This window comes from Psychrobacter piechaudii, assembly GCF_900162825.1.
GTDB lineage: Bacteria > Pseudomonadota > Gammaproteobacteria > Pseudomonadales > Moraxellaceae > Psychrobacter > Psychrobacter piechaudii.
Genome location: NZ_FUGE01000214.1, coordinates 1 through 44389 on the forward strand (window position 1 = coordinate 1; position 44389 = coordinate 44389).

Here is a 44389-nt window from a genome sequence, read left to right on the forward strand (position 1 = left end):
TAAATTCACCACCAAGCTTGTTAAAGATAACAGCTTAATTGTGGTTGGTGATGTTAAATCTCGCTCATTTACAACTAGAAAAACCAATCTAGCTAAATCGACATACGATGCCGGATGGTTTGAACTTAAACGACAACTGGAATATAAATGCAAGCATGCAGGTTGTCAGCTTGAGATGGTAAATGAGAGTTACACTACCCAGACCTGCTCGTACTGCCTTAAAATAAGTGACAGTAGCTTGAGGGTAGAGCAGGCTTGCGAATAAGAGGATGGACTTGTGCTGAGTGTGGCACATGGCATGATAGAGATACCAATGCTGCTAAGAACGCCCTTGCGGGCGGGCTTGACCGTCTAGCTGTAGGAATCCCCTCGGTTTAGCGAGGGGAGGAAGTCAATTTGTTAGAATTCAAATCATTGTCTTTAGTTGGTAAATTGCTATCTTTAATAGCTAGTTGTTCTTTAATTAATAGTTATTCCCCTTTTTAGCTTTACTGAGATTCCTAATAATGACCCCTGTTCAAAAGCGAGCCCAAGTTAGTAGACAGTTTGTTAGTCTAATAAAAAGTCATATCTTAGTCATTTTAATACTGGTGTTGTGGCAGCTGTGTGTGTCATTAGAGCTTATTCCTGATTACTTATTACCCTCACCACTGCAAATAGTTGAAGCTTTTATTGAAGATTTTCCCTTATTAATGGAGCATGCCAAATACACTTTGGCGACTGCTTTTATCGGAACAGCAATTGGTCTTGTAATCAGTTTTGTGCTATCAATAATTATGGATTTATCGAAGACCATGAAAGAGCTGATTTATCCTGTCATTTTATTGAACCAAACCATTCCCACCATTGCCATTGCTCCTTTATTGATTATCTGGTTGGGATATGGAATTACTCCCAAAGTAGTTTTAGTGGTTTTGGCAGTGTTCTTTCCGATAACCATTGCTTTGGTAGATGGCTATCAGTCGGTAAGTCGTGAACATTTAAACCTTTTTAAGTCTATGAAAGCTTCGAAATATCAGCTGTATCGACACTTAAAGATTCCTTCAGCTATGGGGTCTTTTTTTACCGGTCTGAAAGTGGCTTTATCCTACGCTCTAATTTCAGCCGTTATTGCTGAATGGCTAGGGGGGTATCATGGGCTTGGGGTTTATATGACACGGGTACGTAAGTCTTATGACTTAGACAGTATGTTTGCGGTGATTTTTTTGATTAGTTTCCTAACTATTTTGCTTATTGGACTGGTGAAATGGTTGGAGAGACGGGTACTACGTCATAATTATTTATAAAACAACCTTTTCTAAAATAACTTTACAGAGGATTTATAGTGGAGATTTTAAGCTCAAGTCGTATTAAGACCAGCGCTGTTTATTCCATGGTGGTGCTGTCGTTATTGGCAATTATGGCGATAAGCTTAGCAGCTTGCCAACCAAAGGCAGACAGTGCTAAGCAAGGAGGCGAGGGTCTGACCGAAGTGGTTATCTCATTAGATTGGGTGCCCAATACCAACCATACTGGTCTATATGTGGCACAAGAAAAGGGATACTTTAAAGACCAAGGCTTGGCGGTAAAAATTGTTCAACCTAGTGAAGACAGTGCCTCAACCCTAGTGGCGAATAATAGAGCAGATTTTGGGGTCTATTTTCAGTCAAATATGACTTCAAGATTGGCAAAAGAAGTGCCCATTACTGCTGTAGCCGCCATCTTACAACACAATCCGGCGGGTTTATTGAGCTTAAAGTCACTGGGAGCAGAGTCGCCAAAAGACTTAAATGGTAAGCGTTATTCCACTTGGGAAGATCCTATTGATGATGCGACTGTGGCTCATATTGTGGGCGGTGACTTAGTAAAAATACCAGGTGAAGCTACAGATGCTACGGTTGCGCTAAGAATGAATCAGTTTGATTATATTCTTGCTTACTATGGTTGGGATGGCATTCATGCCCAGCTACAAAATGTGGAAACTAACTTCTTTTTCCTAAAAGACTATGAGCCAGTCTTTGATTATTATGCCCCAGTAATTATTACCAATAATAAACTCCTAGAAACCAAGCCTGAGCTTGTGAAAAAGACTTTAGCTGCGATGAAGCAGGGCTACATTTATGCTGCAAAAAATCCTGAAGAAAGTGCAGAAATCTTGGTGAAGCATGCCCCTGAAACCAATAAAGAGCTAGCGCTGGCGAGCCAAAAATACATCTCTACTCAATATCTAGATGAAGAGGGCGATTGGGGTAAATTTGATTATGATCGTTGGGATAGATTTTATGACTGGGTTTATAAAAAGGGTCTGTTAGAAAAACCACTTCCTCCTCAAGCTGGTGTTACTAACGACTATCTATAATAGTGTTTGATTTATTTAAAACCTATTATATGAACCAATGCCCAACAAAGTGAGTGGTATCAATAATGGATAAGGTACTTGTTTTAAAAGAGATCAACCATGCCTTTAACCAAAAGCCTATATTTGAAAATTTAAATATGGCTGTGGCAAAAAATGATGTGGTGAGCATTGTTGGTGCCAGCGGTGTTGGTAAGACCACCCTGTTTAATATCGCAGCCGGTTTACTAACACCGACTTCAGGGGAGGTTTGGATAAATGGGGTTGAGACCACAGGTCAGGCAGGTACGGTAGGCTATATGCTCCAAAAAGACCTACTATTACCCTTTAAAAGTGTGTTCGATAACATTGCTCTGCCGTTAACTTTAAAGGGTTATAGTAAGGCAAAAATTGAGGAAATTGTTAGACCACAATTGACTCACTTTGGGCTTCAAGGCTTGGAGCAACAGTACCCTCAGACTTTATCTGGTGGTCAAAGACAGCGAGCGGCTTTATTGCGTACTTATTTAGGTGATAATCCTATTATGTTGCTCGATGAGCCGTTCTCTGCTTTAGATTTCGTAACCAAAGATGAAATGTACCACTGGTTTAGTCAACTGCAAAAACGCTTAGAATTAACCTGCCTGATCATTACGCATGACATCGATGAAGCTATTTATCTCTCCGATCATCTATATGTGTTAAAAGGGGAGCCGGCTCAGCTAACCGAGCACTTTGTTATTCCTAAGCATGAGGGGTTTTTGGATAGCCAAGAGTATTTGGTGTTAAAAAAACAAATCTTAACCGCAATTCAAAGCCCTTAGTTCTTAAGGTATTGGGTCAATCATCTCACGTAACCTCACTCTATAAATTATAAGCAGACTACCCGCCAGCTAAAAGGATTAAATAATGTTTGGTATCGACAATTATTGGGGCTTTTTGGCTGCAGGCGTGTTGCTGAATTTAACTCCAGGTGCAGATAGCTTATATATTATTATGCGTAGCATCTCACAAGGACCCCAAGCTGGCGTGTTCTCAGCTTTGGGTATTGTCACTGGCATCTTAGTGCATACCTTGTTGGCAGCATTGGGGTTGTCTGTATTGTTAGCGAGTTACCCACTGGCTTTTACTATAGTTAAGTATCTAGGCGCACTCTATCTGTGTTATTTGGGGATAAGGCTTTTATGGTCTAAACAGAGTACTGAAGTTTCTGAGCAACTGCCTAAGGACGTTATGTCTGAGGTAAAGTTGGGCATGAAACGCGGGATAAATCAATGGCAAATTTATAAGCAGGGCATATTGACCAATGTGCTTAATCCCAAAGTGGCCTTATTTTTCTTAGCTTTTTTCCCGCAGTTTATTGATGCTAATTACGGTAATGCCATGCTGTCCTTTTCTTTGCTTGGATTAAGTTTTGCGGTCACAAGTTTAGTGTGGTGTGTCAGTTTGGCACTATTGGCAGCACGATTTAGTGAGCAATTAAGACAGAATCCAAGTATTGAAGCTTGGCTTAATAAAATTAGTGGTGTGGTATTTATTGCTTTGGGACTAAGATTGATGAGCGCTAAGCTTTAAAAGCTTAAATAAACTTTAAATGAAAAAGCCCAAATCTAAGACTTGGGCTTTTTTATTTAGAATTAATCGGTTCTGGTCATAGCTATTAACTATCTAACCAAAGTTTTAGTGGTAGCTGCGGTAGATAAGGCGTTGCTGCTTTCTGCTCATTGATAGCATCAAGATTTAATACACCCCGAGCAATAAGTAGGATGGTCCATGGCAGTACTTGATGTTCAAGCTTTTGGACGCGGGCTTGTAGTGCTTCAGCAGACTCGCTGTGATCAACTGCAAGCATAGCCTGAGTCAATACTTGGCCGGCATCTAGCTCAGCAGTCACAATGTGTACACTACAGCCATGATGGATGTCGCTAGACTCTAAAACACGCTGATGAGTATCTAGTCCTTTATATTTTGGTAGTAGTGAAGGGTGTAGATTGATCATTGGCGCAGGCGAACCACTAATAAACTCATCACTTAGGACTCGCATAAAGCCTGCCAATACCACCAAATCAGGTTGCCACTCATTCAACTGAGCGCTGGCATGACGCTCAAAGGTTTTAATCCCCATGCGCTTACCAGCATTTTCACCTTCAGTAATATGAGAAAATACTGCTGTGATTATGCCAGCTTGCTGTGCTCGAGTCACCGCATAAGCTTCTTTGACATTACTAATGACGCCGATAATCTCAATAGGTAAGCTACCGGCGTTCATAGCGTCAATAAGTACTTGAAGGTTGCTGCCACTGCCTGAAACTAAAACAGCAACCTTTAATGGTTTTTGCGAATCAGTCATGTTACGAGTACACCACTGCATCATCAGTACGAGCGATAATTTCACCGAAGATGAAAGCTTTCTCACTGGCATCATTTAAGATACTAACCGCTTGCTCAGCTACTTCAGCTGGAACCACAACCACGAAACCTACGCCACAGTTGAAGGTACGGTACATTTCAGACTGCTCAATGTTGCCGTGTTTTTGAAGCCAGTTAAATAACTCAGGCATCTCCCAGCTTTGGGTATCAATTTTAGCTGCTAAATTCTCTGGTAATACGCGAGGTAAGTTTTCGGTAAAGCCGCCGCCAGTGATATGTGACATAGCATGTAGCTTGCTGTTACCTAGTGCTTTTTGTAACGTTTGGATAGATTTCACATAGATTTTAGTAGGGGCCATTAGTGCATCGGCAATTGGTTGACCGTCTAAGGTTTCGTCAGAGTTGGCAATATCTACGCCACTAACCTCAATGACTTTGCGGATTAGAGAATAACCATTTGAGTGAGCACCACTAGAAGCGATACCGATAAGGACATCACCTTCTGCAACATTCTCACCAGTAATAACTTCAGACTCTTCAACCACGCCCACACAGAAGCCAGCTAGGTCATAATCTTCATCTTGGTACATGCCTGGCATTTCAGCAGTTTCGCCACCGATTAGAGCACAGTTAGACTGCTTACAGCCTTCACCGATACCGCCCACAACTGAGGCTGCAGTATCCACATCTAATTTACCAGTAGCATAGTAATCTAAGAAGAATAAAGGCTCAGCACCACAAACCAATAGATCGTTGACACACATAGCCACCAAGTCGATACCGATAGTGTCATGACGGTCTAGTTGAAGTGCAAGCTTAAGCTTAGTGCCGACACCATCTGTTCCTGAAACTAATACAGGCGACTTATAGCCTGTTGGAATACGGCATAATGCGCCAAATCCACCAAGACCGCCAACAACTTCAGGACGAGTGGTTGATTTAGCAATAGATTTAATGCGTTGAACTAGGGCATCACCTGCATCAATATCTACACCAGCATCTTTATAGCTTAGTGAAGTTGGCTTGTCTTGAGTTGACGAGTTAGCAGATGCATTAGAATTTGGATGGCTCATGGTAGCAGCAGACCTTAATAAGCGAATGTGAGAATAAAATAATAGAAGGTTCAGATAAAAACTGTGTGCTCAAATTAGCAAAGTGAATTAGGCTAGATTGTTAGTAAATAGCAAACAGCAGTTCTCTGGTGGCATTATACGCAAAAACGCAGGGCTCGCAAAATTTAACGCATATTAATTGAGGATAAAAACAAAAAATGACTAAAATTTAGTTAATGATTACGCTGTTGTGGATTATTATAGAATTAATTTTGACTTATTATTTTGTTTTTACAGTTAAATTATTTTTTTCTGTTAAAAACAATACCCTTCTTTCCTACCTGAAGCTTTTTGAATTATAGAGAATATTATCTATGCAAGTTGTAAGAATTGACCCATTTTTTAAGCGTTTATTCGCCGTTGTAGCCATAGGGATAGGTTTATGGCTTATATATTTGCTAATTCCTGTTATTTTGCCTTTTTTAACTGCATTTATATTGGCTTACCTTCTGAATCCCATTGTGGCACGTTTGGCTCGTATTATGCCTAGGTGGCTATCGATTCTGATTGTTTATACCGCCATTATTTTGGGGTTTGGGGTTTTATTATGGTGGCTACTACCTACGTTATGGACGCAAATTGAGTCCGCGTGGAAGTACTTTCCAAGATTGGTTGAATGGTATAACAGTGATATTCGTGTTTGGGTTAATGACAACAGTCGTTTCAATTTACCTGTATTGGAGTCGCAAATTGTCTCTGATACTTTGGTTGAGTATCTCAACAAAAACTATAATGTAGCCGATGCTCAGTCATTTCTGATGTACATCATGAACTCAGGGCTAACCGTTATTAATAATACCGGTCTTGTGGTCTTAGTGCCTATCTTAACCTTTTATTTCTTATTTAACTGGAACGAGCGCCTGCAAACGTGGAAAGCAGCTTTACCTGCAACCAGCTCGAAGAAAATTATTGAGATTGCTCGTGATTGTGACAAAGCTTTAATGGCTTTCATTAAAGGTCAGTTGCTGGTCATGATATTATTAGGCGTCGTCTATGCAGTACAGTTGCAGCTTATTGGGTTGGAGCTTGGCTTAATTATCGGAATGGTAGCAGGTATTGCCAGTTTCGTGCCTTATCTAGGTTTTGGTATTGGTTTTATTGCGGCCATGATTGCAGGGTTATTCCAGTTTGGTATGGACTGGTTACAGCTTGGACTTATTGCCGGTGCATTTATGGTAGGGCAGGCGGTAGAAGGTTATATCCTACAGCCTCTACTACTGGGAGATAAAATTGGACTTTCTCCTTTATGGGTCATCTTTGCTGTGCTGGCAGGGGCAAGTTTGCTAGGTTTTGTTGGGATGTTAATTGCGCTACCGGTTTCAGCCATCATTAATGTTTTATTCCGTCATGCTTACGCGGCTTACCAGAACACAGATTGGTATAAGGGTAGAAAGCAGTATAAGTTATTTGAGTAAGTGTCAGTAAGCAGATAACAAAGTGTTTGTTAGGGTTTACTGGCTTATTGCAGGGTAATGTCATATTATTGTTCATAAAATTGTGATATAAATAAACGTTACAAAGTTATATCGAGCCGAGATACTAGCCTGATGACAAATCAATTAAGTTTAAATCTAGAAGTAAGGAGAGATGCTAGCCTGAGCGATTTTTCGGGACCGGGCTGGTCGACTTTAATCGATGCTGTTCGTCAACTGCATGTTGGCTTAATTGGACAGATGTACATTTATGGTAGTGCTGCTACTGGTAAAACTCACTTACTTTCCGCTATTTGCGAATCTTATATGGAGATGGATAAGACTGCGATCTGTCTGTCTTTAAAAGAACTGGTCAACACCGATGTAGGGGTTTTGGCTTCACTAGAAAGTTTTGACTTGGTGGCCATTGATGATTTGGAAGCCATTCGCAATAGTCGTGTCTGGCAAGAAGCCATCTTCCATTTGATTAATCGTAGCCGTGAAGGTCAGGGGCAATTAATCTTTGCGGCGAAAACACCGGCCACAGACTTACCATTTGAATTACCTGACTTATTGACTCGATTAATTCAGTCACCAGCTTTTAGAGTGCCAGAAGGGCATGATATTGCAGATAGGAAAGCTATGCTTGAGTCGATAATGCGTAGACGGGGTTGGCAGTTTGACCCTCGCATCACCGAGCATTTGCTGAATGAAGGGCCGCACCGTATTGGCGGTATGCTGGATATCTTAAATGTTATCCAGCCTTTATTCTCTAACCTAAATCGATCTCACGTGTCTAAGGCTGTGATCAATCAGGCCATTACGATGATTGATGAGCAAACACTTATGGCGGAGCTTGAGGATATTAACCAAGAAGCTCACGAAGATTTCTTAACTAAGTCAGAAGAGAGTAACCCTTATCGCGATAATATGACTCTGAATTTTTAAAAAATTATCAGAGCATCTTTAAATTGTAATTTTTTCCAGTTATGCTACGGCATATTTTTACTATTTTTATTAAAACTAATACTCACTTAATTCCAATATTCTTTAAGGCTATCTCATGACTGATACAACCCACAAGCCCCTGCTAAATAAACTGCTAACTGTCGCAGGTATTGGCTTATTCTCAGTATCGTTGGCACATGCTGATGTGACTTTAAAAGTAGACGACAATATCAAAGTAACGGTTTTAAATGGTAAGCAGTACAACACTAGCTTATTTCAGCCTTTACAACAGACCTTTGTGTTACAGCCAGGCAAACACGTAATTACTGCTAAATATGATCGCCTGTATGATGATTTACCTGGCGATAATCATGATTACTTGCGTTCTGGTAATGTGACGGTCACTGCTGACTTACAAGATAACCAAACTTATCGTTTGGCCATGCCAGGTCAGCCAGAGAGATATCAGGAAGCCCAAAAATATGCTAAGTCTCCAACTTTAGCGGTAATTAAAGGCTCAACTGTGATTGCACAGACCAGCGGCGCTGTTGAAGAGGGTGGCTTATTCTCAGGGCTATCTTCTTTATTCGGTAGTAATGATGCTCAAGTAGAAAACCAAAAAGCTATTGCTGCGGTTAATGGCTCATCAACTACTTCAATTAAGGCCATCTCTCCAGTAGAAACTTCTAGTAATAGTGCCAAGGCTGATACTTTGGATAACTTTATGCAGCTTTGGTTACAAGCGACTCCTGATGAGCGTGAAAAAATTCGTCAGTGGATTCAAAAGTAATCCCTATTTTGACCCTGCTTCATTGAGTACTGAATAGAAGATAGGGGCTGCTACCATTGTCTTTGAAACCCGTCAGGTTGTTGGCGGGTTTTTTATTAGCTCAATTAATAAGATAGAAGAGTGGACTAATAAAAGATAAAATTACAGGCAAACGCTAAAATGGCATAAAGCTTTTACAATCTGGCATAGTTTTAATATATTTATTTTGATAGTATATTATCAATTGCATAGGACTACTGTGCATGATAGTGGTTAAGTTAATTAAATAGTTAAATAAATCAATTATAAATAAGGATTTTATTATGGCACATTTACGTTTAGGTGATGATGCTCCAAACTTTGACGCCCCAACTACTGATGGTGATATTAACTTTTATGAGTGGGCAGGTGACAACTGGGTAGTATTCTTCTCACACCCAGCTGATTTCACTCCAGTATGTACTACAGAATTAGGTCGTGCTGCTGCTTTAAATGGTGAGTTCCAAAAGCGTGGTGTCAAGCCAATTTGTATCTCTGTAGATGACGTAGAAGATCACAAAGCGTGGGCAAGTGATATCGGTGAAACTCAAGGTACTGAGTTAAACTTCCCAATTATTGGTGATGAGAATAAGAAAGTAGCCGAATTATATGACATGATCCACCCTAATGCGGCGACTACTAACACAGTACGTAGTGTGTTTATTATCGATCCAAAAAAGAAAGTACGTTTGATTCTAACTTACCCAGCAAGCGTTGGCCGTAACTTTGATGAAATCCTACGTGCTATTGATGCGTTACAATTAACAGATGAGTATAACGTAGCTACGCCAGTAGATTGGAAAGATGGTGATGACGTTATTATTCCACCAAGCATCAAAACTGAAGATATTTCAGAAAAAGACTATCCAAAAGGCTTCACTGAGATTAAACCTTACTTACGTATCACTCCTCAGCCAAATAAATAAGGTGAGGTTTCGATTTTAAGGTTTAAACCAGAAACTTAGCCAGAAATTTAGTAAGTTGTAAAAGCTCCCTTAACTGTAGTTGTGGGAGCTTTTTTTATCGGCTTGTTTATTATTGGCTTATCGTGCTAAAAATGATTAATTAACAAATATTGATATGGTGTTATTGCTTCAGTTTGATATGATAAAAGACGAAGTAGGGATACCTAAAATTATATCCACCAAAGATAAAATTAAATCAAAGGGAGTTTGAAATGAAAAAATTATACTTAACTCGTATGGCGCCTAATCCACGTAAAGTGGTTCTCCTTTTAAAAGCTAAGGGTATAGATATTGATGACATTGATGATATCGATGTGATTGATATTGATATGGCAAAGGGCGAGCATTTAACCGAAGAGTTTCGCAAAATAAATCCTTTACAGCTATTGCCGGTATTGGTGCTTCAAGATGGTACCGTACTCAATGATTCTCAAGCTATCTGTGAGTACTTAGATAGGGTCTATGGGGAGCGTTCTGTGATGGGCAATGATGTTGTGCAACGGGCTCAGGTATGCTCGATAAGAAGGGTTGCCGAGTTTGAAGTGTTGTATAACTTTATGCTCGCCTTCCAGCACAATCATCCCTCAAAAGCGCATCGAGTTGATCAAGTTCCCGAGTTTGCCTCTAAGTCTATCGCCAGAGCCGAAAAAGCACTGCCATATTTCAATGATATTTTGAAAGACAAAGATTACCTAGTGGGCAATCAATTAAGTTATGCCGATATCGTGTTCTATATTGGCCTTGATTTTGGGCGAGTTCTTAAATTTGATCCCACTGCTCATGGTGAGGGTATAGCGCGCTTCTATAACTCAATGAATGAGCGATTTGGCTTTAAGAAGTAAGGAATAATATGCTGTCTGCAAAAGGTCTATTTACGGTTATGGTCACGGGTAGTCTACTGTTAGTGGGCTGTCAAAATACCGATCCTGTAACTTCCCAGTCCAGTGCTCCTCAGAGTAGCACTATGACAAATGCTGAAAACAAGTTGACGCTGAATGCTACTAGCTTGGCCAATTATCATTGGCAACTACTGGCTGCAAAGGATAAACACGGTCGACCTTTATCGGTATTAGAAACTATTAAAGATCAAGTCCATCTTAGCTTCTATGTGGACAAAAGGGCTAATCGTGCCAGCTTCACAGTAGGGTGTAATGGTATGGGTGCTGAATTCACGGTATCTAACCAGACCCTAAAAATGGGCAATATTATTAGTACTGAAATGTATTGCCAAGAAGTAGACCAAGCAGAGAGATTAATGGCTCAATTAATGCGTGGTAATAGTAAGCTCTCTATTGAAAGCCCTAAAGAATCGACTACGATTCAGCCTCTATTAACTCAACAGTTGGCCACTGGAGAGGTATTAGTTTGGAAGGGGACTGCAACCCCAGAAGCTAAGTATCAACAAAAAGGCGATATTGTATTTTGGGAGGTCAATCATCAGCTGCAAGACTGTCCAAATCCTAACCAAAAGGGTTGCTTGAAAGTGAGGCCTGTTTATTATGATGATCAAGATATTAAAACAGGCGTTGGTGATTGGCAGATCTTTGTCGATAAGATTGAGGGCTATAATCATGACAGCGGTATCGACACTGTGCTGCGTTTAAAGCGTTTTACGGTTGACCCAATAGACGTCAAGGGCAAGCAATTTGTCTATGTGTTAGATCAAATTATAGAAAGTTCTGTGGTTAACTAAAGCTAGGTTGATTATTAAAGCTAATAAGGTAATAAAGAGCCAATTAGCCAATTTGAGCTAGCCGAATAATATAAATAGAAAAATAAAGAATCGCCTATAGCAACTATAGGCGATTTTTTTGTAAAGCTGAGTCTACTTTAGCCCAGCCAAGTCTTCTTCGGTTAAACGCCAACGTCCTTTTTTCTTGGAAGAACCGCGGCCTCGTAGGGTGGTATTCATAAGTAGCTTGTTCATAGAATGACTTGAATGCGCGTGGCAGATGGCGCAAGCAAGACCATCGGCGGCATCTTGTTGTGGGGTGACATCCAGTTTTAAGATGCGACAAACCATTTCTTGTACTTGTACTTTATCGGCGGCTCCATAGCCACAGACCGCTTGTTTGATTTGTCTGGCAGTATATTCAGAAACTTCTAGGTCCAAGGCAACCAAAGCTGCGATGGCTGCACCGCGGGCTTGACCTAACTTAAGAGCAGAGTCGGGGTTTTCAGCCATAAACACCTGCTCAACGGCAGCATGAATAGGCTCGTCAGAATATTTTTGATGATATTGGGTAATACGAGTTATCCCATTAAATATACGTTTTAAACGTTCTGGCATCTCTTTGGTGTCGGTTCTGATAGTACCGGCATCCAAATAACGCAAGGTATCCCCTTTTTGATGAATAATACCGTAACCTGTCATTCTAGAGCCGGGGTCAATACCAATAATAATCGCCATAATAAATCAAATTATCCTAAGGGTTATAAAAATTTGTGCTGCTGAATCTTGTTTGATTGAGGTTAAATTTCAGTATTATTCCTCAACAAAATTCATTTAAGATTTGATAGTATAGCAAGCCATCCCCATATATCTAATACATATTAAATTTTAGTTATTTCCCAAATCAAAATAGGACGACACATTATGGGTCAATTAGTTGGCTTAGCCATCGTATGGTTTATTATTGAAATGCTACTGTGGTACTTAGTGGCACAATTTATCAGTGGCTGGTGGGTATTTTTCTGGTTTATCATAGCTGCTGTAATTGGGCTTAGCTTAATACGTCGTGGTATGACCACTTTAAACCCTATGGCACAACATATGAAAGCAGGCGGCATGATGAATCCTGCTATGCGCCCACCTGAGAATACCATTATTAAGACAGTAGCTATGGCAGTAGGGGGTCTATTACTACTAATTCCTGGTCTACTATCAGATATTTTAGCACTGTTGGTAGTCCTACCTCCTGTGCAGAAAAAACTAAAAGATATGGCCAATAATTACGTCATGAATAACCAACAAAAAATGATGGAAATGATGGCGAAACAGATGGGTGGACAAATGGGCGGTCAAAATCCATTTGGTGGTATGGGTGCTGGCGTTAATCCATTTGGGGGCCAAAATCCTTTCGGTGGCCAGAACCCATTCAATAATCAGCCAGGCTCTAAAAATGCAAATCCATTTGGTAGTGGGTTTAAGAAAAGCACTACGGTAGATGGTTCAGCGAAACCAGTTATTAAAGATGTGAAAAAATTAGAGAAACCTGCTAACGATGAATAGTAGGCTTCCAAAGCTTTTTGAATAACTGACTATTTTGTCCAAGCAATAAAAAAACCCTTCTACTTGAGTAAAAGGGTTTTTTATTGCTTATAACTTCTTATAGCTTATAGCTTATAGCTTATAGCTTATTGCTTTATTGAATAGTATTCAAAACACATAAAAATAAGGAAGTTATAAGGTGCCACAAAAATTAGAACCGAAGTGCCGCTGTTGGATGGGGACCCATGAACCGTGAAGTTCAGGGCGGATGTGTCACTGTCTCTTAAGGTTTCCTGAGTCACTGCAAGCAGTGCAGGCATACACAATGAAACAATAGATAGCACATCCATTTAGTGCATTATCGGCTCAGGGAATAACATCCACTGGCGAACACTTCAGAGTCTTTAAATACTAACCAATTTTTTATGAACTTGCAAACCTAAAGCTATATTAGTTTGTTAATAATATGAATAAGTTAGCAACTGAGCCTACCATATGTCTGTCTGACTTAAATTTTAATGTAGAGGAGATGGTTAATGTTGCTATGGAATTATTGAGGCTGAGCCCTTATATAATAAGCGTTCACAATCTTACATTATAGTTAAACTGGTGAGTGTGTTAGAATTAGAGGGTCAATTTTGATATTAATTTTAATAGTTTTGTATATTTGATTTAATTTTATAATCTTTAATATTCTAATTTTTCTTGAAATATTGCAATACAAATGGAGATAAAGTCAATGGTAGCAGCTGATAAAAACAAAAAAATCCCACACGTTCTGATGATTTTAGATGGCTTTGGATATCGTGAGGATGAGCAGGACAATGCGATCGCTGCTGCCACCACGCCTAATCTAGACAAAATCAACAGTACCTATCCACATGGCCTAATCTCAGGCTCAGGTGAGGATGTTGGGTTGCCTGAAGGTCAATTTGGTAACTCAGAAGTAGGTCACATGAACTTAGGGGCAGGGCGAGTGTTGTTTCAGGATTCTACTCGTATCTCTCGTGATATCAAAAACCGTGATTTCTATAAAAACCCTGAGTTGTTAGAAGCCATCGAAGCGGTAAAAGAGTCTGATAGCAATCTTCATATTATGGGTCTATTGTCAGATGGCGGGGTGCATGCTCATCAGGATCATATTGAAGCCATGTGTCATGCCACCGTTGTGCATGGTGCAAAAGGGGTTTATGTTCACTGCTTTTTAGATGGTCGTGATACGCCACCAAAATCTGCTGATAAATATATCAAACGCTTAAAAGAGTTCTTGGCAAATTTAAACGCCTATTATGAAAGCAACGTACAGATTGCCAGTATCATCGGTCGTTACTATGCGATGGACCGTGATAATCGCTGGGATAGAGTAGAGAAGGCTTATAATCTATTAACCTTGGGTGAGTCAGAAAGAATGGCAACACGAGCAGATGGGGCAGTCCAAGCCGCTTATAAGTCTCGTGAAACAGATGAGTTTGTGAGTCCAACTACGGTTATTGAACACGGCGAGACACCAACGACCATCAATGATAATGACGCTGTGATTTTTATGAACTTCCGTGCGGATAGAGCGCGTGAGCTGGCTCAAGCTTTCATCCTACCCGATCATGAGTTTTCAGGATTTGCTCGTAAGAAGCAACCTAATCTTTCAGCCTTTGTCATGATGACTCACTACTCTGATGAGTTGGCTGCTAATCCAAAAACTTCAGTAGCTTATAAGCCAACAAAATTACATAACACCTTGGGTGAGTACTTACAGAATAATGGAAAAACTCAACTAAGAATTGCGGAAACTGAGAAATTTGCTCATGTTACGTTTTTCTTCAGTGGTGGCAAAGAAGATGAGTTTACAGGTGAGTCTCGTATTCTAATTCCCTCTCCTGATGTTGAAACTTATGACTTAAAACCAGAGATGAGTGCTCCGGAAGTAACCAAAAACTTAGTAGAAGCCATTGAGTCTGGCAAGTATGATGTTTTGGTAGTGAACTATGCCAACGGTGATATGGTGGGTCATACCGGTAGTTTTGAAGCTGCAGTAAAAGCGGTAGAAGCATTGGATGTGGCGATTGGTGAGGTTTCAGAAGCGGTTATTAAAGCCGGTGGTCATATGTTAATTACCGCAGACCATGGTAATTGTGAGCAGATGCAAGATTATGAAAGTGGTCAGGTGCATACTCAGCATACTACCGAACATGTGCCTTTGATTTACGTTGGTGATAAAAAAGTGACAGTTCGTGAGGGCGGTAAATTAAGTGATGTGGCCCCAACCATCTTAGATCTAATGGGTCTTGAAGTGCCGAAAGAGATGACTGGTATCAACTTGTTAGAAGCTAAATAGCCAGTCAAGATTAGCCTAGTTAAGGTCCGCCTAGTCAAGACCAACCTAGGAGTTAAAATCTCTTAACTACCACTGATAGTAGAGCATACGATGCAATTTGATTCTTCTCAAAACTTATCAAAAAATAAGGAGTCTATAACTCCTAGCAAGTTTTGGCTAGCCATGTTTAAGGGGCATAAACTTAGTCAGGTGGCTGGGTTTACGCTGTTATCCTTAACGCTTTCTATCAGTGGTTGCTCTTCCATGGGACAGCTACAGACTTCTACCGTTGATAACGGAGCTACTAAATCTGTCATTTTGGAGACGGGGTCAAATGCTCAGCCCAGCTCAGAAGCGGCAAAAAAGCTGAATGATTTGGCAGTTAGTGCTAAAAAATCTGAAGACGCCTGTGTAGATGACTGCGGCGATGTGGATGCTATTGCTCATCTTGATGAAGAGATAGAAAGTTATGAAGACATAGATGCGCAGCCAGCCCTTATCGATATAGAAGAAGATGATATTGATGATGAAATTGAAGGTGAAAGGTTAGGGGTAGAGCATGTTCCTTTAAATGCCATATCACCTCAGACGCTACAAGCTTTTGTGGAGGTCATCGATGTCATACGTCATGACTATGTGAAACCTGTCAATGATGAAATGCTTTTTCAGCAAGCCATAACCGGTATGTTAGAAAAGCTAGATAAGCACGCTGAATATTTAACCCCAGAGAGTTACGATAATCTACGTAGTTTCACTGATGGGGAAATAGCCCAAGTGGGATTGGTGGTAAAATATAATTCTAATCAGCAGGTGTGGGAGGTCAGCTCTGTCTTAAGCCAGTCTTCTGCTCAGCAAGCTGGAATAAAGATCGGTGATAGGTTATTACGCATTAAAAATGCGGAACTCACCTCAGATATGACAGAGCAGGATGTACAGCAACTACTTTCTGGTATTGCCGGCTCTCAAGTTGAAGTAACCGTAGTGAATGCCCAAGGAGGGACGCGGCGCAATATAACTTTGCAACGTAATCTCGCCGCTAATAATGAATTGTCTGTGACCGTAAAAAACAGTATTGCCATAATCCGCTTACCTGTTTTTCAAAACGGTTCTAAAGATCAATTGATTAGCGCCTTAAAGCAAACTGGGTCAGCGGTAACTGGTGTGGTTATTGATGTGCGTAATAATCCAGGCGGGGTGTTATCCTCTGCAATTGACATTGCTAGTTTGTTTATTAAAGAAGGGGACCTGATTCAGGTAAGAAGCCGTACCAATCATGGTCAGCTGATTAAGCCCAAAGGAAAACCTTATCTTTCTGATTTACCAGTAATTATCTTACAAAACCGTTACTCTGCTTCTGCCGCGGAAGTGCTGGCAAGCAGTTTTAAAAGCAACAAGCGGGCAAAAATTGTGGGTGAGCAAAGCTTTGGTAAAGGCACCGTACAAGAGGTGGTGCCCCTTGAGTCTGGTGGAGGTATCAAGCTTACGGTTGCAGAATACCGCAGTGCGAAAGGTGAGCTTATAGATGGGGTTGGGGTGAAGCCTGATATGGTTCTAGCCCATGATGGTTCGGATTGGCAACAAACTGCCGTGAATCTTTTGTTATCTCAAGACAGACCCTTTGGAATTAAATTTGATACAAAGTTTGATGATGATGGCAGCATGCTTAATGATTACTAGTTACAGAGTAAATTACTGATTGTTAAATAAATATTTTGATAGAAAAAGAGAGCTTCTGGTAAGCTCTCTTTTTTATTGATGAAGGTGATCAAGGTTGCGCATTATTGTTGACTTTTAACATTCAGGCCTACGGGGTGATTAAGCCATGGCGCATGGCTAAGTGAGTGAGCTTCACGTCACTGTCGACCCCAACCTTTTCAAAGATACGATAGCGATAAGTGTTGACTGTTTTTACACTAACAAAAAGCTGGTCAGCGATTTGTTGCGGGCTTTGACAGTTTACCACCATCATAGCAACCTGTTTTTCTCTTTCACTTAGTCTATCAAAAGGCGACTCTTCATTGTCTGTCAGTAGCATATCAGCCAGCTGTACTGCCACGTCACTACTAAAGTACTTACTGCCTTGATAAACTTTTTTAATGGCTTTAATCATTTCGGCTAAAGGGGTGCCTTTGGTGATATAGCCATTGACCCCTGCCTTTAATAGCATCGAAGGATAAGGCTGTGAGGAAACACTACTAACCGCTAAAATTTTTACTTTTTCATCAAATTGGCGTAAGCGTTTTGTGGCTTCAACTCCGCCAATATTTGGCATATTTACATCCAGTAAGACCACATCTGGGCTGAGTGCTTTAACCATTCTAATAGCAGCTTCACCACTGTCAGCTTCACCGATAACCTCAATTTCAGGGTCATCTGCCAACATTCTACTTATGCCCATTCTAACCAAGTCGTGGTCATCAACCACCAAAACTTTAATCATATTATTTTCCCAAGAGAACGCACAAAATTATAGTATGAGTAATTTTATGTTGCTGTAGCGTAAAAGAAATGTTTTGAATTGACACCATACCTTAATCCCATCACGTTAAGTGGAATTAACACTTAACGACTAAGATTAATGATGTTAAGATAATTAACATATTGGCTGTATTTGGTATTAGTATGGTGTTTAAGTTTATAAATTAGTACTAATGTTTGTAAATGTAATTACTTCTATTATCAAAAAGGCACTTCATAAATCCTAATATAACAAAGCTTTTAATCGCAGTGGGTAATTGGTAATTTTTTTATATCTGTTTCAATGCATTCCATTGTCAATGGATTTAGCTTCTAGGTCAATAACATCATACCTTTAAATTAACCGCATGGTTAATTATTCTTTTTTATACTATTTTACGACTCAAGTGGGATGAAATATGAGCATAAATAAATCTTTCAACAAATCTTTTATCTTTGTTTGCATCGCATTGGGTCTGGGTACCGCAAGCTCTGTCTCAAATGCTGCTTTAACTATTGTGGAACCAAGCAAAACAGGCAACTCACAAGTTCAGTGGGGTAATGCTGGTGGTTTATCAGAAGCCCGCAGTATTATGTACTCTAATCCAGGGGTGACTACTAACACCACTCGTTCTTTTTCTACTTCTACCAATAATTTCTCAAGCTCTCCAGGTTTCGTTGACAGACTACCTATTTCAGCCGCTTCAAGAGGGGTCGTCGTTTTAGACGTAGCAACTGGACAGCCTTTGTATGAAAAGAACGCTGATGTGGCTCGTCCAATAGCTTCTATTACTAAGATTATGACGGCTATGGTGGTTTTAGATGCCGGTCTTGATATGCGAGAAGAGATTAAGCTTGATCCAGAAGATTTCGTAGGTCCTAAGCGTGCTAGTTCTCGTTTGAAAGCTGGTGACCGTATGAACCGTGCAGAACTGCTATTAATGACCCTAATGAAGTCTGAGAACCCAGCTGCTAAATCTCTAGCCAGAAACTATCCAGGTGGCTATGATGCTTTCATGCGTGCAATGAACGCTAAAGCCCGTTCGTTAGGTATGAATACTGCTTTCTTTGGTGATCCTACTGGTCTAGATAAGCGTAATGTGGCCTCTCCCATGGACTTAACTAAGATGGTTAAAGCTGCTGGTGAATATGAAGTGATCCGCCGCTTCTCAACCACTAAAAACTATGACTTCTTTGTAGCAAACTATAGCGATGGTAACCGTACCTATCCTGCTAATAACACTAGTAAGCTAGTTCGTAGTGGCACTTATCCAATTGGTATCTCAAAAACTGGCTTTATTAATGAAGCGGGTCAATGTGTGGTAATGGAAACCCAAGTTAACAACCGTCCAGCGATTATTGTTATTTTAGGTGCTGATAGCTCTAATACGCGCTGGAACGATGCAGAGAACATTCTACATAATTTAGCTTTACGTCGTACTATTTAATAGCCAACTTATTTTTATATCCCGTTGTTTCTATTAAAATAATATAGTACTCACAAAAAAAGATTGCTCTTAGAGCAATCTTTTTTTGTTTATTAGAGGCTATAATTTAAGAGGCGTGTTGCATGCATAAAGTTGCATAAGGCACAGCTTCTAATCTCTTTTCTTCGATATCTTCACCACAAACTGTACATTCGCCATAGGTGCCATTGTCAATACGACTTAACGCATTTTTAACATAGGTAAGCCCTTGTTTGGCCTCAACCAATAGCGTTTTGCGCATCTCATTATCCCGCATAGAAATGGCTTGGTCATCCCAATGTTCATTTAAATCATCTTGAGGGTTATAAATATGATCTTCAATTTTATCGATACGGTTTTGATATTCTTGTTGTAGCTCTAGTAGGCGCTCTTTAGCAGCAGAAAAATCTCTACTCATTGTAATCTCCTTAAGTAAATATAATTGTATAGGGGTTATTAACCCCTTTATTATTGCTTTGTTTATATCTTCTATATTAGCACTTATCCAATAATAAATCTTTGTATTGCCCTAAATAATAGAACGACAGATTTAATAAATCCCCAATAATAATAGGCAGAAACAGAGGCGAAAATAGGCTGGAAAATATGGTAGAATTCTCCCACCATTTTTTCTTCAAACCTAAAATAGAAGTGTAAGCCAATTTTGACTTCTAATTATAATTAAGTAAGGGTAAATACATGAATTTCGCTAGAATGGAAAACCAAGATTTAACTGGAAAAACTGTGTTGATTCGTGAAGATTTAAACGTGCCAATTCAAAATGGAGAAATCTCTAACGATGCGCGTTTACAGTCAAGTTTACCCACCATTAAGCTAGCCCTCGAAAAAGGCGCAGCCGTTCTGGTTTGCTCACACTTAGGTCGCCCAACAGAAGGGGAGTTTGAAGAGAAGTACTCTATGCAGCCTGTAGCGGATTATTTAAGTGAGCATCTAGGCCTGACTGTACGCTTAAACAAAGATTATGCTGAACAGGATGTATCTATTCAGCCAGGGGAAGTGGTGTTATTAGAAAACGTTCGCTTTAACGTTGGTGAAAAGAAAAACACAGAAGCTCTATCACAGCGTTATGCTGATCTATGTGATGTGTTCGTTATGGATGCATTCGGTACAGCTCACAGAGCTCAAGCTTCTACTGAAGGGATAATCCAAGCTGCTGCCAAAGCTGGAAAAGTGGTGTGTGCGGGTCCTTTACTAGCTGCAGAATTAGATGCGTTAGACAAAGCCTTACACGCACCAAAAAAACCACTAGTGGCCATTGTTGGCGGTTCTAAAGTATCTACTAAACTAGACGTATTGATCAGTTTAGCAAAAATTTGTGACCAAATTATCGTCGGTGGCGGTATTGCTAATACCTTTATCGCAGCAAAAGGTCATTCAGTAGGGGCTTCATTATATGAAGCAGATATGATTGAAACGGCCAAACAAATCATGACTCAAACTGAGATTTTATTGCCACAGAACGTGGTAGTGGCTGATAAGAATCAAATCAACTTTGACGACTTTATTAACTCATTACAAACGGCAACTCCAGTTGTAAAAAGCATAGACTCAGTTTCTGAAAATGAAATGATTTTAGATGTGGCAGCTGAAGGGGCAGAGCATATCTTTAACGCTGTTAAGGATGCAGCGACTATCTTGTGGAATGGCCCCGTTGGTGTGTTTGAAGTAGATGCCTTTGCAGAAGGGACTCGACTACTGTCTGAAGCAGTAAAAGACAGTAACGGTTTCTCGATTGCAGGGGGAGGCGATACCTTGGCTGCTATTCATAAGTTCCAAGTAGAAGACGGTGTAAGCTATATGTCTACAGGTGGTGGTGCCTTCTTAGAGTTTGTGGAAGGTAAAGTACTGCCTGCCGTTGCCGCTTTAGAAAAATACAGTGCTAAGTAATAATTATTTATTAACTAAGCTTATTACTGGGAATGATTGCTTATATCGTTGAGATAAATATAGCCTACGCCAGTACTATATTAGGTTTAGATAAACTAAAACTTATGTTACTTAAAGCTACTTGTGTTTTCAATTACTAGCTATTAGAATGCTGAAAATCTAATATTGTAATAACACATATTGTGAGGAGTTCACATGTTATACCGTAATCTTTTAATCTCAGGTCTTGTTGCTAGTGCTGTTGCTATCACTGGTTGTAGCAAGGAGACTGAAGAAGCTGCAGATGCAGGTAATGTAGAAGCTGCTGCTGAGAGTGCAGGTCAAGATACTATTGATAATGCTCAAACGGCGGGTGCTGTAGCTACCGGTGCTGTTGTTAATGCTGGCGAAGCCATTGCTGAGGGTGCAAATTCAGCCGTTGAAGGGACAGCAACAGCAGTATCAGAAGGCGCAACTGCTGTAGCTGAGGGTTCAAAAGATGTAGCAAACAATACTACAGATAATGTAGACCTACAAGCTAATCCAGAAGTTGTGGAAGCGGTTGATGAAGATCAACAGTACTAATTTATCTGCTTAAATTCTGTATTTTTAAATAGCATATTTTTTAAATACTACTACATTTAAGTATAATAAAAGCTCTGATTTTATCAGGGCTTTTTTAATGGCTATGGGTTTATGAAAATAAAATAAACAGAATATAGCGTTAATGGAAGCAGGGCACAAGCTCAGTTAATGCTTGGGTATCTTTGCTATAATGAAGCTTGTTTTTTTATTAGAGAATTAAAATAACATTATGATAGGACTAATTGAAGGTAAGGTATGTCATTTGTCTGCTCCAGTGGCATGCATTATGACCGCTTCTGGGGTAGGTTACGAGATAGAATTGCCTCTACCAGACTTTTGTCAGCTGCAACTTGATGCTAGCGTGGTTGTATGGACTCATTTACATGTGCGTGAAGATGCCCAGTTGCTGTATGGCTTCATAAAGCATCAAGAAAGAGAAGTTTTTCGTCAGCTAATTCGTATTAATGGGGTGGGTGCAAAAATGGCGTTGGCTATGATGTCCACCATGTCTGCCCCTGAGTTAAAGCAGGCCGTTGAGACGGATAATGAAGTGGCACTAACGCGAGTACCCGGCATTGGTAAAAAGACGGCACAGCGACTACTTATCGAACTAAAAGGTAAGTTTGATAATATTGAAAGCAGTGGTGGATTATTTGAAGTGTTAGAGGGCATGCCCAAATCTGCTGCGGGAAGTGAAGGAGTTATACTTGCTGAGGTTGAATCGGCACTTATAAGTCTAGGTTACCGAGATAAAGAGGCTCAAAAAGCGATTAAAGCAGCAAGAGAAACTGAAGCGGGTCAAAATATTGTTGATACTCAGTCGTTATTAAAACTAACGTTACAACAACTCTCAAACTTTTAATTACTAGCTTTTAATGTTCGAAAATAGCCTAAGCATAAAAAAGCCCTTAAAAATTTAAGGGCTTTTTCTTTATATAGGTAGTGAAGGTTTTATTTGATTAGCTTAAAGTAGATTTAATCAGTCGAATCAATCTTTCAATCAGCTGATCACTTTCTTCACGCTTTAGATTTAAAGGAGGTAATAAGCGGATAACATGACCTCCAGTAACGTTAATGATTAGTTTCTCATCCTCACGCGCTCTATCCACTAAATCGCTGCAATCGGTAGACTCTGGCAATACAACGCCTATCATCATGCCATGTCCTCGAGTGGTAACGCCAAAATCTTTTAAGGCCTCACTCAAAGACTGCTGAATGTAGTCACCTTCAGTAGTGGCATTTTGCATAACATCAGTATTGCTTAAAATGTCATAAACGGTATATACCACGCGGCTGCCTAAAGGTGTGCCCCCGTAGGTAGAACCATGACTACCCACTTGAAACAAATCACGAGCACGACCACGAACCATGCAAGCACCAATAGGGAAGCCGTTACCCAAGCCTTTGGCGGTAGATAAGACATCCGGCTTAGCATTACTGTGCTGATAAGCAAAATATTTGCCGGTACGACCATTACCCGTTTGCACTTCATCTAGCATAAATAACCAATCTTGCTGATCACACAGGGCTTGTACTTGCTCCAAATACTCGAAGCCGTCTTTAGCAGTATTTAAGCCGCCTTCACCTTGAATAGGCTCTAGCAGCACTGCCGTAATCTCATCTTCATCTTGGGTGACTTGTTTTAAAGCTTCAATATCACCGAAAGGGACTCGGATAAAGTCTGAGTCTAAAGTATAAAAGCCTTCACGTGCTTTGGGGTTTGCAGTAGCGGTTACCGTCAATAGAGTACGACCATGGAATGATTTCTCCATGACGATAACTTTAGGTTTCTTAAAGCCTTTTTTATAGCCATATAGACGGGCCATCTTAAGCGCAGCCTCATTGGCTTCAGCACCACTGTTGGCAAAGAAAACACTGTCCATGCCAGCTGCCTGACATAAAGCTTCAGCGGCTTTTTGTTGCCATTCAATTTCGAATAGGTTACTGGTATGGACTAAAGTGGCTGCCTGCTCCTGAATGGCTTTAGTAATCTCAGGATGGCAATGACCCAGACCACAAACTGCGATACCTGTTAATGCGTCTAAGTAAGGAGTATTGTCAGCAGTAAAAAGCCAGCTGCCTTCTCCTCGAGTAAAGCTTATGGGTTGAGGGCTATAGGTAGGCATAATATAGGAATGCGATGCTGACATAATGGGTCCTTAAACATTTAGCAGATAGGAGGGTAATAAGTATTGTAGCTGAATAAATACGATGTGTGCAGTATTTAAAACAGCCTCTTAAAGGCAAGCCAATAACTAATAATTTAGATCATCAGAAAAAGGAGACTCTTCGGCAGCAACACGATACTCTTCATTGGCCCAAGCGCCTAAATCGATAAGTTTGCATCGATCACTACAAAAAGGCTTATAAGGATTGTCTTGCCAAGAAGTTGCCTTTTTGCAATAGGGGCAAGGGTAGGTTTTTGGACTTGAGGGGCTGCTGGAGTGGTCTGTAGAGTCGGTCATAGTTTAAAGTCTTTGAATTACAAGTAAGTTGTGAGTCACTGAGTGACCAAATTAGAATTATAACATGGGTATCAGAGGGCTTATACTGCTTCACAATCTATCTTAATACGCGATGTAAAGCTAATATTATGATCAAGGTGAATATGAAAATAACCGCTAGAGTTCACCCTGATAAGGCTTTAGAAATGATAACATATATCGCATTATCAATAATTCTATAACTTGATTAAGTGTCTAAAACAATTATGTCAATTTCAAAACCTAACTCCTTATTGTCTACTGAGGCGCTAAGTCATAACAAAAGTCGCTGTTTTAAACCTGAGAAGCTAACCACTCCAAGAGACTTTTCACTACCTGTATTCGTGACTCGCTCTCTTGAAGCCAGTAAAAAGACTGGTGTTAAGGTTAGCCTAGATGATGACAGCCGACCGCTAATAGTGGAGATTGGTGCTGGTAAGGGCATGCATGCTTGCTTATATGCCAAAAAGAATCCCAAACATGATTTGATCGCTATTGAAAGAACTCAAAATAAATTCACTGCTTTTAATAGCTTAGTACAATCTGTTAGCAATGAAGTGGTAAATCTAGATAATATTTTAGCGGTGCATGCGGACGCCATTCCTTACTGTGTCTACGCGCTGCCGGCACAAAGTGTGGATCTGTTTTATTTACTATATCCCAACCCTGAACCCAAAAATCCTAATCAACAATGGTTAAATATGCCATTTTTTGAGTTTCTATTATCCCGATTAAAATCTAAGGGTAGGGTAATATTGGCCAGCAATATTGAAGAATACATAGATAATGCCTATCAGCAGGCGGTTGAGACTTGGTGTTTAGTGACCAAGAGAAGGGAAGTTCCCATAGATAGTAAGCGTACTCACTTTGAAATAAAGTATTTAGCTAGAGGTGAAACCTGCTGGGAGCTTGAAATGATAAAGCCTGAAGGTTACGTCACTCGCTTTGATGAGTGGAATTCTGAGGCATTACAGTCAGTTTAAGAAGCCGTCAATTTAAATACCAGTTATCTGATTTTTATCGAAGATAATAATCGAAACGGAAACTGGCAGATTTAGTAGGATGGTATCCATAAAAAAGGCTTGCTTGAACTTAGTCCAAGCAAGCCTTTAGTTATTGGCTCAGTGAAGCCTATAATCCTTTAGTACTGAGGCGTTTGCATGTTATATTTACATGTTAATAGGCACAAACTTACTCAGGGTGTCATAGGTGTTGGTTCTGGCATTTAATACCGTTAAAAAGGTATAGGCGCCAATAAACTTACGACTGATAAACATAAATTCTTTTGGGGGTAAACTGAACTCGCGAGACTGCATAGCACTGGCTGAGCCTTCCATCAGTCGCTTATGTAAATTGCTATTGGCCCAGTGGTAATAGCCATGTTCATCTATCAAATCACTGGACTTATTTTGCGGCAAGCTAGGATTTCTAAAGGGTTCTGTCGCCAATAAGAAAACCTCGGCCATATTGGCTTTTACCTCCAAGCTCATAATATCGAAGAATTCATAGCCTTGCATGGCATCCATCATTTGCTGCTTATCATAATTAAAACCTGCTAACATAAGATTGCGGGCAATTTTTAATAAATCATCATCGAACTGACGCATGGCCCCGAAGTCTAATAAAATAAGCTTGTCTTTGCCATCTGGCTTATCTGCAGGCTCTGAGCGAATTAAATAGTTACCAAAATTGGGGTCAGTTTGCATCTCTCCCCAAACAAAGATTTCATTGAGCATGATATCGATAGCGGCTTTACCTAAAGCATCTCGGCGACGTTGTGGTAAAGCTTTTAGGTTAGCATTGGTAACTGGAACCCCTTCTTCAAAGCTTAGGCACAGTAGTCTTGGGGTAGAGTAGGCTTCATAAACTTTAGGAACTCCGTAACGCTCATCATCTTTTAGGCGCTCATAAAAGCGCATAGTGGTCTGGGCTTCTGCAACATAGTCCACCTCGACCTTTAATAAATCGCTAATTTCATTAAACCATTCATCTAACGCTTTGGTTTGCGGTACTGCGTTAGTCACTTTTAATAAGTGCTTGAATAAGCTTAAGTCCGAATCAATAGCATCCGCAACGCCAGGATATTGGACCTTAAGTACTACCTGTTGACCTGTAGACTTAATGGTAGCTCGGTGTACTTGTGCCAAGGACGCTGTGCCAATAGGAGTCGGGGAAACCTCTAACTCATCTAAACGGTTGCCAAGCTGTTGGCGTAGAGCAGACTCTACTACTGGCCATGACAAGCTTGCGGTACTGTCATTCAAGCGATGTAAGGCTGCAGTTATTTCAGGATGTAAGAAATGCTCACCGTATAAAGCCAGCATTTGACCAATCTTCACTACTGAACCTTTTAGCTTACCTAATTCATCTGCTAAATAAGCCGCTTGCTCTTTCATAAACTCTTGGTTGCGAGAGGCTCTTTCTTCTTTACTTAGAAAAAGACCGCTAAAGCTGTTGCCTGCCCAACGTCTTCCTAAATTTAAAGAGGTTTTGGCCATAGAAAGACGGCGATCTAAACGAGAAGTCTTAAGTTCACCCATCTCATTTGTTAAACGGCTTTTTGGTAAGTCTGTTTGTGGCGGTGTTGAAGAATGTGAATTTGACATGTTTTAACCATTTAGAAAACTAAAGCTGTGGCTATGTTGGCCTTTAAACAGCAATATAAGTAATTAGGGTTGGCACAAATATCCTGATAGTTATTAACTTATAATTATTTTAACCGTACCAATTAAGGCTACTTTTTTGTTGGCTTGCTTTCTAGAGTAGCATTGTTCTAGAGTAGCATCGTTATTGTTGTGACGCACTGACCTAAGAGTTTTAATAACCAACTTAGTAAAATAGCTAGGTATCTAATATGTCAATGGGGCTAAATACCCACAAAACAATGGTAATATTTAGCCCTATGATTTATATCACAATAAAGCCAATAAAGAGGGTGCTTTATTAGCCACGGTTAACTGCTCTATAACCAATGTCACGGCGATAATGTGCACCTTCAAACTGAATAGAAGCGGTAACTTTTAAAGCTTCACTCTGTGCATCGGCAATGGTATCCCCTAAAGCTGTAACACAAAGCACACGGCCACCATTAGTGACAACATGTTCGCCATCGGCTTTAGTCCCGGCATGGAATACTTTAGTGGTTTCGCTGCTTTCTAGCTCTGGAAGACCAGTAATCACATCCCCTTTAGAAGACGTTTCAGGATAGCCTTTTGAAGCCAGTACAATACCTAAGGCCGCACGCTCATCCCACTCAGCAGATTCTGGTAATTCACCCGCAATTCCTTGTTGGACAAGTTTCACCAATGAGCTTTTTAGGCGCATTAAGATAGGCTGAGTTTCAGGGTCGCCAAAGCGGCAGTTAAATTCAATAACGTAAGGATCGTTTTTGTCATCAATCATTAGACCCGCATACAAGAAACCGGTGTAGGGGTGACCTGCTTGCTTCATGGCATCAACTACAGGCTGAATAACTTGATCGATAACCTTTTGATGAACCTCTTGAGTCACTACAGGGGCGGGCGAGTAAGCACCCATACCGCCAGTATTTGGTCCAGTATCACCTTCGCCCACACGTTTGTGGTCTTGGCTAGTGGCCATAGGTAAGATATTTTCGCCATCAATCATACAGATAAAGCTGGCTTCTTCCCCTTGTAAAAACTGCTCAATTACCACACGGCTACCGGCATCCCCAAATTTATTGTCGCCAAGCATATCTTCAATAGCGCTGTGAGCTTGTTCGATAGTTTCAGCTACGATAACCCCTTTACCTGCTGCTAGGCCATCTGCTTTGACTACAATGGGTGCACCATTTTCATTGATATAAGCTTTAGCAGCTTCTATGTCAGTAAAAGCCTCATATTTCGCAGTTGGGATATTATTGGCCTGCATAAACTCTTTTGCAAAAGTCTTAGAGCCTTCAAGCTGGGCACAATATTGAGTCGGGCCCCAAGTGGCGATATTTGCTTTTTTGCAGTCATCTACTAAGCCAGCTACTAAAGGAGCTTCTGGGCCTACGATGATGAGCTCAACTTTATTTTGTTGACAAAAATCAATAACCGCTTGGTGATCTGTGGTATCAAGGTCAATATTTTCACATTTTGGTTCAAGAGCTGTACCAGCGTTGCCATTGGCCACATAGACTGTGGTGACATCGGCGTCTTTTGCACATTGCCACGCTAGTGCATGTTCACGACCGCCAGAACCAATAATTAAAATATTCATATATATCCTTGTTAACTTAATGAGGTATGTTTATTAATGGGGAAATATTACACAATAGGCCGGTTGCTATTGGCGATATAAAAAGGCACAACATAATCTGGCCCATAGTATATGGGATAATTAGAATTCATTTTATCAAAATATAGCCATTAGGTGCAGGTTTGTTACCTTGCCAGTCTATTATTGGTAAGAAACCCCTAAAATAGTAGGTTTAATTTATTATTGATAGTTTTTTAACTCAAAGGAGGATGTTATGGCAAAGGTTTTAATATTGATTGGGGTGGTTTTAGTGGTGCTAGGCCTAATTTGGAGTGCTTTTCCAGGAGCTTTTTCTTGGTTGGGGAAACTGCCTGGTGATATTCGTTATGAATCAGGTAATACTCGAGTGTATTTCCCAATAGTCACTATGATTGTGGTGAGTGTGGTACTTAGTATCTTACTTAATATATTTAGACGTTAAGTGGCTAGTCGGATTTTTAGTCCAATTTTCGAGACCCCTTAATGCCAAGAATTTCTATGGCCAATTGATGGGGTTAATTGTATGAATTGAATTTAGATATTCTAGTTAATCATGGCTTTTGTTTGGATAAATTGATGTTATAAACAGTGCAGTATGCTATATTATTGCGCTTTGTAATTTTCATTACAGTCGATTTAGACTGTGTTTGTTTCCTAAATTCAGTGTAACTTCAAAAGCTGTAAACCGTTATTCAAGATGACTGCCATGAGCGATATGATTGTTCTAGATCAAGTATACAAAAAATTCCAGACTCAAAAGGATGGTAAAACCCATTGGTTTACTGCTGTCGAACCGATTTCATTGACTGTTAAGCAGGGAGAAATCTTTGGTTTGATGGGGTATTCTGGGGCAGGGAAATCGACCTTATTGCGCTTAATGAATTTGCTTGAACGTCCTGATGGCGGCACAGTTACTATCGATGGTGAAGTGCTGACTGATATGAATCCAAAACAGTTAAGGGTTGCTCGTCATAATGTCGGTATGATTTTTCAGCAGTTTAACTTGATGTCTAATAAAACTGTTTTTGAAAATGTGGCGTTTAACTTAAAAGTTGCAGGCTATGCCAAAGATAATATTTATGCTCGAGTCATGGAGTGTTTGGAGATCGTTAATTTAACCGATCGAGCCAATCATTATCCTGCTCAGCTTTCAGGCGGACAAAAGCAGCGCGTTGGTATTGCCCGTGCTATTGCTCCTAATCCAAAAGTACTTTTGGCTGATGAGCCGACCAGTGCCCTTGACCCTTCGACTACTAGAGCCTTATTAAGCACCTTAAAAGAAGTGAATGAAAAGTTGGGTGTGACCATTGTCATCGTAACTCATGAAATGAGCGTTATTCGCCGTATTTGTAATCGTGCTGCATTGTTGCATGAAGGCCATTTACTTGAGGTGGCTGATGTTGTTGATGGTCAAATTATAGCCACCACTGAAGTGGGTCGCGGCTTGGTTCAGGAGGACTAATAATGTTAGCAATGAGTTTTAACGATGCCACAGCCCGTCTTTGGGAGCTGCGTAATGAAATCTGGCAAGCGATGATTGATACCTTTGTGATGTTAGGTATATCGACCGTAGCGGCCATTATTATCGGTGGCTTGTTTGGGGTGTTTTTATTCTTAACCAGTGATAAGCAGTTGCTGCAAAATAAGAGCTTTTATGCGCTTCTAGGCGGTATAACCAACTTTATGCGAGCTTTCCCCTTCGTTATCTTAATGATTGCGATGACTCCCTTTACCAAATCCTTAATCGGAACCAGTATTGGTCCTATTGCTGCATCGTTAGTATTGGCGCTGGCAGGCTCGTTTTACTTTGCTCGATTAGTCGAACAGAACCTTAGAGAAGTACCACGCGGTATTGTTGAGGCTACCGAATCTATGGGAGCCACTCCTTTTACCATTATCAAAGTGTTATTGACCGAAGCCCGTTCAGGATTGGTGCTATCAGTAACCATACTTTGTATTAGCTTACTGTCTTATTCAGCGGCAGCTGGTATGATTGGTGGCGGTGGTTTGGGCGACTTGGCCATTCGTTATGGTTACTATCGTTATCAAACTGAAGTTATGATCTTTATTGTGATTATGCTTTCAATTATGGTAATTGGTATTCAGGGTATTGGTAACTTATTAGCGGCCAAACTTGATAAGCGTTAATTGCAGATTTTTGACAGTAGCGCTGAACCTTTAGTGCCTTGTAGTATTTTAATGCTAATGCCTTAATGAATTTTATTCATAAGTAGTGCCAAAAGTTTCATGTAGAAGCTTGCAGATATCGGTTAGAATGTAACCCATAAACTGCAGTAACAATTATTAATTCTGTAGTAACATTTTAACTTTAATGAGCCTTTACAAAATTATTTGCTAAAGGCCCCTTCTTATTTAAAGGATTGATCCATGAAAATAGCTGAAATTCGTAAGCAAATTTTTGCCGCAGCCGCCATAGCTGGTATTTCAGGCCTAGCATTAGTAGGTTGTAATAACAGTGCTAACCAAGACGCAGCCAATGCTGATGCCGGTGCTGCTACTGAAGAGAAAAAGACTATTGTAATCGGCACCACTGAAGGTGACTTCGCTGATATGGTTCGCGATCAAGTTAAAGGCGAGCTTGAAGCACAAGGGTATACGGTTAAGCTGACGACTTTCACAGATTATGTTCGTCCTAACTTAGCGCTAGCTGAAGGTGATTTGGATATTAACATCTTCCAACACAAGCCTTATTTAGATACTTTTAAAGCAGAAAATAACTTAGATCTTGTTGAAGTATTCCAAGTACCTACCGCACCACTAGGGGTGTACAGTGGTAAGAAGAAGTCTTTAGAAGAAGCTTATGACGGTATGAAAGTATCTGCACCGAACGATCCGAGTAACTTCGCTCGTGCATTAGTTATGATGGATGATTTGGGCTGGATTACCCTAAAAGACAACGTTGATCCTTTAACAGCTTCTAAGTCTGATATCGCTACTAACCCAAAAAACATTGATATCATTGAGTTAGAAGCAGCGCAGTTACCTCGTGCTCGTGATGATGTTGACTTTGCTATCATCAACGGTAACTACGCTACTGACTCTGGTATTAAGCTAACAGAAGCTTTATTCCAAGAAGCCAGCTTTGCCTATGTTAACTGGTCAGCGATTAAAGCGTCCGATAAAGATGCAAAATGGGTTAAAGATGTAACAGACGCTTATAACTCAGAAAGCTTTAAGGCTTATGCGCACGAATCTTTCCCAGGTTATAAGTATCCAAAAATCTGGGGTGAAGGCCAAGAAGCAGAGGCTAAATAGTCTGCTGTAACTCACTTTAAGGGTGGTGATAGTGACCACCGTTAAAGGAGGTTAAAAACCTGTTATCTGTAAGGCTTAGAGCCTGAAAGGTAGCAGGTTTTTTTATATTTGTGTTTTTATATTTTTTGGTACTGATAAAGCCTGACTGAGCCTGCTAATCTGCAAATTAACATCGAGATATGAGCAGATCTTTGGTAAACTTAGGCTCTAACTTTGATTACTGATTTTAAAGATTTTATGTTTTCCTAATGGGTAAGAAACCACACGAGCTCCATGCATGGGTTCTATAATTGAAAAATGATATCTCTATGACCGCTGCCTATCAAGCTTCTGTAAATTCATTAACTCCCAATAAAGGGGTAGATAGTGCTGTGCCTGCCTTATTAATTCAGCAGAGACACATATTGGGCATGATGGGGCTTAATATCTGGGTTCAGCGCGATAGAGCTACCACCCTAGTGGACTATGATACGGCAGTTAAGCAGCACAGGGATACGATCCATGACCAAAGCAGTCCTAGTATTAGGTTAGCAGTGGTCTCTGAAACGCCAGTAGCGGCTGCTGATGAAGAGCCTAACGCAAACGCAAAACCGGATAATACTTCAACAGCAGATAGCCCAGTTGTAGACCAACCCACAGCTAACCAGGAGCAGCTAACTGCCAATCCGATACAAGCTTTAAAGAAAAAGTTCGTAGCATCTGAAGAACAGACAGCTAAGGCGAAGGTAAGCTTAGCCGATAGTTTAGAGCAAGTGGCTCCTTTTGAAATTTTGGGTGTAAGCTTTAAAGATTGGGTGTTAATAGCGGATGCTGAGGCATTGAAGCTGCCGCAGCAGTTGACTCTTTGGGAAAATATCCTGAGTGCCTTATCGATAACTCCTCAAGTGCTAAAATTCCCGATTTGTCCAGGTATTAGCGATAAGGAGTCTGCGAATGCTAGTGTGGCAGGCTTTGTATTTTGCTTGGCCAAAAGAAATGATGTAAAAGTTGGCGCTGTAACTAATATGCCTAAAAGTTTGGAGCATCCACAGCTTACTACTTTGCCTTCTTTAGCAGATATGCTACAAGACGGTGAACTGAAAAAACAGCTGTGGCAAATGCTTAATCAACATTAAAGTCGTTCCTCTTTTGAATAAATACTGAGTCAGTTAACAGTGTTTATCACCGGTCACCATAAAACCATCCGTTTCAAGGGGGGGATATAAGATGACATATACTGTCGTGATAAGTAATTAAAAGGTTGTAAGTTAAAACTAACCTCGCCATACTAAAGATATGAAAACCCTCAAGCTACGCATTAAAGACAAGCACGTAAAAGAGCTGAATCAGCTAAGCGGTTCGGTGAACTTCGTGTGGAACTATGTTAATGCGCTTTGCTTTGAGCATTTAAAACGTACCGGTGAGTTCTTTAGTGCTTATGATCTAAGTCAGTACACTAAAGGAAGTGGTGAGTATTTAGGTTTGCATAGTCAAACCTTGCAAGCTATTAATGAGACTCACGCTAAATCACGTAAACAGTTTAAAAAAGCTAAGCTTAATTGGCGTACCAATCGTCCTGATGCAAAACGCAAATCACTGGGCTGGATACCTTTTAAGAAATCTGCTATCAAGTATCTACATACCAGACAAACGGGAAAGAAAGCACTTAAATCAACCATACGGCTATCACTCTCTAAAGGTGACAAGTTAATCATTAACGTGTTTGACAGCTACAACCTGTCTTTGTATCAAATCAACACGCTTGAGATAGTACAAGACAGTCGTAATCGTTGGTATGCGTGTATTACTGTTAAAGATTACCCTAAACAAGTAAGCGGTACGGGTAGTGTTGGCATTGACTTAGGCTTAAAAGAAGCTGCCACCACGTCAAACGGCGAAAAGCTAATTCCTAAGCAAACTCAAAAATGGGCGCATAAATTAGCAACCGCTCAGCGCGCCAAGAATAAAGAGCGTGTCAAAGCAATCCACGCCAAAATTAAAAACACAAGATTAGATTTAATCCATAAGTTCACCATCAAGCTTGTTAAAGATAATGCTTTAATTGTCGTTGGTGATGTTAAATCACGTTCATTTACAACTAAAAAAACCAAGCTGGCTAAATCGACATACGATGCAGGATGGTTTGAGCTTAAAAGACAACTGGAATATAAATGCAAGCATGCAGGTTGTCATTTTGAGATCGTAAATGAGAAATACACTACCCAGACCTGTTCGTACTGTCATAAAATAAGTGATAGTAGTCCGAAAGGTAGAACAGGTCTTGGAATAAGAGGATGGACTTGTGCTGAGTGTGGCACGTGGCATGATAGAGATATCAATGCTGCTAAGAACATCCTTGCGGTCGGGCTTGACCGTCTAGCTGTAGGAATCCCCTCTGTTTAGCGAGGGGAGGAGGTCAACGCTTTGATAATTGTATTATACTTATCCAATTAACCTAAAATGCTATACCCCCACCCACCTTATTTTGTTTTGTAGGAAAATTATGAACCAAGTAACTGCAGCCGCTAACTTAAATGATGAAGCTTCTCTCAATCGTAAACACAATTTTTGTGCTGGGCCAGCGTCTTTACCGACAGAAGTGTTGCTAAAAGCACAAGCTGAGATGTTGGATTGGAGAGGGAAAGGCGTCTCTATTATGGAGATGAGCCATCGTAGCGCTGACTATGTGAAAGTGGCGCAAGAAGCAGAGCAAAGCTTACGCCGTTTAATGAATATCCCTGATAATTACAAAGTGTTGTTCTTACAAGGTGGAGCAACGCTTCAATTCTCTGCTATTCCGTTAAACCTATTGGGTAACGAGAAGAGTCAAGGTAAAGCAGATTATTTGACTACGGGCGCTTGGTCAGGCAAAGCTATTAAAGAGGCCAAACGCTACGCCCAGCTAGGATTGGGTGAAGTGAATGAAGTGGCTTCTAGCAAAGCATCAAACTTTACTACAGTTCCTGATCAAGATGAGTGGCAGCTAACTGAAGGGGCACAATATTTTCATTACTGTGCTAATGAAACTATTCACGGGGTACAAATTTTTCAGCCACCCCAAGTGGATGCGCCATTAATTGCGGATATGTCTTCTTGTATCTTGTCAGAACCTATTGATGTCTCGAAATTTGGGATGATTTATGCAGGGGCTCAAAAAAATATTGGTCCTGCAGGTTTGGTTATTGTGATTATCCGTGAAGATTTAATTGGTAAAGCTAGCGAGTGGTGCCCAGCCTTACTTGATTATGCCAATCAAGTGAACAAGGAATCTATGCTGAACACGCCAGCCACCTATTCTTGGTATTTAGCAGGGCTTGTGTTTGAGTGGTTAGAGCAACAAGGTGGCTTAGAGGCCATTGCAAAAATTAACCGTCAAAAAGCAGAATTATTATATAAAACCATCGATGACAGCGAGTTTTACATTAATAACGTAGACCCTCAGTATCGCTCAATTATGAACGTGTCTTTTACCTTAAAAGACAGTAGTTTAGATGGGCAGTTTTTAACAGAAGCTGAAGAAGCAGGCTTATTAAACCTAAAAGGGCATCGTGATGTAGGCGGTATGCGTGCCAGCATCTACAATGCTGTGAGCTTAGAGTCGGTGCAAGCTTTATGTGATTTCATGGTTGAATTTGCTAAAAAACAGGCTTAATTAAATCGGATTAAATCAAACTTAATCATTTCTAAAGCTACCATCTCTAAAGCTTTAGGGTGGTTGCTTCTATACTAGGAATTAAACTTATTTAAGGAGGGGGTAAATGCAAATTAAGCTGTTTTCCAAAAGACAGAATGCTTGTTTTGCCTCGACCTTAATGAGTGCGGTATTGCTTAGTTTAGCGCCTAGTGCTTATGCTGATCCTATTACTGTGACAGCCATTGGCCACAATAGTGAGGCGCGTTATATTAATGCGCCTTATCTACCTTATGCCAACCCTAAAGCCCCAAAAGGCGGTACGTTATTGCTATCAGCACTGGGTACCTTTAACAGTGCCAACCCCTGGATGACTACAGGGGTGGCTATGAATGGTACTGACTATCTTTACGACACCTTATTATCAGGCTCATTGAATGAGTCTTTTGTTATGTACCCGCAGCTGGCTGAAAAAGTCACTTACGACCCTGATGATACCAGCTGGATTATTTACCATATCGATCCTAATGCCAAATTTTGGGATGGTAGCGCTGTCACTAGTGATGATGTCCAAGCTACTTATGATGCTTATTTGAACAAAGGACTGATGCAAGTGCGCAGTTATTTGGCTGCTATCGATAAAGTGGAAGTCCTAGATAAGTACCGAGTAAAGTTTCATTTCAAATCTTCTGACAATAAAGAAGTTTTATTATTGACGGTTGGTCAGTTTCCAATCTTTAAAAAAGCTTCGGTTGAGAAGGATTTTGAAAAGTTATCGCTTACTCCCTTAATGGGCAGTGGTCCTTACAAGTTGCTTAACATTGAACAAGGGCGTAGTGTGACTTATAAGCGTGACCCTAACTATTGGGGAAGACAGCTTATGGTTAACAAAGGCCGGTTTAACTTTGATTACATTAAATACCTCTACTACGGTAGTGATGAAATTGCACTAGAAGGATTTAAGGTAGGGCAGTATCACTTTCGGCAAGAAAGTTCTGCTAGGAAGTGGACAACCGCTTATGACTTTGGTGCTGCCAGAGCAGGGTTGATAAAAAAAGAAGCCATTGTTACCAAGAACCCTGTGATGATGCAGGCTTTGGTGATGAATCTTCGAAAAGATATCTTTTCCGATATACAGGTCCGTCAAGCGATGACCGATGCTTTTGACTTTGAGCTAATGAACAAGACTTTGTTCTATGATCAATACGAGCGTTTAGAAAGCTACTTTCATGGCTCAGAGTTGGCGGCTACCGGAGTGCCAGATACAGAAGAATATGAGGTGTTAAAGCCTTTACTGCCGAAGCTTGAGCCTATTCAAAGGCAAGCCACTGTGGCAAAGTGGCAGCTTGCTAAGTCAGATGGCAAAAGCTACCATCGGCAAGCTCTATTAAATGCTCGACAAAAACTGCTACAAGCTGGTTTTTATTATCAAGATATGAAGCTATATCAAGCCAATGGCAAGCTAGCTAGCTTTGAGATCTTAATTACTGACGATAAAATGAGCCGAGTACTTTTGCCTTACGTGAGAAACTTAAAAAAGCTAGGCTTTACGGTTTCGATTCGTCAAGTAGATACCTCGCAATATTTAGAGCGCTTAAGACGATTTGACTATGACATGATAGTGGCTGGTTTCCCGCAAAGCACTTCACCTGGCTCTGAACAAAGCTATATGTGGGGTAGTGCTGCAGCTGATGAGCAGGGTAACCAAAATTACAGTGGCATTAAGAATGAAGCCATTGATACGGTGATAGACAAGCTCATTAAAGCCGCGAATAGAGAAGAGATTGTGCTTTATACTAAGGTGTTGGATCGCTTGTTGCGGGCTGGCTATTATATGGTTCCTATGTATGGAACTACCAATACCCGGGTGGTCTATTGGGATAAGTATCGTCACCATAAAACGTTGCCAGACAATGCTATAGGTATTGACTACTGGTGGGTAGATAAATCTGCCGAATCTATTGTTAATAAATATTTAAAACGATAATTTAAAGTATTGCCTAAGATATTTTGACATAAGAGAACACGACTTAGTCATATTAAAGAATAAATACACTTTAAATAATAGGAAGTTTCATGAGCTTAATTATTACGCCTATCCCCGCCTTTACTGATAACTATATATGGGCGCTAGTAAATGATAAGAATAAACAAGCCATCGTCATTGATCCAGGTCAGGCGGCCCCCGTTGCTGACTATTTACAGCAATACCAACTTGAGTTGACCGCCATTTGGGTTACTCATCATCACGATGATCATATTGGTGGTATAGCAGAGCTACGTGAGATGTACCCTATGACGCATGTGGTGGCGGGATCTGATCATGGAGTGAGTCCAGACCAGATTGTCAAAGAAGGCAGCTCAGTAAGTGCTTGGGGGTACACAGCTCAAGTATGGGCGGTTCCTGGGCATACCGCCTCGCATTTGGCTTATGTATTGACCCATGAAGATGAGAAGCAAGTCTTCTGTGGCGACACCTTATTTAGTGCAGGCTGTGGTCGGGTCTTTACAGGTACTATAGAGCAATTATATGAAAGCTTTAAGCGGTTAAATAAATTGCCTAAAAATACTTTATTTTATCCAGCCCATGAATATACTGCCTCAAACTTAAGATTCGGCTTATCTATTGAACCAGACAACTCAGTCATGCAACAAACTTTACAGCAAGTTGAGGCCCTTAATGAAGAGGGTAAGCCGTCGTTACCAGTGACCTTAGAGCATGAAAGACAGGTTAACGTATTCTTGCGTAGCGAAGAGTTAACGGTTATCGATGGGGTGCAAAGACAGGTGGAGCTTGCAGACACCAAGCCATTAACCGTGTTTAGTGCTTTAAGAGCCCTAAAAGATAACTTCTAACTCAACGGATTGGATTGGAACTATCATGATAAGCAGTAATAAATAAGGATAGAGTCATGGGTCGTTATATTTTAAAACGGTTATTGCTTATCATACCCACATTATTCCTCATTCTTTTAACCAATTTTATATTGGTTCAAGCAGCACCAGGTGGCCCAGTTGAGCAGCAAATAGCACAAATTGAGCTGGCTCAAAACAAGGGGGAGACCACTGGAGCCGCAATGGGAGGGGGTAGCATTCTTTCAGATGGGGTTTATAGAGGCTCAAGAGGACTGTCTGAAGAGATGGTAGAGGCCATTAAGGCACAATATGGCTTTGATAAGCCGGCCCCTGAACGCTTTTGGATTATGCTAAAAAACTATGCCGTGCTTGATTTTGGTACGTCATTCTTTAAGGGTAAGCCAGTTACCGAGCTAATCGTAGAAAAATTACCGGTCTCTATTTCTCTTGGTCTTTGGAGCACCCTGCTTATCTATCTCATCGCCATACCTTTGGGTATCTATAAGGCGATGCACCACGGCTCAGGTATTGATAAATTTACCGCGGTTATGTTGGCGGTTGGTCATGCCATTCCTATATTTGTGTTCGGTGTTATTTTACTGGTGCTGTTTGCAGGGGGGAGTTACTGGCAGATTTTCCCCTTACAGGGACTGGTTTCAGAGAATTTTGATCAGTTGAGCCCTTTGGCTAAAATCAAAGACTATTTTTGGCATTTGGCGTTACCGCTGACGGCAAGCACCATTGGCGGCTTTGCAGCCCTTACTTATTTAACAAAATTTAGTTTCATCGAAGAGTTATCCAAGCAATATGTGCTGACTGCACGGGCCAAAGGTTTAAGCAACCGCCAGGTGCTTTATGGTCATGTCTTTAGAAATGCAATGCTGATTGTTATTGCGGGTATTCCTGCCGCCATTGTCAGTATATTTTTTACTGGAAATCTCTTAATTGAGATTATATTTAAGCTTGACGGTTTAGGCTTACTTGGCTTTGAGGCCATTGTACAGCGAGACTATCCAGTGATATTTGGCACCTTATTCATCTTCACCTTGGTGGGTTTGTTATTACAGCTTATTAGTGACATAAGCTATCATCTCATTGACCCACGTATTGACTTCGAGGGACGCTAAGATGAGTAAAGATAATCCTTTGGTTAATCCAATATGGCAGGCAAGACTCAATCGTTTTAAACGAAATAGACTCGGAGTGGTGGCTCTGCTGTTATTTTGTCTCATCTCTTTAGTCTGTTTGGGTGCTAATTTTGTGGCCAATGATAAGCCTTTATTGGTTAAATATGAGGATAATTTATATTTCCCAGTGGTTAAAGCTTATCCGGAAACCGCGTTTGGTGGGGTATTTGAGACCGAAGCGGACTATAAAGATCCAGCAGTAAAACAACTGATTGAACAAAAAGGCTTTATGATCATGCCACTCATTGAGTTTGCGGATCAGACGGCCAGTGTTGAGCTAGAGCAGCCTTATCCGGCACCGCCTAATGCCAATAATTGGTTAGGGACTGACGATACGGGTAGGGATGTATTGGCTCGAATTCTCTATGGAATGCGGATCTCTTTAATTTTTGGCTTGGCATTAACCTTAGCGGGATCATTAATAGGGATTATCGTGGGTGCAGTACAAGGCTATTATGGCGGATGGCCGGATTTGATTGGCCAACGCTTTATGGAGGTATGGGCAGGCTTACCTCAACTGTTTATGATTATTATTTTGGTCAGCTTATTTAACCCCAGTGTTTGGGTGTTATTTGCTTTAATGCTGTTATTTGGTTGGATGAGTTTGGTCGGCTTAGTTCGTGCAGAGTTTTTAAGGGCACGTAATTTTGATTATGTGAGAGCAGCCCGAAATTTAGGGGCCTCTGACCGCCAAATTATGCTGCGTCATATTCTTCCAAATGCTTTGGCTTCAAGTTTGTCTCAGCTGCCTTTTATATTAACTGCCAATATTGTGGCTTTGACCTCACTGGACTTCTTGGGCTATGGATTACCGCCAGGCTCTCCTTCATTAGGGGAGCTGATGAATCAAGGTAAAGATAATCTAGATGCTCCTTGGTTGGCCTTATCTGCCTTTTTTAGTTTAACCGTCGTGTTGTCATTACTGATATTCGTGGGAGAAGCGCTAAGAGATGCCTTTGATCCAAGACGCTAGCTTGTAGTTATAACTTTTCGAGAAATACCGCATAATAAAAAAGGTTCTTATTAAGTAAGAACCTTTTTTGTAGACGGGTCTAGAGCTTGCTTAATAGATTACTGACAACGGAAGCTGATATTATATTCATAGTCGTCGTCACGGGATAAGTTAGGTTTACCTGTACCTAGGACTACGCCCGCAATTGCGCCTGCTTGATCAATCATGCGTCCTGTTCTTTGGTCAAACAAGCCATTGTATTTGACTTCATCTTTGACAATGACTGCCTGACGCATGCCACAAGTCTTTTTGGCACTGGCTAAAGCATTTTCTTGAGCCTGAACTTTAGTTTTGCCAACACCTGTGGTTTCAAAGGTAGAGTCTACGCGCTGAATAACAGGGGCAGTGGGGGTAGATTGACAAGCGCTTAAGCCAATTGCAGCCGATGCAAGGAAACCTAAAGTAGTGAATTTTGTCATTTTTTGCCAAGCTAGTGTGGTCATAAGAGGCCTCAAAATAATTAAAAGGAACTATAAGCTAAGGAAAGCTAAGTAAATATAAGTAACAAGCAAAGTTAAATGCAGGATCCTAAATTAGGATCATCAAATAATAAGCAATATAGTTGTCATGGTAGTATATCAGAGTATACTTTCGCAATTATTGAGCGTTCATTGTTTAGTGTAGAGCTTATTGCTTCTATATTACAACTACAATAATATCAGCTAGCACTTATTAGAGGCTAACTAGCATTTATTAGAGGCTAGGTAGAGCATAAGTTGGCTTATGCCTCCTATGCATTGCCTGCTACATTAACACAGCCTTACCCACTTATAAGGTAGTTTTTGCTATCATGGGGTCACTTGAGATATATAACCCTAGCTATAATTTTGGCAATAACTAATAACCATTATATAAAAGATAAAGATTTTGACTATGAAAACCAAAACTGAAGAGTTTTTGATTGATGGCCCTGCAGGAAAACTTGAAGTAGAAGCGCTATGGCAGAATGAGGATCCTACGGATACTAACACCAAAAAAGTGGCTTTATTATGTCATCCTAACCCTTTATTTGATGGTACTATGAAGAATAAAGTGGTGACCACCATGTTTAACTTTGCCCGTGATGAGGGCATGCATGTGGTGCGTTTTAACTTTCGTGGGGCAGGTAAGTCGACCGGTGAGCACGATTATGCGGTAGGTGAAATTGAAGATGCTATGGCGGTATTACAGTGGATTAGCGATCACACCTCAGCAAATCAGCTATGGCTAGGAGGCTTTTCCTTTGGCGGTTATATTACTGCGAGGGTCGCTGAGCAGTTATTAGTTACGCCTCATATTTGGGGGTTGACTGAGATGGAGCTAACAAAGGTAATATTAATGGCTCCTTCTGTTGAAAACAATGATGCCTCTGACGTTATGTTGCCGACCCAAAAAACCATTCAAATCTATGGCGATGCCGATACTGTGATTAAGCCTGAGCTTATGAAAAAATTTGCTGAAGATAAACAAATCGCCAGTTATGTGCTTGAAGGGGCAGGCCACTTCTTTCATGGGCGTTTAACTGAAATTAGAACTTTATTAGAGCAACACGCAGTATAAGCCATAAATAGGCCAGCGAGATGGAAAACGCTTGAGTGGCTAAAATTAGTTTTTTATTCCTTGATGAGATAAGAGCGATAGTTGAAATATGAATATGACCCCATTACAAAGGTACCAAGCTGCGATAGCTACTGATGAGTTTAATCATGATCCTATTCAGGAACAGGCGATGACCTATCTTGATGGGGTTTATCATCAACTGATAGAGAACTCCAAAGAGAAAAAAAGTTTTTTTGGCCTGTTTAAATCGCAACCTGTTCCGCCAAAAGGGCTTTACATGTGGGGCGGTGTAGGTCGAGGCAAAACTTGGATGATGGATATGTTCTTTGAGTCTGTGCCCCTACAGCGCAAAATGCGGATGCATTTCCATCACTTTATGCAGCGGGTTCACAAAGAGCTAAATAAACTTCAAGGCAGTAGTGACCCCTTAGAGAAAGTGGCAGATATCATCCATGATGAGGCGGTACTAATTTGCTTCGATGAATTCTTTGTCTCCAACGTCTCCGACGCTATGATCTTAGGGGATTTGTTTACTATGCTGTTTAAGCGTGGTATTACCTTAGTTGCCACCTCAAATATTGAGCCATCGGGTTTATATAAAGATGGACTACATAGGGATCGCTTCATGCCAGCAGTAGCGGAGCTTGAGAAGCACACTACTGTAATGAATATCGACTCAGGTATTGATTACCGTTTACGTTTACTGCAGCAAGCTGAGCTGTATAAATATCCATTAACCAAAGAAAATAGTCACTGGTTGGCCAACCGTTTTGTGTCATTGGCCAATAATCAAAAGATTTCAAAAGAACCCATTATTATTAATGGGCGTGAAATTAAGATTAACGCTCGCACCAAGACCGTCTTGTATTGTGATTTCAGACAGCTGTGTATGGAGCCAAGATCTGCCAACGACTTTATTGAGATCTCCAATAACTTTACTACAGTATTGGTAGATAACGTTCCTGATTTAACTGATGTGCTGCGAGATCCTACGCGTCGTTTCATTTACTTAGTAGATGAGTTTTATGATCGCCGTGTGAAATTACTAATTAGAGCAGAGCAGTCTATCTTGGAATTATATCAAGGTGAAAAGCTGGCCTTTGAGATTGAACGGACCCGCTCACGTCTGCTTGAAATGCAGTCGGAAGATTATCTAAAGCTTGAGCATCGTTTGGATGTAGATAGCTCACAAGCCACATTGGACGATGATGAGTTGGTTGGCTAGTTAGCGATTGAAATCTGGTTTGGTTAATATCAGTTTTTTAAAGACTTAAATATAAAAAACCATAAAGGCTTATAAATAGAGGGTTATTAATTCTCTGTTTATAAGCCTTTTTTTAGTTTTCAAAGTTCGTAGGTCTCAAATGCAGATGAGAGCTGGGCTAGGTATTAATGCACAATAGTATTAAAGGCCACGCTCACTGACTTGCGTGGCGGAATATACTTAATGTCCCAGCGCAGAGATTTATATTCAGAATAAGGCACTTCTACCAGCTTCCCATCAACCATACGCATTAAGGGTAGGTCACGGTAATTGTAGTTATCAAGCGAAGCTTGGGCACTAGGAGGATAAGCCTCTCCAGTAAATTCTGTATTGGCTGGAATAGGAAGGGTTACCGTGGTGTTTTGAATCGCAGTATTTAAAGTATTGCTATAGGTAGCTTTATACTGGATTAGAGTACCAATTTTGGCCGTATTTACAGGAATATATACCTTTTCGCCCTGATTATTAGTCACAACTTTGCTGGCACTGAGCCTCATTTTCAGAGCGTCATTGGCTTGGGCGGGGGCTGCTGTCAGGGTAAGTAAAATACCAGATAAGACAGCCGCAAGATAGACATTACTGTACTTCAAAAAAGACTTGGATAATATAGGCTTCCAAAAACGAGAAAGCTTACTATAAAACACGGCTCCTGAAATAACTGTGATCAAGATGAACTCCTTTATGAGACTATGCCACTTAGGGTGGTAGCGAGTCTCTTATGCTTTAGTTGCTATAGTTAATATCAACACAAACCATTTTTGACTTCCTCCCCTCGCTAAACCGAGGGGATTCCTACAGCTAGACGGTCAAGCCCGACCGCAAGGATGTTCTTAGCAGCATTGGTATCTCTATCATGCCATGTGCCACACTCAGCACAAGTCCATCCTTTATTCGCAAACCTGCTCTACCCTCAAGCTACTGTCACTTATTGTGTGGCAGCACGAGCAAGTCTGGGTAGTGTAACTCTCATTTACCATCTCAAGCTGACAACCTGCATGCTTGCATTTGTATTCCAGTTGTCGTTTAAGCTCAAACCATCCTGCATCGTATGTTGATTTAGCTAGATTGGTTTTT

At 40.6% G+C, this 44389-nt stretch carries 42 protein-coding genes, 1 other RNA gene and 2 pseudogenes; 32 read left to right on the top strand and 13 right to left on the bottom strand.

What is annotated here, in order from left to right; all coding sequences use genetic code 11:
- From A1019T_RS11310 to A1019T_RS11335, 5 genes and pseudogenes are all read left to right on the top strand, one after another.
- Positions 1–378: pseudogene (locus tag A1019T_RS11310) on the top strand (RNA-guided endonuclease InsQ/TnpB family protein); the annotation flags it as partial.
- A 128-nt stretch (positions 379–506) separates the two neighbouring features.
- Complete coding sequence (locus tag A1019T_RS11320; RefSeq protein ID WP_077451721.1) at positions 507–1286, top strand: ABC transporter permease; 780 nt, start codon at positions 507–509, stop codon at positions 1284–1286.
- Positions 1287–1372: 86 nt separating this feature from the next.
- Positions 1373–2338 carry an ABC transporter substrate-binding protein gene (locus A1019T_RS11325; RefSeq protein WP_077451761.1) on the top strand — a complete coding sequence of 322 codons (966 nt, stop codon included), beginning with the start codon at positions 1373–1375 and terminating at the stop codon, positions 2336–2338.
- Between the two features lie 65 nt (positions 2339–2403).
- A complete protein-coding gene (locus A1019T_RS11330; RefSeq protein ID WP_077451722.1) occupies positions 2404–3138 on the top strand; it encodes an ABC transporter ATP-binding protein in 735 nt (244 codons plus the stop codon).
- A gap of 85 nt (positions 3139–3223) precedes the next feature.
- Entirely contained in the window at positions 3224–3889 is a 666-nt protein-coding gene (locus A1019T_RS11335; protein WP_077451723.1) for a LysE family translocator, read from the top strand.
- Between the two features lie 85 nt (positions 3890–3974).
- On the opposite strand, the gene purN is transcribed toward A1019T_RS11335, so the two are convergent.
- Together purN and purM are read right to left on the bottom strand one after the other, a co-directional pair.
- Complete coding sequence (purN, locus tag A1019T_RS11340) at positions 3975–4664, bottom strand: phosphoribosylglycinamide formyltransferase (RefSeq protein ID WP_095532617.1); 690 nt, start codon at positions 4662–4664, stop codon at positions 3975–3977.
- A 1-nt stretch (position 4665) separates the two neighbouring features.
- Complete coding sequence (gene purM / locus A1019T_RS11345; protein WP_077451725.1) at positions 4666–5757, bottom strand: phosphoribosylformylglycinamidine cyclo-ligase; 1092 nt, start codon at positions 5755–5757, stop codon at positions 4666–4668.
- A gap of 353 nt (positions 5758–6110) precedes the next feature.
- On the opposite strand from purM, the gene A1019T_RS11350 reads away from it, so the two are divergent.
- The 6 genes from A1019T_RS11350 (at position 6111) to A1019T_RS11375 (ending at position 11622) form a co-directional block, all read left to right on the top strand.
- Complete coding sequence (locus A1019T_RS11350; RefSeq protein WP_077451726.1) at positions 6111–7211, top strand: AI-2E family transporter; 1101 nt, start codon at positions 6111–6113, stop codon at positions 7209–7211.
- Between the two features lie 132 nt (positions 7212–7343).
- Positions 7344–8156 carry a DnaA regulatory inactivator Hda gene (gene hda, locus A1019T_RS11355; protein ID WP_077451727.1) on the top strand — a complete coding sequence of 271 codons (813 nt, stop codon included), beginning with the start codon at positions 7344–7346 and terminating at the stop codon, positions 8154–8156.
- A gap of 115 nt (positions 8157–8271) precedes the next feature.
- Positions 8272–8946, top strand: coding sequence for a DUF2057 family protein (locus tag A1019T_RS11360; protein WP_077451728.1), 675 nt, complete (start codon positions 8272–8274; stop codon positions 8944–8946).
- Between the two features lie 302 nt (positions 8947–9248).
- Positions 9249–9890, top strand: coding sequence for a peroxiredoxin (locus A1019T_RS11365; protein ID WP_077451729.1), 642 nt, complete (start codon positions 9249–9251; stop codon positions 9888–9890).
- A 251-nt stretch (positions 9891–10141) separates the two neighbouring features.
- Positions 10142–10771 carry a glutathione S-transferase family protein gene (locus A1019T_RS11370; RefSeq protein ID WP_077451730.1) on the top strand — a complete coding sequence of 210 codons (630 nt, stop codon included), beginning with the start codon at positions 10142–10144 and terminating at the stop codon, positions 10769–10771.
- 8 nt (positions 10772–10779) lie between these two features.
- Positions 10780–11622 carry an META domain-containing protein gene (locus tag A1019T_RS11375; protein ID WP_077451731.1) on the top strand — a complete coding sequence of 281 codons (843 nt, stop codon included), beginning with the start codon at positions 10780–10782 and terminating at the stop codon, positions 11620–11622.
- A gap of 132 nt (positions 11623–11754) precedes the next feature.
- Here A1019T_RS11375 and ruvC read toward each other — a convergent pair whose 3' ends face one another.
- Complete coding sequence (ruvC, locus tag A1019T_RS11380; protein WP_077451732.1) at positions 11755–12339, bottom strand: crossover junction endodeoxyribonuclease RuvC; 585 nt, start codon at positions 12337–12339, stop codon at positions 11755–11757.
- A 186-nt stretch (positions 12340–12525) separates the two neighbouring features.
- Between ruvC and A1019T_RS11385 the strand changes: the two genes are divergently transcribed.
- Positions 12526–13161 (top strand): FxsA family protein, encoded by a 636-nt coding sequence (locus A1019T_RS11385; protein ID WP_077451733.1) that lies wholly within the window; start codon positions 12526–12528, stop codon positions 13159–13161.
- A 192-nt stretch (positions 13162–13353) separates the two neighbouring features.
- Here the strand turns inward: A1019T_RS11385 and ssrS are convergent.
- A non-coding RNA gene (gene ssrS / locus A1019T_RS11390) (6S RNA) lies at positions 13354–13545 on the bottom strand.
- 334 nt (positions 13546–13879) lie between these two features.
- Here ssrS and gpmI point away from each other — a divergent pair.
- Complete coding sequence (gene gpmI, locus A1019T_RS11395; RefSeq protein WP_077451734.1) at positions 13880–15472, top strand: 2,3-bisphosphoglycerate-independent phosphoglycerate mutase; 1593 nt, start codon at positions 13880–13882, stop codon at positions 15470–15472.
- Between the two features lie 243 nt (positions 15473–15715).
- On the top strand, positions 15716–17128 hold the full coding sequence (locus A1019T_RS11400) for a S41 family peptidase (protein WP_244156651.1): 1413 nt from the start codon (positions 15716–15718) through the stop codon (positions 17126–17128).
- Positions 17129–17255: 127 nt separating this feature from the next.
- Here A1019T_RS11400 and A1019T_RS11405 read toward each other — a convergent pair whose 3' ends face one another.
- Positions 17256–17891 (bottom strand): response regulator, encoded by a 636-nt coding sequence (locus A1019T_RS11405; RefSeq protein WP_077451736.1) that lies wholly within the window; start codon positions 17889–17891, stop codon positions 17256–17258.
- A gap of 436 nt (positions 17892–18327) precedes the next feature.
- On the opposite strand from A1019T_RS11405, the gene A1019T_RS11410 reads away from it, so the two are divergent.
- Positions 18328–19356 (top strand): serine hydrolase, encoded by a 1029-nt coding sequence (locus A1019T_RS11410; RefSeq protein ID WP_077451737.1) that lies wholly within the window; start codon positions 18328–18330, stop codon positions 19354–19356.
- Positions 19357–19462: 106 nt separating this feature from the next.
- Here the strand turns inward: A1019T_RS11410 and A1019T_RS11415 are convergent, their stop codons facing one another.
- Positions 19463–19792 carry a TraR/DksA family transcriptional regulator gene (locus tag A1019T_RS11415; protein ID WP_077451738.1) on the bottom strand — a complete coding sequence of 110 codons (330 nt, stop codon included), beginning with the start codon at positions 19790–19792 and terminating at the stop codon, positions 19463–19465.
- Positions 19793–20073: 281 nt separating this feature from the next.
- Between A1019T_RS11415 and A1019T_RS11420 the strand changes: the two genes are divergently transcribed.
- From A1019T_RS11420 to ruvA, 3 genes are all read left to right on the top strand, one after another.
- Complete coding sequence (locus A1019T_RS11420; RefSeq protein ID WP_077451739.1) at positions 20074–21282, top strand: phosphoglycerate kinase; 1209 nt, start codon at positions 20074–20076, stop codon at positions 21280–21282.
- 195 nt (positions 21283–21477) lie between these two features.
- The gene (locus A1019T_RS11425; protein WP_077451740.1) at positions 21478–21846 is read left to right on the top strand and encodes a hypothetical protein; all 369 of its coding nucleotides are present in this window, start codon (positions 21478–21480) and stop codon (positions 21844–21846) included.
- A 229-nt stretch (positions 21847–22075) separates the two neighbouring features.
- Positions 22076–22708, top strand: a complete 633-nt coding sequence (ruvA, locus tag A1019T_RS11430) for a Holliday junction branch migration protein RuvA (RefSeq protein ID WP_077451741.1) — start codon at positions 22076–22078, stop codon at positions 22706–22708.
- Between the two features lie 97 nt (positions 22709–22805).
- Here the strand turns inward: ruvA and A1019T_RS11435 are convergent, their stop codons facing one another.
- Both A1019T_RS11435 and A1019T_RS11440 read right to left on the bottom strand, forming a co-directional pair.
- A complete protein-coding gene (locus A1019T_RS11435) occupies positions 22806–23996 on the bottom strand; it encodes an aspartate aminotransferase family protein (protein ID WP_077451742.1) in 1191 nt (396 codons plus the stop codon).
- A 105-nt stretch (positions 23997–24101) separates the two neighbouring features.
- Complete coding sequence (locus A1019T_RS11440; RefSeq protein WP_077451743.1) at positions 24102–24311, bottom strand: DNA gyrase inhibitor YacG; 210 nt, start codon at positions 24309–24311, stop codon at positions 24102–24104.
- A 245-nt stretch (positions 24312–24556) separates the two neighbouring features.
- Between A1019T_RS11440 and A1019T_RS11445 the strand changes: the two genes are divergently transcribed.
- Positions 24557–25312, top strand: coding sequence for a class I SAM-dependent methyltransferase (locus tag A1019T_RS11445; protein ID WP_077451744.1), 756 nt, complete (start codon positions 24557–24559; stop codon positions 25310–25312).
- 186 nt (positions 25313–25498) lie between these two features.
- Here A1019T_RS11445 and A1019T_RS11450 read toward each other — a convergent pair whose 3' ends face one another.
- Together A1019T_RS11450 and purD are read right to left on the bottom strand one after the other, a co-directional pair.
- Entirely contained in the window at positions 25499–26935 is a 1437-nt protein-coding gene (locus A1019T_RS11450) for an ABC1 kinase family protein (RefSeq protein WP_077451745.1), read from the bottom strand.
- 337 nt (positions 26936–27272) lie between these two features.
- A complete protein-coding gene (gene purD / locus A1019T_RS11455) occupies positions 27273–28553 on the bottom strand; it encodes a phosphoribosylamine--glycine ligase (RefSeq protein WP_077451746.1) in 1281 nt (426 codons plus the stop codon).
- A 253-nt stretch (positions 28554–28806) separates the two neighbouring features.
- Between purD and A1019T_RS11460 the strand changes: the two genes are divergently transcribed.
- The 11 genes from A1019T_RS11460 (at position 28807) to A1019T_RS11510 (ending at position 40473) form a co-directional block, all read left to right on the top strand.
- Positions 28807–29013: a DUF2905 domain-containing protein gene (locus tag A1019T_RS11460; protein ID WP_077451747.1), complete on the top strand. Its 207-nt coding sequence runs from the start codon at positions 28807–28809 to the stop codon at positions 29011–29013.
- Positions 29014–29277: 264 nt separating this feature from the next.
- A complete protein-coding gene (locus A1019T_RS11465) occupies positions 29278–30033 on the top strand; it encodes a methionine ABC transporter ATP-binding protein (protein WP_208608074.1) in 756 nt (251 codons plus the stop codon).
- A 2-nt stretch (positions 30034–30035) separates the two neighbouring features.
- Complete coding sequence (locus tag A1019T_RS11470; protein ID WP_077451749.1) at positions 30036–30719, top strand: methionine ABC transporter permease; 684 nt, start codon at positions 30036–30038, stop codon at positions 30717–30719.
- Positions 30720–30959: 240 nt separating this feature from the next.
- On the top strand, positions 30960–31847 hold the full coding sequence (locus tag A1019T_RS11475; protein ID WP_077451750.1) for a MetQ/NlpA family ABC transporter substrate-binding protein: 888 nt from the start codon (positions 30960–30962) through the stop codon (positions 31845–31847).
- A gap of 308 nt (positions 31848–32155) precedes the next feature.
- On the top strand, positions 32156–32962 hold the full coding sequence (locus A1019T_RS11480) for a hypothetical protein (RefSeq protein WP_077451751.1): 807 nt from the start codon (positions 32156–32158) through the stop codon (positions 32960–32962).
- 160 nt (positions 32963–33122) lie between these two features.
- A complete protein-coding gene (locus A1019T_RS11485) occupies positions 33123–34229 on the top strand; it encodes an RNA-guided endonuclease InsQ/TnpB family protein (RefSeq protein WP_077451752.1) in 1107 nt (368 codons plus the stop codon).
- Between the two features lie 100 nt (positions 34230–34329).
- Positions 34330–35478 (top strand): 3-phosphoserine/phosphohydroxythreonine transaminase, encoded by a 1149-nt coding sequence (gene serC, locus A1019T_RS11490; protein ID WP_077451753.1) that lies wholly within the window; start codon positions 34330–34332, stop codon positions 35476–35478.
- Positions 35479–35584: 106 nt separating this feature from the next.
- Positions 35585–37444 (top strand): extracellular solute-binding protein, encoded by a 1860-nt coding sequence (locus A1019T_RS11495; protein ID WP_077451754.1) that lies wholly within the window; start codon positions 35585–35587, stop codon positions 37442–37444.
- 89 nt (positions 37445–37533) lie between these two features.
- Positions 37534–38313: a hydroxyacylglutathione hydrolase gene (gene gloB, locus A1019T_RS11500; protein ID WP_077451755.1), complete on the top strand. Its 780-nt coding sequence runs from the start codon at positions 37534–37536 to the stop codon at positions 38311–38313.
- A 56-nt stretch (positions 38314–38369) separates the two neighbouring features.
- Complete coding sequence (locus A1019T_RS11505) at positions 38370–39440, top strand: microcin C ABC transporter permease YejB (protein ID WP_077451756.1); 1071 nt, start codon at positions 38370–38372, stop codon at positions 39438–39440.
- Between the two features lies 1 nt (position 39441).
- On the top strand, positions 39442–40473 hold the full coding sequence (locus A1019T_RS11510; protein ID WP_077451757.1) for an ABC transporter permease: 1032 nt from the start codon (positions 39442–39444) through the stop codon (positions 40471–40473).
- A 98-nt stretch (positions 40474–40571) separates the two neighbouring features.
- On the opposite strand, the gene A1019T_RS11515 is transcribed toward A1019T_RS11510, so the two are convergent.
- Positions 40572–40955 carry a hypothetical protein gene (locus A1019T_RS11515; RefSeq protein WP_077451758.1) on the bottom strand — a complete coding sequence of 128 codons (384 nt, stop codon included), beginning with the start codon at positions 40953–40955 and terminating at the stop codon, positions 40572–40574.
- A gap of 430 nt (positions 40956–41385) precedes the next feature.
- Here A1019T_RS11515 and A1019T_RS11520 point away from each other — a divergent pair, with 430 nt between their 5' ends.
- Both A1019T_RS11520 and zapE read left to right on the top strand, forming a co-directional pair.
- Positions 41386–42051 carry an alpha/beta hydrolase gene (locus A1019T_RS11520; RefSeq protein ID WP_077451759.1) on the top strand — a complete coding sequence of 222 codons (666 nt, stop codon included), beginning with the start codon at positions 41386–41388 and terminating at the stop codon, positions 42049–42051.
- An 88-nt stretch (positions 42052–42139) separates the two neighbouring features.
- Positions 42140–43276 (top strand): cell division protein ZapE, encoded by a 1137-nt coding sequence (gene zapE, locus A1019T_RS11525; protein WP_077451760.1) that lies wholly within the window; start codon positions 42140–42142, stop codon positions 43274–43276.
- Positions 43277–43440: 164 nt separating this feature from the next.
- Here the strand turns inward: zapE and A1019T_RS11530 are convergent, their stop codons facing one another.
- Together A1019T_RS11530 and A1019T_RS14035 are read right to left on the bottom strand one after the other, a co-directional pair.
- Positions 43441–43983: a hypothetical protein gene (locus A1019T_RS11530; protein ID WP_244156652.1), complete on the bottom strand. Its 543-nt coding sequence runs from the start codon at positions 43981–43983 to the stop codon at positions 43441–43443.
- 107 nt (positions 43984–44090) lie between these two features.
- A pseudogene (locus A1019T_RS14035) lies at positions 44091–44389 on the bottom strand (RNA-guided endonuclease InsQ/TnpB family protein); the annotation flags it as partial.

Excerpts from the sequence above, each read along its gene's own strand:
- A1019T_RS11320 (WP_077451721.1), top strand. The coding sequence starts at position 507 with ATGACCCCTGTTCAAAAGCGAGCCCAAGTTAGTAGACAGTTTGTTAGT.
- A1019T_RS11325 (WP_077451761.1), top strand. The coding sequence starts at position 1,373 with ATGGTGGTGCTGTCGTTATTGGCAATTATGGCGATAAGCTTAGCAGCT.
- A1019T_RS11330 (WP_077451722.1), top strand. The coding sequence starts at position 2,404 with ATGGATAAGGTACTTGTTTTAAAAGAGATCAACCATGCCTTTAACCAA.
- A1019T_RS11335 (WP_077451723.1), top strand. The coding sequence starts at position 3,224 with ATGTTTGGTATCGACAATTATTGGGGCTTTTTGGCTGCAGGCGTGTTG.
- purN (WP_095532617.1), bottom strand. The coding sequence starts at position 4,664 with ATGACTGATTCGCAAAAACCATTAAAGGTTGCTGTTTTAGTTTCAGGC.
- purM (WP_077451725.1), bottom strand. The coding sequence starts at position 5,757 with ATGAGCCATCCAAATTCTAATGCATCTGCTAACTCGTCAACTCAAGAC.
- A1019T_RS11350 (WP_077451726.1), top strand. The coding sequence starts at position 6,111 with ATGCAAGTTGTAAGAATTGACCCATTTTTTAAGCGTTTATTCGCCGTT.
- hda (WP_077451727.1), top strand. The coding sequence starts at position 7,344 with ATGACAAATCAATTAAGTTTAAATCTAGAAGTAAGGAGAGATGCTAGC.
- A1019T_RS11360 (WP_077451728.1), top strand. The coding sequence starts at position 8,272 with ATGACTGATACAACCCACAAGCCCCTGCTAAATAAACTGCTAACTGTC.
- A1019T_RS11365 (WP_077451729.1), top strand. The coding sequence starts at position 9,249 with ATGGCACATTTACGTTTAGGTGATGATGCTCCAAACTTTGACGCCCCA.
- A1019T_RS11370 (WP_077451730.1), top strand. The coding sequence starts at position 10,142 with ATGAAAAAATTATACTTAACTCGTATGGCGCCTAATCCACGTAAAGTG.
- A1019T_RS11375 (WP_077451731.1), top strand. The coding sequence starts at position 10,780 with ATGCTGTCTGCAAAAGGTCTATTTACGGTTATGGTCACGGGTAGTCTA.
- ruvC (WP_077451732.1), bottom strand. The coding sequence starts at position 12,339 with ATGGCGATTATTATTGGTATTGACCCCGGCTCTAGAATGACAGGTTAC.
- A1019T_RS11385 (WP_077451733.1), top strand. The coding sequence starts at position 12,526 with ATGGGTCAATTAGTTGGCTTAGCCATCGTATGGTTTATTATTGAAATG.
- gpmI (WP_077451734.1), top strand. The coding sequence starts at position 13,880 with ATGGTAGCAGCTGATAAAAACAAAAAAATCCCACACGTTCTGATGATT.
- A1019T_RS11400 (WP_244156651.1), top strand. The coding sequence starts at position 15,716 with ATGGGACAGCTACAGACTTCTACCGTTGATAACGGAGCTACTAAATCT.
- A1019T_RS11405 (WP_077451736.1), bottom strand. The coding sequence starts at position 17,891 with ATGATTAAAGTTTTGGTGGTTGATGACCACGACTTGGTTAGAATGGGC.
- A1019T_RS11410 (WP_077451737.1), top strand. The coding sequence starts at position 18,328 with ATGAGCATAAATAAATCTTTCAACAAATCTTTTATCTTTGTTTGCATC.
- A1019T_RS11415 (WP_077451738.1), bottom strand. The coding sequence starts at position 19,792 with ATGAGTAGAGATTTTTCTGCTGCTAAAGAGCGCCTACTAGAGCTACAA.
- A1019T_RS11420 (WP_077451739.1), top strand. The coding sequence starts at position 20,074 with ATGAATTTCGCTAGAATGGAAAACCAAGATTTAACTGGAAAAACTGTG.
- A1019T_RS11425 (WP_077451740.1), top strand. The coding sequence starts at position 21,478 with ATGTTATACCGTAATCTTTTAATCTCAGGTCTTGTTGCTAGTGCTGTT.
- ruvA (WP_077451741.1), top strand. The coding sequence starts at position 22,076 with ATGATAGGACTAATTGAAGGTAAGGTATGTCATTTGTCTGCTCCAGTG.
- A1019T_RS11435 (WP_077451742.1), bottom strand. The coding sequence starts at position 23,996 with ATGTCAGCATCGCATTCCTATATTATGCCTACCTATAGCCCTCAACCC.
- A1019T_RS11440 (WP_077451743.1), bottom strand. The coding sequence starts at position 24,311 with ATGACCGACTCTACAGACCACTCCAGCAGCCCCTCAAGTCCAAAAACC.
- A1019T_RS11445 (WP_077451744.1), top strand. The coding sequence starts at position 24,557 with ATGTCAATTTCAAAACCTAACTCCTTATTGTCTACTGAGGCGCTAAGT.
- A1019T_RS11450 (WP_077451745.1), bottom strand. The coding sequence starts at position 26,935 with ATGTCAAATTCACATTCTTCAACACCGCCACAAACAGACTTACCAAAA.
- purD (WP_077451746.1), bottom strand. The coding sequence starts at position 28,553 with ATGAATATTTTAATTATTGGTTCTGGCGGTCGTGAACATGCACTAGCG.
- A1019T_RS11460 (WP_077451747.1), top strand. The coding sequence starts at position 28,807 with ATGGCAAAGGTTTTAATATTGATTGGGGTGGTTTTAGTGGTGCTAGGC.
- A1019T_RS11465 (WP_208608074.1), top strand. The coding sequence starts at position 29,278 with ATGAGCGATATGATTGTTCTAGATCAAGTATACAAAAAATTCCAGACT.
- A1019T_RS11470 (WP_077451749.1), top strand. The coding sequence starts at position 30,036 with ATGTTAGCAATGAGTTTTAACGATGCCACAGCCCGTCTTTGGGAGCTG.
- A1019T_RS11475 (WP_077451750.1), top strand. The coding sequence starts at position 30,960 with ATGAAAATAGCTGAAATTCGTAAGCAAATTTTTGCCGCAGCCGCCATA.
- A1019T_RS11480 (WP_077451751.1), top strand. The coding sequence starts at position 32,156 with ATGACCGCTGCCTATCAAGCTTCTGTAAATTCATTAACTCCCAATAAA.
- A1019T_RS11485 (WP_077451752.1), top strand. The coding sequence starts at position 33,123 with ATGAAAACCCTCAAGCTACGCATTAAAGACAAGCACGTAAAAGAGCTG.
- serC (WP_077451753.1), top strand. The coding sequence starts at position 34,330 with ATGAACCAAGTAACTGCAGCCGCTAACTTAAATGATGAAGCTTCTCTC.
- A1019T_RS11495 (WP_077451754.1), top strand. The coding sequence starts at position 35,585 with ATGCAAATTAAGCTGTTTTCCAAAAGACAGAATGCTTGTTTTGCCTCG.
- gloB (WP_077451755.1), top strand. The coding sequence starts at position 37,534 with ATGAGCTTAATTATTACGCCTATCCCCGCCTTTACTGATAACTATATA.
- A1019T_RS11505 (WP_077451756.1), top strand. The coding sequence starts at position 38,370 with ATGGGTCGTTATATTTTAAAACGGTTATTGCTTATCATACCCACATTA.
- A1019T_RS11510 (WP_077451757.1), top strand. The coding sequence starts at position 39,442 with ATGAGTAAAGATAATCCTTTGGTTAATCCAATATGGCAGGCAAGACTC.
- A1019T_RS11515 (WP_077451758.1), bottom strand. The coding sequence starts at position 40,955 with ATGACCACACTAGCTTGGCAAAAAATGACAAAATTCACTACTTTAGGT.
- A1019T_RS11520 (WP_077451759.1), top strand. The coding sequence starts at position 41,386 with ATGAAAACCAAAACTGAAGAGTTTTTGATTGATGGCCCTGCAGGAAAA.
- zapE (WP_077451760.1), top strand. The coding sequence starts at position 42,140 with ATGAATATGACCCCATTACAAAGGTACCAAGCTGCGATAGCTACTGAT.